Annotated in this window: 58 protein-coding genes and 1 pseudogene (1 of these 59 running past the window's edge); 27 read left to right on the forward strand and 32 right to left on the reverse strand. The window is 62.8% G+C overall.

The genetic code is table 11. The annotated features are described in order from the left end of the window. Positions 1-64: 64 nt before the first annotated feature. The gene (locus tag BM075_RS20455) at positions 65-997 is read left to right on the forward strand and encodes an IS5 family transposase (RefSeq protein WP_093362568.1); all 933 of its coding nucleotides are present in this window, start codon (positions 65-67) and stop codon (positions 995-997) included. Positions 998-1,035: 38 nt separating this feature from the next. Then, on the forward strand, positions 1,036-1,317 hold the full coding sequence (locus BM075_RS20460) for a LysR substrate-binding domain-containing protein (RefSeq protein ID WP_281244968.1): 282 nt from the start codon (positions 1,036-1,038) through the stop codon (positions 1,315-1,317). A gap of 270 nt (positions 1,318-1,587) precedes the next feature. Here BM075_RS20460 and BM075_RS20465 read toward each other — a convergent pair whose 3' ends face one another. The 5 genes from BM075_RS20465 to BM075_RS20485 form a co-directional block, all read right to left on the reverse strand. Next, positions 1,588-2,046: a sigma factor-like helix-turn-helix DNA-binding protein gene (locus tag BM075_RS20465; protein ID WP_177208432.1), complete on the reverse strand. Its 459-nt coding sequence runs from the start codon at positions 2,044-2,046 to the stop codon at positions 1,588-1,590. Positions 2,047-2,149: 103 nt separating this feature from the next. Next, positions 2,150-2,698 carry a DUF2703 domain-containing protein gene (locus BM075_RS20470; protein WP_093362571.1) on the reverse strand — a complete coding sequence of 183 codons (549 nt, stop codon included), beginning with the start codon at positions 2,696-2,698 and terminating at the stop codon, positions 2,150-2,152. A 246-nt stretch (positions 2,699-2,944) separates the two neighbouring features. Further along, complete coding sequence (locus BM075_RS20475) at positions 2,945-3,556, reverse strand: pyridoxamine 5'-phosphate oxidase family protein (RefSeq protein WP_093362572.1); 612 nt, start codon at positions 3,554-3,556, stop codon at positions 2,945-2,947. 327 nt (positions 3,557-3,883) lie between these two features. Beyond that, positions 3,884-4,378 carry a hypothetical protein gene (locus BM075_RS20480; protein WP_093362573.1) on the reverse strand — a complete coding sequence of 165 codons (495 nt, stop codon included), beginning with the start codon at positions 4,376-4,378 and terminating at the stop codon, positions 3,884-3,886. Positions 4,379-4,598: 220 nt separating this feature from the next. After that, positions 4,599-4,907 carry a hypothetical protein gene (locus tag BM075_RS20485; protein ID WP_143089918.1) on the reverse strand — a complete coding sequence of 103 codons (309 nt, stop codon included), beginning with the start codon at positions 4,905-4,907 and terminating at the stop codon, positions 4,599-4,601. 176 nt (positions 4,908-5,083) lie between these two features. On the opposite strand from BM075_RS20485, the gene BM075_RS24880 reads away from it, so the two are divergent. From BM075_RS24880 to BM075_RS20545, 14 genes are all read left to right on the forward strand, one after another. Beyond that, positions 5,084-5,413, forward strand: a complete 330-nt coding sequence (locus tag BM075_RS24880; protein ID WP_245758933.1) for a hypothetical protein — start codon at positions 5,084-5,086, stop codon at positions 5,411-5,413. A 97-nt stretch (positions 5,414-5,510) separates the two neighbouring features. After that, entirely contained in the window at positions 5,511-6,017 is a 507-nt protein-coding gene (locus BM075_RS24885) for a lytic transglycosylase domain-containing protein (protein WP_425445206.1), read from the forward strand. 12 nt (positions 6,018-6,029) lie between these two features. Next, positions 6,030-6,323: a TrbC/VirB2 family protein gene (locus tag BM075_RS20495; protein ID WP_093362576.1), complete on the forward strand. Its 294-nt coding sequence runs from the start codon at positions 6,030-6,032 to the stop codon at positions 6,321-6,323. A gap of 3 nt (positions 6,324-6,326) precedes the next feature. Beyond that, on the forward strand, positions 6,327-6,605 hold the full coding sequence (locus BM075_RS20500) for a VirB3 family type IV secretion system protein (RefSeq protein WP_093362577.1): 279 nt from the start codon (positions 6,327-6,329) through the stop codon (positions 6,603-6,605). After that, a complete protein-coding gene (locus BM075_RS20505) occupies positions 6,595-8,955 on the forward strand; it encodes a VirB4 family type IV secretion/conjugal transfer ATPase (protein WP_177208433.1) in 2,361 nt (786 codons plus the stop codon). Before BM075_RS20500 ends, BM075_RS20505 begins: the two co-directional genes overlap by 11 nt. Further along, on the forward strand, positions 8,952-9,116 hold the full coding sequence (locus tag BM075_RS24510) for a hypothetical protein (protein WP_177208434.1): 165 nt from the start codon (positions 8,952-8,954) through the stop codon (positions 9,114-9,116). Before BM075_RS20505 ends, BM075_RS24510 begins: the two co-directional genes overlap by 4 nt. A 33-nt stretch (positions 9,117-9,149) precedes the next feature. Further along, complete coding sequence (locus BM075_RS20510; protein WP_177208435.1) at positions 9,150-10,310, forward strand: lytic transglycosylase domain-containing protein; 1,161 nt, start codon at positions 9,150-9,152, stop codon at positions 10,308-10,310. A gap of 4 nt (positions 10,311-10,314) precedes the next feature. Further along, positions 10,315-11,121 carry a type IV secretion system protein gene (locus BM075_RS20515; protein ID WP_093362579.1) on the forward strand — a complete coding sequence of 269 codons (807 nt, stop codon included), beginning with the start codon at positions 10,315-10,317 and terminating at the stop codon, positions 11,119-11,121. Beyond that, positions 11,121-11,786: a VirB8 family type IV secretion system protein gene (locus tag BM075_RS20520; protein ID WP_093362580.1), complete on the forward strand. Its 666-nt coding sequence runs from the start codon at positions 11,121-11,123 to the stop codon at positions 11,784-11,786. Before BM075_RS20515 ends, BM075_RS20520 begins: the two co-directional genes overlap by 1 nt. After that, complete coding sequence (locus tag BM075_RS20525) at positions 11,783-12,469, forward strand: TrbG/VirB9 family P-type conjugative transfer protein (protein ID WP_093362581.1); 687 nt, start codon at positions 11,783-11,785, stop codon at positions 12,467-12,469. Before BM075_RS20520 ends, BM075_RS20525 begins: the two co-directional genes overlap by 4 nt. Then, complete coding sequence (locus tag BM075_RS20530; protein WP_093362582.1) at positions 12,462-13,895, forward strand: TraB/TrbI/VirB10 family type IV secretion system protein; 1,434 nt, start codon at positions 12,462-12,464, stop codon at positions 13,893-13,895. The genes BM075_RS20525 and BM075_RS20530 overlap by 8 nt, the downstream gene beginning before the upstream one ends. Further along, positions 13,895-14,878, forward strand: a complete 984-nt coding sequence (locus BM075_RS20535) for an ATPase, T2SS/T4P/T4SS family (RefSeq protein WP_093362583.1) — start codon at positions 13,895-13,897, stop codon at positions 14,876-14,878. The genes BM075_RS20530 and BM075_RS20535 overlap by 1 nt, the downstream gene beginning before the upstream one ends. Next, positions 14,875-15,363, forward strand: a complete 489-nt coding sequence (locus tag BM075_RS20540) for a hypothetical protein (RefSeq protein ID WP_093362584.1) — start codon at positions 14,875-14,877, stop codon at positions 15,361-15,363. Before BM075_RS20535 ends, BM075_RS20540 begins: the two co-directional genes overlap by 4 nt. After that, on the forward strand, positions 15,360-16,424 hold the full coding sequence (locus tag BM075_RS20545; protein ID WP_093362585.1) for a type IV secretion system protein: 1,065 nt from the start codon (positions 15,360-15,362) through the stop codon (positions 16,422-16,424). Before BM075_RS20540 ends, BM075_RS20545 begins: the two co-directional genes overlap by 4 nt. Positions 16,425-16,592: 168 nt before the next feature. Here the strand turns inward: BM075_RS20545 and BM075_RS20550 are convergent, their stop codons facing one another. The 8 genes from BM075_RS20550 to BM075_RS20585 all read right to left on the reverse strand — a co-directional run bounded on the left by BM075_RS20550 (position 16,593) and on the right by BM075_RS20585 (position 25,150). Then, on the reverse strand, positions 16,593-17,315 hold the full coding sequence (locus tag BM075_RS20550) for a hypothetical protein (RefSeq protein WP_093362586.1): 723 nt from the start codon (positions 17,313-17,315) through the stop codon (positions 16,593-16,595). A gap of 67 nt (positions 17,316-17,382) precedes the next feature. Continuing rightward, positions 17,383-17,961: a PIN domain-containing protein gene (locus BM075_RS20555; protein ID WP_093362587.1), complete on the reverse strand. Its 579-nt coding sequence runs from the start codon at positions 17,959-17,961 to the stop codon at positions 17,383-17,385. Further along, positions 17,958-18,398: a helix-turn-helix domain-containing protein gene (locus BM075_RS20560; RefSeq protein WP_093362588.1), complete on the reverse strand. Its 441-nt coding sequence runs from the start codon at positions 18,396-18,398 to the stop codon at positions 17,958-17,960. Before BM075_RS20560 ends, BM075_RS20555 begins: the two co-directional genes overlap by 4 nt. 322 nt (positions 18,399-18,720) lie before the next feature. Then, the gene (locus BM075_RS20565; protein ID WP_093362589.1) at positions 18,721-19,635 is read right to left on the reverse strand and encodes a nucleotidyl transferase AbiEii/AbiGii toxin family protein; all 915 of its coding nucleotides are present in this window, start codon (positions 19,633-19,635) and stop codon (positions 18,721-18,723) included. Then, complete coding sequence (locus tag BM075_RS20570; RefSeq protein ID WP_093362590.1) at positions 19,625-20,446, reverse strand: type IV toxin-antitoxin system AbiEi family antitoxin domain-containing protein; 822 nt, start codon at positions 20,444-20,446, stop codon at positions 19,625-19,627. Before BM075_RS20570 ends, BM075_RS20565 begins: the two co-directional genes overlap by 11 nt. 338 nt (positions 20,447-20,784) lie before the next feature. Continuing rightward, positions 20,785-22,758 (reverse strand): type IV secretory system conjugative DNA transfer family protein, encoded by a 1,974-nt coding sequence (locus BM075_RS20575; protein ID WP_093362591.1) that lies wholly within the window; start codon positions 22,756-22,758, stop codon positions 20,785-20,787. A 9-nt stretch (positions 22,759-22,767) separates the two neighbouring features. Beyond that, positions 22,768-24,603, reverse strand: a complete 1,836-nt coding sequence (locus BM075_RS20580; RefSeq protein ID WP_093362592.1) for a relaxase/mobilization nuclease domain-containing protein — start codon at positions 24,601-24,603, stop codon at positions 22,768-22,770. Next, positions 24,596-25,150, reverse strand: a complete 555-nt coding sequence (locus tag BM075_RS20585) for a helix-turn-helix domain-containing protein (protein WP_093362593.1) — start codon at positions 25,148-25,150, stop codon at positions 24,596-24,598. Before BM075_RS20585 ends, BM075_RS20580 begins: the two co-directional genes overlap by 8 nt. 597 nt (positions 25,151-25,747) lie before the next feature. Between BM075_RS20585 and BM075_RS20590 the strand changes: the two genes are divergently transcribed. The 6 genes from BM075_RS20590 (at position 25,748) to BM075_RS20615 (ending at position 33,032) form a co-directional block, all read left to right on the forward strand. Next, positions 25,748-26,509, forward strand: coding sequence for a ParA family protein (locus tag BM075_RS20590; protein ID WP_093362594.1), 762 nt, complete (start codon positions 25,748-25,750; stop codon positions 26,507-26,509). Next, complete coding sequence (locus BM075_RS20595; RefSeq protein WP_093362595.1) at positions 26,509-27,105, forward strand: hypothetical protein; 597 nt, start codon at positions 26,509-26,511, stop codon at positions 27,103-27,105. The genes BM075_RS20590 and BM075_RS20595 overlap by 1 nt, the downstream gene beginning before the upstream one ends. Before the next feature lie 528 nt (positions 27,106-27,633). Continuing rightward, positions 27,634-27,969 carry a helix-turn-helix domain-containing protein gene (locus BM075_RS20600; RefSeq protein WP_093362596.1) on the forward strand — a complete coding sequence of 112 codons (336 nt, stop codon included), beginning with the start codon at positions 27,634-27,636 and terminating at the stop codon, positions 27,967-27,969. Further along, a complete protein-coding gene (locus tag BM075_RS24890) occupies positions 27,962-29,209 on the forward strand; it encodes a type II toxin-antitoxin system HipA family toxin (RefSeq protein WP_093362597.1) in 1,248 nt (415 codons plus the stop codon). Before BM075_RS20600 ends, BM075_RS24890 begins: the two co-directional genes overlap by 8 nt. After that, positions 29,206-30,333, forward strand: coding sequence for a hypothetical protein (locus BM075_RS20610; RefSeq protein ID WP_177208436.1), 1,128 nt, complete (start codon positions 29,206-29,208; stop codon positions 30,331-30,333). The genes BM075_RS24890 and BM075_RS20610 overlap by 4 nt, the downstream gene beginning before the upstream one ends. A 74-nt stretch (positions 30,334-30,407) precedes the next feature. After that, positions 30,408-33,032, forward strand: a complete 2,625-nt coding sequence (locus tag BM075_RS20615; protein WP_093362598.1) for an AAA family ATPase — start codon at positions 30,408-30,410, stop codon at positions 33,030-33,032. Positions 33,033-33,157: 125 nt separating this feature from the next. Here BM075_RS20615 and BM075_RS20620 read toward each other — a convergent pair whose 3' ends face one another. The 4 genes from BM075_RS20620 to BM075_RS20635 form a co-directional block, all read right to left on the reverse strand. After that, positions 33,158-33,475, reverse strand: coding sequence for a WGR domain-containing protein (locus BM075_RS20620; protein WP_218152883.1), 318 nt, complete (start codon positions 33,473-33,475; stop codon positions 33,158-33,160). Between the two features lie 84 nt (positions 33,476-33,559). After that, the gene (locus BM075_RS20625) at positions 33,560-34,495 is read right to left on the reverse strand and encodes a DUF2493 domain-containing protein (protein ID WP_093362599.1); all 936 of its coding nucleotides are present in this window, start codon (positions 34,493-34,495) and stop codon (positions 33,560-33,562) included. A gap of 362 nt (positions 34,496-34,857) precedes the next feature. Next, positions 34,858-35,889 (reverse strand): DUF7146 domain-containing protein, encoded by a 1,032-nt coding sequence (locus BM075_RS20630; protein ID WP_093362600.1) that lies wholly within the window; start codon positions 35,887-35,889, stop codon positions 34,858-34,860. Positions 35,890-35,892: 3 nt separating this feature from the next. After that, positions 35,893-40,272 (reverse strand): strawberry notch family protein, encoded by a 4,380-nt coding sequence (locus BM075_RS20635; RefSeq protein ID WP_093362601.1) that lies wholly within the window; start codon positions 40,270-40,272, stop codon positions 35,893-35,895. 177 nt (positions 40,273-40,449) lie between these two features. Between BM075_RS20635 and BM075_RS20640 the strand changes: the two genes are divergently transcribed. After that, positions 40,450-40,743 carry a hypothetical protein gene (locus tag BM075_RS20640; protein WP_093362602.1) on the forward strand — a complete coding sequence of 98 codons (294 nt, stop codon included), beginning with the start codon at positions 40,450-40,452 and terminating at the stop codon, positions 40,741-40,743. A 74-nt stretch (positions 40,744-40,817) separates the two neighbouring features. On the opposite strand, the gene map is transcribed toward BM075_RS20640, so the two are convergent. The 4 genes from map to BM075_RS20660 form a co-directional block, all read right to left on the reverse strand. Beyond that, positions 40,818-41,585 (reverse strand): type I methionyl aminopeptidase, encoded by a 768-nt coding sequence (gene map, locus BM075_RS20645; RefSeq protein WP_093362603.1) that lies wholly within the window; start codon positions 41,583-41,585, stop codon positions 40,818-40,820. An 8-nt stretch (positions 41,586-41,593) separates the two neighbouring features. Then, the gene (locus BM075_RS20650) at positions 41,594-42,490 is read right to left on the reverse strand and encodes a DMT family transporter (RefSeq protein WP_093362604.1); all 897 of its coding nucleotides are present in this window, start codon (positions 42,488-42,490) and stop codon (positions 41,594-41,596) included. Between the two features lie 182 nt (positions 42,491-42,672). Beyond that, positions 42,673-43,503, reverse strand: a complete 831-nt coding sequence (locus BM075_RS20655) for an MBL fold metallo-hydrolase (protein WP_093362605.1) — start codon at positions 43,501-43,503, stop codon at positions 42,673-42,675. A gap of 137 nt (positions 43,504-43,640) precedes the next feature. Then, positions 43,641-44,183, reverse strand: coding sequence for a dioxygenase family protein (locus BM075_RS20660; protein WP_177208437.1), 543 nt, complete (start codon positions 44,181-44,183; stop codon positions 43,641-43,643). A 672-nt stretch (positions 44,184-44,855) separates the two neighbouring features. Between BM075_RS20660 and BM075_RS20665 the strand changes: the two genes are divergently transcribed. Then, positions 44,856-45,752, forward strand: coding sequence for a DMT family transporter (locus tag BM075_RS20665; protein WP_093362607.1), 897 nt, complete (start codon positions 44,856-44,858; stop codon positions 45,750-45,752). 469 nt (positions 45,753-46,221) lie between these two features. Here BM075_RS20665 and BM075_RS20670 read toward each other — a convergent pair whose 3' ends face one another. Together BM075_RS20670 and BM075_RS20675 are read right to left on the reverse strand one after the other, a co-directional pair. Then, entirely contained in the window at positions 46,222-47,058 is an 837-nt protein-coding gene (locus BM075_RS20670; protein WP_093362608.1) for an inositol monophosphatase family protein, read from the reverse strand. A gap of 3 nt (positions 47,059-47,061) precedes the next feature. After that, positions 47,062-47,526 (reverse strand): Lrp/AsnC family transcriptional regulator, encoded by a 465-nt coding sequence (locus BM075_RS20675; protein WP_093362609.1) that lies wholly within the window; start codon positions 47,524-47,526, stop codon positions 47,062-47,064. 110 nt (positions 47,527-47,636) lie between these two features. Between BM075_RS20675 and BM075_RS20680 the strand changes: the two genes are divergently transcribed. Then, positions 47,637-48,257, forward strand: coding sequence for a LysE family translocator (locus BM075_RS20680; protein ID WP_093362610.1), 621 nt, complete (start codon positions 47,637-47,639; stop codon positions 48,255-48,257). A gap of 210 nt (positions 48,258-48,467) precedes the next feature. Here BM075_RS20680 and BM075_RS20685 read toward each other — a convergent pair whose 3' ends face one another. The 6 genes from BM075_RS20685 to BM075_RS20710 all read right to left on the reverse strand — a co-directional run bounded on the left by BM075_RS20685 (position 48,468) and on the right by BM075_RS20710 (position 51,343). After that, positions 48,468-49,169 carry an RES family NAD+ phosphorylase gene (locus BM075_RS20685; RefSeq protein WP_093362611.1) on the reverse strand — a complete coding sequence of 234 codons (702 nt, stop codon included), beginning with the start codon at positions 49,167-49,169 and terminating at the stop codon, positions 48,468-48,470. Further along, a complete protein-coding gene (locus BM075_RS20690; protein WP_093362612.1) occupies positions 49,166-49,555 on the reverse strand; it encodes an MbcA/ParS/Xre antitoxin family protein in 390 nt (129 codons plus the stop codon). The genes BM075_RS20685 and BM075_RS20690 overlap by 4 nt, the downstream gene beginning before the upstream one ends. Positions 49,556-49,658: 103 nt before the next feature. Then, the gene (locus BM075_RS20695; protein WP_093362613.1) at positions 49,659-50,303 is read right to left on the reverse strand and encodes an antitoxin of toxin-antitoxin stability system; all 645 of its coding nucleotides are present in this window, start codon (positions 50,301-50,303) and stop codon (positions 49,659-49,661) included. Continuing rightward, complete coding sequence (locus BM075_RS20700; RefSeq protein WP_093362614.1) at positions 50,296-50,715, reverse strand: hypothetical protein; 420 nt, start codon at positions 50,713-50,715, stop codon at positions 50,296-50,298. Before BM075_RS20700 ends, BM075_RS20695 begins: the two co-directional genes overlap by 8 nt. Positions 50,716-50,790: 75 nt before the next feature. Further along, positions 50,791-50,988 carry a hypothetical protein gene (locus BM075_RS20705; protein ID WP_093362615.1) on the reverse strand — a complete coding sequence of 66 codons (198 nt, stop codon included), beginning with the start codon at positions 50,986-50,988 and terminating at the stop codon, positions 50,791-50,793. A 1-nt stretch (position 50,989) separates the two neighbouring features. Beyond that, positions 50,990-51,343 (reverse strand): DUF6915 family protein, encoded by a 354-nt coding sequence (locus BM075_RS20710; RefSeq protein ID WP_425445207.1) that lies wholly within the window; start codon positions 51,341-51,343, stop codon positions 50,990-50,992. Here BM075_RS20710 and BM075_RS20715 point away from each other — a divergent pair. Both BM075_RS20715 and BM075_RS20720 read left to right on the forward strand, forming a co-directional pair. Continuing rightward, positions 51,227-52,456, forward strand: a complete 1,230-nt coding sequence (locus tag BM075_RS20715; RefSeq protein ID WP_245758934.1) for a tyrosine-type recombinase/integrase — start codon at positions 51,227-51,229, stop codon at positions 52,454-52,456. The two genes, BM075_RS20710 and BM075_RS20715, sit on opposite strands and share 117 nt — an antisense overlap. A 23-nt stretch (positions 52,457-52,479) precedes the next feature. Continuing rightward, positions 52,480-54,540 (forward strand): tyrosine-type recombinase/integrase, encoded by a 2,061-nt coding sequence (locus tag BM075_RS20720; RefSeq protein WP_177208438.1) that lies wholly within the window; start codon positions 52,480-52,482, stop codon positions 54,538-54,540. 117 nt (positions 54,541-54,657) lie between these two features. Here BM075_RS20720 and BM075_RS25210 read toward each other — a convergent pair. The 3 genes and pseudogenes from BM075_RS25210 to BM075_RS20730 all read right to left on the reverse strand — a co-directional run. Then, a pseudogene (locus tag BM075_RS25210) lies at positions 54,658-54,762 on the reverse strand (DUF6915 family protein); the annotation flags it as partial. Between the two features lie 10 nt (positions 54,763-54,772). Then, a complete protein-coding gene (locus tag BM075_RS20725; RefSeq protein ID WP_093362618.1) occupies positions 54,773-55,264 on the reverse strand; it encodes a DUF6878 family protein in 492 nt (163 codons plus the stop codon). A gap of 97 nt (positions 55,265-55,361) precedes the next feature. After that, positions 55,362-55,364, reverse strand: the final stretch of a protein-coding gene (locus tag BM075_RS20730) for a DNA repair protein RadC (RefSeq protein ID WP_093362642.1). 516 nt of this gene lie beyond the right edge of the window; only the last 3 of its 519 coding nucleotides appear in the window; the start codon falls outside the window, past its right edge — the gene reads right to left on this strand; its stop codon occupies positions 55,362-55,364.

Genomic DNA, 55,364 nt, shown 5'->3' on the forward strand with positions numbered 1-55,364 from the left:
GGGCTCTGTTGCGCAAATCGGGTTGGGGATTCATCTCGTGAATCCAGCATGGTAGCTGGTTGGCATGAGCAGACCGACACCCCCAAGCTACAAGACCAGGAACTGGCCGGGCTATAACGAAGCGTTGAAGCGCCGAGGATCGCTGACGATCTGGTTCGACCCCGAGTTGATGTGGGAGGCCAAGCCGACCGGCAAGCGCGGCCGACAGCCGACATACAGCGACGCCGCGATCCAAACCTGCCTGACGATGAAGTTGCTGTTTGGCATGGCGCTTAGGCAGACGACCGGCTTTGTCGAAAGCCTTCTTCAGTTGATCGGGCTGGGCTGGTCGGTGCCGGATTTCAGCACCCTCAGCCGCCGCCAGAAGACCCTCGCCGTGGACATCCCGTATCGTGGATCGGAAGGGCCGCTGCACCTGCTGATTGATAGCACCGGCATCAAGGTCGAGGGCGAAGGAGAGTGGAATGCCCGCAAACATGGTGGTTCCAAACGCCGCGTGTGGCGCAAGGTCCACCTCGGTATCGATGAGAAAACACTGGAAATCCGGGCGGTCGAATTCACCAGCAGCGACATCGGCGATGCGCCGATGCTACCGGAACTGCTGGCACAGATCCCGCCAGATCAGGAGATCGGCAGCGTCACCGCAGACGGTGCCTACGACACCCGCAAGTGCCACGATGCCATCGCTGACCGAGGCGCCGCCGCGGTCATCCCGCCCCGCAAGAACGCCAGGCCCTGGAAACCAGACACCGCAGGCGCGATTGCGCGAAACGAAGCGCTTCGGGCGACGAAATACCTCGGCCGGACGATCTGGCGGAAATGGAGCGGATACCACCGCCGAAGTCGGGCTGAAACCAAGATGCACTGCATGAAGCTTCTCGGACAACGCCTCATGGCCCGGGACCCCGACCGTCAGGTCGCCGAACTTCAAGTTCGTGTTGCCGTCATGAACGGCTTCACCGCGCTTGGCATACCTGTCACAGAGGCTGTGGGATAAGTCTGTCCGGGGAAAGGGGAAGCTTGGCCGTCACCTGAATTGCACAACAGAGTCCTTATGACGGCATCCGTTTTGACCAGTTCGCTATGATCATCTCGGCGGCGGTGGCGGGAATGGGCGTGGCGCTGCTCCCCTCCTACCTGATCGAGGAGGAGCTTGAACGCGGCAGTCTGGTCGCCCTTTCTGACCGCGCGATGCCAACGGAATTCAGCTACTACATCATGCAGCCGGAGAGCAAACGGACGAGCAACGCCACAGTCCTTTTCCGTAACTGGCTGCTGAGGCAGGTTTCACATGTACCAAGCGACGCGGCGACCTGAATGGTGATGTCATGTGTGGACGTATATGGACCCCGCCTGATTGCAGCGGCTTTGCTGGCTCCGGGTCGAGCGTCACGATTGCTGACGTATATCCGGCATTCTGAAGTGGCCCGATAAATCGTCGCCGCAAGCCCCGATGGGTTTCCGCGCGCTTCGTCCTCAATGCTCCCGAGGCATCGGCGTGCGCCGTGCTAGTTCACACATCAGGCCCGCGTCCACGCGCCGAGCTGATAAGCAACATTATGTAAATTTTCTGGTAACGCTCCTTGCCTAACAGCAATCCGGTCCACGCGCACCGGGCGCCAGACTCGTGATGTTCTTCAGGGCGTCGCGTTCCACCTGGCAGCAATCCAGAATGGCCGACCTGAGCTGTTGCCGACCGCGCTGAACACGGGATTTGACGGTCGAAACGCTCAACCCGCGAGCGGCAGCAAGGTCGGTTTGCCGCCCGCCGTCGAGATCCACGAACGTTACCGCGTCCCGGTATATGTCGGGCAGGTTCCTGACCAGGGGCACGAGGCATGTGGCGAACTCGCCCGACGATATATCCGGAAGAGGGTCGGGAATGTCCTCCGGAACTCCCTCGGCAGCGACGCCCCGGTGTTTCCGCCGCCTGAGGTGATCGATCATGGCCGATTTCGCAACCGTATAGAGACAGGCCAGCGGCTCTCGCGCCGTTTCAAGCGCCTCTCCGTTCCGGGTCACTCTCAGAAACACGTCCTGCAGCACGTCCTCCACGTCCTAGGGATTGTTCAGGCGACGGGCAAGGTAGTGCCTAAGCGTCGACTGGAACTCCCTGTAGGCCGTATCGGGGTTGGGCATCGCGGTTCCCTCAGCAACAGCGCGCTTTGCCAGTGTCGCGGGCCCGGAAGAACCCGTCCAGGTTTTCCGGCAGGGCATAGGCGTCGCCACCAACGGTGTCGGCGCAGCAGCCGGACGTCTCCCGGGTTCCTGCCGTGGCCGCATTCAGGATGGACTCGACGATCTTTCCGACAGGCGCGGAAGAATATACCTTGCCCTTCCAGTGCCAGGTCCGGCAGTTCACCGTCGTCTGCCCGCCCGCGATCTCGCCGCAACTGGCGCATTCCCCCTGAGTCGTATCAGGGTCGATATCGACGCCGTCGATGCGGATGGTCGGCGAGGCTACGAGTTGATGCGCGATCGCATCCTCGCGGGTCGCAACATGAATTCGTTCGACCTCCAACGTCACGCCAAGGGCTTCCAGGGGAGCCGCCACGATCTGCAGGGCCTCGTCGAGAGCTTGTCCGGTCCCCCCGCAGGGCTTGCAGACGCTCTCGTCCAGAAACAGGAATTCGAGCTTGAGGGATCCTGGTCTGGTACCCTGCTCCCCGAGCGGGGCGGAACTGCTGCAGCAACCCATGAGCTTTCTCCTTTCCGGGTTCGTTCTGTCTCCCTTGACGGCACGAAATCGGAAAAAACGCAAATTCCGGGAGACTTTCTGGGACCTCGAGACGAAAGGTGGGCAGTCAACCCGGGAACGACAAGACGGAATTGACGACAACTGAGAGCGGCTACAGGGAACGGCAAAACGCGGCTTCTCGCTTGTGCGGCACGAGCGGCACACGCAAACCCGCTGGGCGGGCGGATCGGGACGCCGCGCTCGGGATCAGTCGGCCTCGGTCTTCGGGACCGGCGCGGGCGCTCTTGGCGGAACGGCATCGCGGAATTCGTCGAAGCTCTTCCAGGCCGGCTCAACCGGTTCAACACCCTCCCGCGGGATATAGACGGAGGGGCCATCGCGTCCCGGTATGTACCGCGGGCAGTTCGCAAAGATCACCCGCGCCGTCACGCGGATCAGCAACTGCGCCCCGACGAACGTGCCGATATCCGGGTCGTCGCGCGAGACGATGGCGATTCCGTTCACCCGCAGGCGCCTTGGTATCTCGCCCATCGCGATGAACAGAAGCCCGACGTTGGGGTTGACCAGGATGTTGCCGAGGCTCTTGAACATGCCGTTGCCGTCGTAGTCCGGAAAGGCCAACTCATCATCCCCGGTGACCCGGACAAAGCCCACCGCACCGCCCTTGAACGAACAATCGGGCCGGCCGTCGGCGTCGGCCGTTGCCAGGAAGAAGAACCCCGCGCCTTCGATGAACGCCCGGTCGTCGTCGCTGAATTTCTGGCGCAGCGTCACACTTTCGAGGCGATCGGCAATCCGACGGCTGTCGAAGCGATCCTGAAGCCGCCGGTTGCGTTCGTGGAAAAGCAGACTCGACATCGGTCCGAACCTCGTTGTTGGTGCGAAAGTGTATCACGGCAGGAGGCGTTGCCATATCTGCGAAAGGGTGAACAAGGTAGGAGACACCCCGGCTGCCGGGTCGCGTTCCGGTCAATCCGATGGCGGAAGCGCTGATCGACTGGCTGCATCAACTGGCCGGGACCGGTGCTCAGCCTGGCAGAGAACATCCGCGACATCCCTTGTTCCAGACTCTTGGCTCCATACGCCAGGCAATGAACCTCGCGGATTTCCCGGAGAGCGAACCGAGGTCGTCAGGTTGCCGTACGCAAGACAGACCCGGGCGTCCCGATCCGACCTTTCTCTACCTCACCACTCCAGAGGTGGATCCACGAACCCGGTGCGCAGATTGATCCGGTAGTGCGGACTTGAATAGGCCTGCGCCGTTCCCGGCTCGACTATGATGCGGATTTCATAGCTCACCCGATCCGGCTCCGACTTGTCGAGATAGACGGTCTCCTCGTACCAGTCGCCGTCCTCGCGATAGTATCGAGTTTCCTCTCGCGTATAGCAGAACCATTCCTCCGGGATGCCGCTGTCATCATCATGGATGTGCATCAGCCGCTTGCCCTCCGGACAGATGTAGCTGGCGCTCTCGTGGCGGCCGAGAAAACGGGCGGAAACATCGACATTGGAGTAGACGCCGCCCGCCATCTCGCAATAGCCGAAAGGCGGCAGGGGCGGCACCTTTGACAGGCGCGAGACCATATAGGCAAAGGCATCCGAGCAGGCTGGCGGAAACCCTCCAGCCAGACAAAGGATCACCTTGCAATCCATGTCATAGGCGGTGGCGGCAGTCGGCACTGCTGTAGCAGCGCAGAGAGCCAGGGGTTTCAGCGCCAGTCCCCACCAGCTCCGTCGATCCGCACTGACCGGGCCGGTCTTGCTCCGGATGCACGGGAGGACCAGCTGCTGACCGCGGTTCGGGTTCGATATTTTGACAATAGTACTTTTAGTCATCCGTCCATTTAGTTATTTATCTAAGACCGAGCTTCCGCTTCTGCAGGCCTCCTGAGCAGGCGCGTCAGTCCCCATTCGAGGGTTCTTCGATCCAACTTCCGGTAGGGTTGACACCAAACACGCGATTGTAGAACTCCAGAGAATAGTTGATCGCGTCTCGCGCCGCCGCAGCCTCATCGTTCAGGCAGGTGAGATATTGCCCCATCTCCGACCAGTATACCTGGAAGCTCTGCCGGATTAGGAAATCCGTATCTTCTTCTCCTGTCGGCGTAATCCAGAGTGGCTCTTCCGGCCGAACGCAGGCTGCCCGCAATTCGCAGGGAAGGATCAAGGCTGGAAGGATCGCAAGGATCCGGGCATATACCATCGTCAACCTCGCCTCTCCGACTGCGACCGGGGCGGGCTACCGAAGTGGGTGCGTGGTGTAAACTGCGAATTGGTTAAATTAACCAAAATTAATTTTTGTACATTTGGTTGCGTGCCCACTTCCCCTTCTGTATGGACCCGCTACCATCTCTCCCGGAAACTCGAGCGGAAGGGATCGAACCAATGACACCATTCAGAAGGATGGGAGTAATCCACTACGATGCGCTCGCCCAGGGGATCCAAGCCGGCAACCGGTACAGCTATCGCTTCCGTCCAACAAGGGACTGGACGGGCGACAAGCCCGTCTACTGGTGCGAAGTCACCCAGCTCCATCCCGTACGGAAAGTCAGCCAGGTCACGCTCACCAAGGTTTCAGCCGAGACCGGCGTCACCCTCAAGACTTTCCACACGCTGCGCGCCATGGTCAATTTCGTGGAGAAGTTCTTCCCCGGTGAAGAAGTCCTCACGCTGCCGCTCGAAATCCCTGACTATAGCTCTGAGGACGGCGAGTAGCGCCGCCTTCCTGGCATGTGCCGGGATCTCCAACGCTGAGGTACTGGTTGTCTCCGGGAGCGGCAGCTTCCAGCGCCATACCACGCCCGTGGGCGTGATCGCCTTTCAGCCCCGGCCGGAAACAGACATCGCCGAAACCAGATCCGTGGCGCCGCGCGCAGATCGCGTTCGCCCAAGACACCCCTCGCCCGACATCGCCCGCCTCATCAATGACACCGCCCTGCGCTACGGCGGGCATGCGGCCCTGAGGTCCTCCGGGCTCAGCGTCTCCGACTGGTTGGGCGTCTTTCGCGCCAATATCGAGATCGAGAGTGCCTATGACCCTGCCGCCCGCTCCCATGTCGGCGCCATCGGACTCGGCCAACTGATGCCGGCGACGGCCCGGCAACTCGGCGTCGATCCTTCCGATCCGGCCCAGAATCTCGACGGGTCGGCGCGCTATCTTCTGGCGATGCTCGAGGAGTTCGGCACCGTGAGCCTCGCGCTTGCCGCCTACAACGCCGGCCCGGATGCGGTCCGGACACATGGCGGGATACCGCCCTACCGCGAGACCGAGCAGCACGTGAAACGCGTACTCACCGTCTGGCACAATCTATCGATCTAGGAGATCTCCCAAATGCACACGAGCACCCGCGCGAGCTGGCTCGCGCTCGCCCTTCTTTTGTTCGCCAAGATGGCAATCGCCCAGGAAATCGACACCTCGGCCATCGATTCCGTTCTGACCTCGGTTCTCGATGCGCTGACCGGCACCACCGGCCGGATCCTGATGACCATCGTCCTCTTCGGTGTCATTGCCTCGGGCCTCATGAGCATTCTCGACTGGAGCCGGGTTTTCTGGGTCGTGATCGGCATCGTCATCCTCGGGGTCGTGCCGACCTTCGTCGAGGCGATCTGGGGCGCCGGCGCCTGAGCCATGGCAGGGCGCGCACCGATATTCCTGGCGCTGACGCGCAGCTCACGGCTCATCGGGCTTCCCTATGCCTATGCCGTGCTGATGATGATGATCTGCGCCCTGCCTCTCATCTGGCTTCTCTCGGCCTGGTCGATTGCCTGGGCATGCGTCGTGTATGTCGCCCTGCGCATCGCCTCGGAATATGACGACAAGGCGGTCGAGGTCTTCCTCAGGGGGATCGCCGCCGTTCCCGCCACGCAGGGACGCAAACTCTGGGGAGGGGACAGCTATGGGCCTTGACCTCTCCCCCTTCGTGCTGAATTTCGTCGCCAGCGAAAAACTCGCGCCCTCGGGCTTCATGCATCTGCCCTACGTTTCCCTGGTCGATGACAGCACCATCCGCCTGCGGGACAACGGGCTCATGCGCTGCCTGCGTGTCGACGGGCTCGACAGCATGACCAGCGACGATTCCGCGCTCGAACGCATCCGGGACGCCCTGGCCGCTGTCATCGCCCAGCTCGATCAGCGCTTCATGGTCCATGTGCATCGCATCTCCCGCAACGTTCCTTTCGAACAGATGGCTAAAAGGGTTCAGACCGGCGGGCTAGCCGAAGAGATCGACCGTCGCTGGCGAAGCCGCTTCACCCGCCAGCGTCCTCGTGACCGGAGCCTGACGATCTCCATCACCCGTTCAGCCGCCCTGCCCCGCCCGGTCTCCCGACTTGCCCGGCACGGCAAGACGGATATCCGTCGCTCCGATACCCGCAATATCGAGGCGCTGGACGAGGTGATCCGTTTCCTCGTCGCCGCTCTCGGCGACCTGGCGCCCCGGGTCCTGACCGCCTCCTCCGGAGATCTGCTCGGATTTCTTGCCTCGATCCAGTCCGGCAACGAACTGCCCGTAAACCGGCCCAGGTCCATGGGCGTGCTGGCCGACGCGGTCTTCAACGAGCGCGTGACCTTCGCCAAGGACTATTTCCGCCTCGGGGACGGACTCCATCGCGAGCGTTTCGGCACCATCCGGGTCCTCAAGAACTATGCCGCCGAGAGCTGGATGACGATGTTCGACGAACTCGCCCTTCCCTGCGACTTTGTCATCTCCCAGAGCTTCCAGCCGGTCGGCAACGCGAAGGCGGCCGAGCTGATCGGCCGGCAGCGCCGGGTCATGCGGGCCACCGACGATGCCCGCATCTCGGCCGCCGAACAGCTGGCGCATCTGCACGAGGATATCCTCTCCCAGAAGAGCTCGCTTGGTCTGCACCAGATGTCGGTCAGCCTCATGGCCGGCTCCCTCGACGAGCTGCGCGATCTTGTCTCCGAACTCGAGACCGTGGCCGGCCAGAGCGGCACGCAGATGGTGCGCGACGCACTGGTCGCCAAGGCGCATTACTTCGGGCAATGGCCGGGCAACCGGGCGAAGCTGGTCCGGCAATCGCTGATCACCAATCGCAACTTCGCCGATTTCGCATCGCTGCACCGTGCCTCCATGGGGCTTGCGCGGGACCGGGTGCCCTGGGCCTCGCCCGTCACCTACTTTCCGACCATCGACGGCTCGCTGCGGCGCTTCAACTTCCACGATGCCGGCTCGCCCGATGCGGCGCCGAGTCCGGGCCATACCATCGCCATCGGCAAGACCGGGACCGGCAAGAGCGTGCTCGCGGGCTTCCTGATGGCCCAGCTGGCACGTCTCGATGCCCGTATCTTCGTCTTCGACTATCGCCGCGGACTCGAGATGATCACCCGCGGTCTCGGCGGCTCCTACGGGACGATCCATTCCGGCGAAGCCACGGGGCTCAACCCGCTTCAGGTCGAAACCGACGAGGAAGGCGTGGACTGGCTCGCCGACTGGCTCGGACGGGTGATCAAGCCCCAGGGCGAGCTCACCCCGGTACAGACCAGGCGCATCTTCGAGATCTGCCGCGGCAATGCCGGCGTGCAGCCGCAACTGCGCCGCTGGGAGGATCTCGCAAAGCAATTCGCCAGCACCGACGATGGCGGCGAATTGATCAGCCTTGTCTCCGAATGGGCGCCCCGCGGTCGCTTCGGCTGGGTGTTCGGCAAGTCGGACGAAGACAGCTTCTCGCTCGATGGACGGATCGTCGGCTTCGACCTCACGCAGATCCTCGACGCGGAGAGCGCGCGCGAACGCATGGCGGTGCTTTCCTATATCTTCCGGCGCGTCGAGCGGCAGTTACGCGATGCCCGCCGCACGGTGGTGATCATCGACGAGGCCTGGAAGGCGCTCGACAACCCGTATTTCGCGGAGAAGCTGAAAGGATGGCTGGTCACGCTGCGCAAGCAGAATGCCGTGGTCCTGATGATGACCCAAAATCCCGAGCAGCTGACCGCCTCACGTGTCGGCGCCGGGATCTATTCGAGCTTCTCCACCCAGATCCTGCTGCCGAACCCCAATGCGCTGGCAGCCGACTATGCGCCGCTGCGCCTGAACGACAAGGAACTGGCCTATATCCTCGGAACCAATGCCGGCCGCAGCTTCCTGCTGCGGGACCAGGCAGGCTCCACGATCGTCAATGCCGATCTCTCGCCGCTTGGCAAGCTCGTCCAGGTGATCGGCGGCGGCGCCATGGGCGAGGCCATCGTGGGGTCCGGCTACCGGGACCATGCAAATTTCTGGGAGAATGCCTGTTGAGACCGTCCACCCGCCCTGCCCTTCTCATCGCCGCCCTGCTGCTCCTTTCCGCCTGCGCTCAGCCGGAACGCACCCCGCCCTGCGCCTGTTTCCAGGACGGTGCTTCGACCGGCCGCTGCGATTTCGAACCGCTCGCGCCCTATCGCCCCGAATTCCAGTAGTCGCTGCCCTCCTTCGCACCCGAGCTCATGTCCATGTCCTCATCCCTGCGCCTGGCCGCTGCAATCGGCCTGCTCTGTCTTGGCGCGGCGGCGACCGCCGCGGCGCAAGGCGTGCCAGTGCTCGATGGCCAGGCCTTCGCCAAAAGACTGGAAATCTTCCGGCAAATGGAGCGCGACGAGGACAGCCAGGTCGAAAAGGCCGAGAAACGCGCGGCGCAGAAGGATTTCCGCCAGCAGCAACTCGACTCCATCGATGCCATGCTCGCCGCTTTCGAGAGCCCGTCGACTTTCATGGCCGCCATGAATGCTGGGGGCGATCTCGCAGACGGCACCCCGGTGCCGGATGTCGAGACGTTCTATGGTCCTCTCGCCAACCCGGCCGCTTCCCGCGTCTTCGGCGATGCGCGGGAGGATATCGAGGCAGTGATCATCCGCGGCGCCTCCGACACCTATGCCTTGCCCGGTGTCGGCGCTGCCGGTCTCAGCCCCACCCAATGGCGCTGCCTGCTGCAGGCGCTCATCAAGCAGGAAAGCCGCTTCCAGGTCGGCGCACAATCCAGTGCCTCGGCCTTCGGCCTCACCCAGATCATGCCCGACACCGCACGGGATCTCGGGATCTATCCGGCCTATTACGAAGACCCCTATCTGCAGGTGACCGGCGGCGCGCGCTACTTGGCGGCCCAGCTGCAACGGTTCGACGGCAATGTTGTCCACGCACTCGCTGCCTATAATGCCGGCCCCGGTCGCGTCATCGAATATGGCGGGGTGCCGCCCTTTGCCGAAACGCAAGCCTACGTTCAGATCATCCCGCGTTTCTACAACGAGTATCTCGCCCGGATCGGCGGTCCGGACGCGCTCGGAACGATCGACCCCGCCCTCTATGCCGCCGCCGGCGCTTCGCTGATGGCGATCGGGTCGGCGCATTATGCCGACCATTCGATGGCGACCGCCCAATCCGCCCTGCTCCGGGTACGCGCCATTGTCGAGCGGATCGGCAAGACAACCTCCGTCAAGGAGAGCTACGATCTCAACACCTATATGCGCGCCGAACTGATCCATATCACCAACCAGCGCATCCGGCTCAAGGCCGGGAAGACGAAATCGCTCAACGCCCAACACCTCGCCATGCTCACCCGGCAACGGGAGGCCGAGGACTTTTTGGCGGATTTCACCAGCGCAGCGTTCCAGGAATAACCTCATGCATTCAATACCCACACCATTGGCGCCGGGTTTCGCGTCCCTCTGCTTCGCATTGCTCTCTTCCGCGCTCTCGATCTCGCCCGTCCTGGCCCAGGGCGTCCCGACCTTCGATGCCAAGGGGGTGCTGCAGGACATCAAGCAGTTCGAGCAGATGGTGAAGGATTACGGCATCCAGACCGATCAGCTCGACCAGCTCGTTGCCCAGCTCGAGGCTCTCCAGAAGCAGATCGAGCAATATGACGAGATCATCGCCGCGGTTTCCAACCCGTCCGATGTGCTGGATCTGCTGATGGAGGGCGACCTTGACGGAATGCTCGGATCCAAGTTCGACAGCTCCTTCCTTGCCACCGTGACCAAGGGGGCCGGCGGCGACTGGTCGGGGCTGACCGACGATCGGGCCACCGAGTTCGTGGCCTCCGTCTCGAAGGTGCTCGCCGGTGCCGGAACCACCCAGGAGAAGATCACCGCACTGGCAGAATCGGCCAATCCCAACGCGCAGCGCAACGCCGCCGCCACGACCAGTTCCGCCGCCACCTCCGCCGCGGCTGAGATCGCCTACGAGGAGGCCGAGCAATCGGTGCGCCGCACCACGATCCTTGTCGAGGAGATCGGCGAGCTGAAGACCCTGAAGGAAAGTGTAGATCACAACACGCGCGTGACCGCGGAACTCGCCATCGCGCTCGCCGCCATGTGGCAGCTGGAATCCGTCCAGACCATGAATGTCGGTCTTCTCGGCGTCACCGATGCCGCCACGCTCGCCGAGACCGAGCGCTTCTTCGACTTCACCCTGCAGGAGATCGAGTGATGTCCCGATCCGAGGTCATCGAGACAATCGAGGAGGAGCTGATCTTCGGCGCCATGCGCCGGGAGAAGCAGTGGAAACTGGCCACGCTGTTCGCGGGCCTCGTGGCCATGGGCTCACTGGTGGCCGCCGCGATCGTGGTTCTCTCCTACACCCCGCCCCCGCCGGTGCTGATCCCCTACAATCCGGAAACCGGCATGGCGATGCCGAACGCGACGGTCCGCTCGATCAGCCTGGCCGAACGCGAGGCGGTCATCGAGGCGGCCGTCTATCGCTACGTGATCGATCGCGAAAGCTACAACCAGATCGACAACGATCTCCGGATCCGCCGCGCCCTGTCGCAAAGTTCCGGCCGGGCCCGCACCAGCCTGAGTGCGGCCTGGGATTCCGGCAATGCAAGCTACCCGCCCGCGCGCTACGGCGATCGAGCCGAGATCCAGGTCAATGTGCTGTCGATCTCGCACATCACCAATGACCGGGCCCAGATCCGCCTGCAGAAACGCCTCGTCAGCCCGGACGGTCTGCGCGAGGGGGATTTCACCATCGTGCTGGCCTATGATTTCGACCCGGCCACGCAAAAATCCCTCGAAGCCGTCTGGCAGAACCCCTTCGGCTTCACTGTCACCGACTACAACATCACTTCCGACAAGAGGGAACGGGATCTATGAGACAGGCGGTTCGAACAATCCTGGGGCTGGCAGCGCTGCTTTGCGCCCTGCCGGCCGCGGCCGAGACCATACCCGCGGCCACCCGGCTCGACCCGCGGGTGCGCATGACCCATTATGTCGACGGGCAGGTCTATACGCTCCGGGTCTCGCTGACCCGCGCCACCACCGTCGAGTTCGGACCCGGCGAGCGCATCGTCTCGCTGGTCGCCGGGGATACCGAGAGCTTTCTCTTCGAGACGATTCCCGGCGGACGTGTCTTTGCCATCAAACCCACCTCGCGCGGCGTGGAGACCAATGTCACCGTCTACACCAACCAGCGGTCGTATTATTTCCGCCTGACAGAGGGCAACTCGCCGTTCTTCGTGCTGCGCTTCGATTACCCGAAGACCCAGTCCGCCTCCAGCCGCAGTGTCCGGAAGGGACCGATCCGCTCGAATTACGGCGCCAGCCGGCGCACCGCGATCACCCCTGTCTCGGTCTGGGATGACGGAACGTTCACATATTTCCGGTTTGCCGAAAGTGCGCCGCAACCGGCGATCTTCAAGGTCGTGAACGGCCGGGAACGGTCGGTCAATTCCACAGCCGAGGGCAATGGTGTGATGCGTGTTTCCGGCACCTCGCGCCAGTGGACCGTCCGCATGGGCGATCTCGAAGTCTGTATCGCGGAGCTTGTCCATGAGTGAGCCCCAGGACCTGAGTTCCCGCCTGCGCGACATCACCGGCGAGGTCTCGAAGAAGGAGACCCGCGGACGCCTCGGCATCGTCCTCTTGGCGGGGACCGCCCTTCTCGCGACCACCGGCGGCGCGGCCTATCTCGCGACACTCACCCCGAAACCCGCCCCGACCGAGGCCGCCATCCCGGTCGTGGAGACCGAGGAGTTTCCGACCGACACCGGCGGGTTCGGCGGGCTGGACCTGCCGCCAAGACCGGCCGATCCGACGCCCATCGGCAGCATGGATACCGCCCAGCAGGAGATGCTCAGCGCGCTTCAGGCCGAACTCGACGCCCTGAAATCCGCCCAGGAACAGGGACGCCTCAGGAATGAGCGTGACCGCGAAGCCGCCCTCGCCGCCCTCCAGGACAAGATGCAATCGGAGGTCGACAAGTTGAGCGAGGCCGCCGAGGCCGCAAGGGAAGAACTGGAACGTCGGGAGCGGACCTACCAGGCCGAGCTCGACCGCAAGGCCACTGAGCTTGAACGGCTCCAGGCGGAGTTCGACCTGCAGCGCGGGGTTGATGCGCAATTGCACAGCGCCGAGATGGAACGGCTCCGCACGGAACTCGAGCTCGAGCGGCAGCGCGTGGAAAATTCGCCCGAACTCGATCCTTTCCTGCTCGCGGAGCGCGAGGCGGAAGAGCAGCAAAGGCGGCGTCTCGAAGAGCTTCGGGCAAAGCAGGAAGCCGAGCGAGAACGCCGCGTGCATTCGAAAATGCTGGCTTTCGGCTCGAACGGCACGGGCGGGGTGAGCGAGGCCGGCAGTCGCGAGCTCTCCGCCAACGAGGCCTTCGTCAAGCGCCAGATCGAGGCAGTGCCGGTCGCCTCCGCCCAGGTCATTGCCCGTCCGGAAGCGACCATCGTCCAGGGCACGATCCTCCAGGCGGTGCTGGAGACCGCCATCGACACCTCGCTCCCGGGCGCCATTCGCGCCATCGTCGCCGAGGATGTGCACTCCATGGACGGGTCCAACATCGTCGTTCCCCGTGGCTCGAAGATCTTCGGCGAATACAGCTCCGAGATCTCGATCGCGCAGCGCCGCGCCGTCGTGGTCTGGACCCGGATCGTCACCCCTGACGGGAAATCGGTCCAGATCACCTCCTACGGCGGCGACACCCTCGGACGCGCCGGTACCACCGGACATGTCGATACGCGCTTTGCCGCCCGCTTCGGCAGCGCCGCACTCATCTCCTTCATCTCCGCCCTGCCCACCGTGGCCGGCGCACAGACCGAAAACGACGTGACGGCCGATGTGCTGATGGATGTCGGCGACGATCTCAGGAACTCCACCCGTTCCGTGATCGGCGACTACCTGCGGATCCCGCCCACCATCCGCATCGACCAAGGGGCGGAGATCTCGGTGATCCTTGACCGGGACGTGGAGATATACTGATGCTCGCCTCCTATCTCGACACCGCCATGGGCTTCCTGGAGCCGCTTCTGACCGACGATCTCGTCGAGATCGCCATCAACCCCGACGGAAGGATCTGGCAGGAACGCCGCGGCGACAGCTTCATGGCGCCGGCAGATGTGGATGCAACGCCCTCGCAGATCGAGGCCCTCGCCCAGCAGATCGCCAATGAGGCCGAGATCCGGGTCTCGGAGGCCAAGCCGGTCTTTTCCGTGTCGATCCACTACGGTGTCTGGTTGATCCGCGCCCAGATCCTGCAGAGCCCGGCGGTCAGCCAGGGCGTTGCCATCGCGCTGCGCTTCTACAATCCCGACGTCGAGATCTACGAGCCGCGGTTCCTGCATGGCAGGCCGATGTCGGCCTCGGCCCTTCGGCGCGAGCGCAACCAAGAGATGCGGGATCTGGCGACAAACGGCCAACTCGTCGAGGCGCTGCGCTTCTGCGTCACCCACAAGCTCAATGTCATCGTCTCCGGCGGTACCAGCTCCGGCAAGACCATGGTCGCGCGCTATTTGCAGAAAATGATCGGCGACGAGGAACGGATCATCACCATCGAGGACGCGCCCGATCTTCTGCCCTCCCAACCCAACAAGGTGATGATGGTCAGCCTGACCGATGACCCATATCGCTCCCCCGACCGGCTGCTTCAGGCCAGCCTCCGCATGCGACCCGATCGCATCATCCTCAGCGAGGTTCGCGGCAAGGAGGCCTATACTTTCCTGAAAGCGATCAACACCGGTCATGGCGGCTCGATCACCACGCTTCATGCCGACACCGCCGAGCTTGCGATCTCGCGACTGGCCCAGGCCGCCCTCGAAGGCTCGCCGGGGATGACATTCCGCGAAATGACCGACTATATCGGCCAGTCCATCGACGTGATCGTACATCAGGAAAAGCAGGGCGGCGAGCGCGGTGTGACCGAAATCTATCTCCCCGGCATCGACTGGAAAGGAACAGACGAATGAAGAGCTTGCTGATCGTTGCGATTGCGGTTTCGCTCTGCACCCCTGTCCTGGCGCAGGAGGAAAGCGACAAGGCTCTGGATCGTGCCATCCCGACCCTCGCGCCTGCACCTGACGGCGAGACCCTTGCCGAGCGGCAGGAAAACTATGTCGATCCGACACGGGGACGTGGTCGCTGCGCCGAGACCCGGCCGGACCGGCCGGGATGGGTGATGGTGCACGACAAGTCGGAGGGGCCGGGTGCGGGAGCCTTTGCAGCGATCGGTCAAGCGCTCTATCGCCTCCGTTCGTCGGAGAACATCATGGAAAGCGGCGAATGCTCTTGCGGCCTTCTTTACCCTGACTGGTCAAGCATTCGAACAGAATACGAAACGCTCATCGCGGAAGTCATGACCGTCGACTTGGCGGTGGAGGCAAAAGACCATCTCACCAGCCAAAAGACGGAAGCCTACGGCAGGGTCAGAAACCTCTGCAAAGGGGTCAAATGAACTTCGTCGAGTTTGTCTACTCGACGGCCTTGTCGTTTCTGGATTCAGTTTCGGAATCCCAATTCGGCGCCGTCGCCAGTGCACTCGGCACAACTGCACAGCTCGCCGCAACGCTGGTGGCGGCCCTCGTCATTGTAAACATGGCAACCCAGACGCAGCCGATGCTGGCCCGCGACAGCATTGCACTTCTTGTCCGGTTGCTGCTGATCAACCTCTTCATGTTCAACTGGACCCAGTTCGATGCACTGGCCGACGCCATGTTTTCGATGCTGGACAGGGTGAGCGGTGCGCTGATTTCATCGGTCAGTGGTCAGGATGAAACGACGCCAATTTCAGCGGGTGGCGTTGGGTCGCCGCTCATCGGCATTGCCGGTGCCATCGACGCGCTCATCGCCCAGATGAGCCTGTTCGCGAATGCCGTTTCAGATAACATCGGCATTGTCGGCGGTACGATCTTCCAGGTCACCTTTGCAGTTCTGATGGCGTTGCTTGCCGGAGCGGCCTCGCTCATTCTCGTCGCGTCGCGGGTGACCATCACCGTCTTGATCGCCATCGCACCGCTGATGATCATGCTCACCATGTTCGATGCCACCAAATCCTACTTCGAACGCTGGCTGGCCGCCCTCGTCACCCTCTCGCTTTATCCCCTGGTCATTGCCGGCATCTTTTCTACCATCGTCGGCGTCGGGACCACCGCGCTCGACCAACTGGCGCAGCCAGAGGACCTGACCTCCATCGGCGAGGCAATCCCGGTCTTCATGGTCGTCGTCCTCTCCATCCTGCTGACCGCGATGACCCCGATCATCGTCAGCATGATCAGCGGCTCGATTCATGTCAGGGACAAGGTCACCGAAGCCGCCAGCCTGATGGCCGTGGCCGCCACGAAGATGGCCGCCGTGACGGGCGGGCAGGCCGCGGCGAAGGGAACGCGGGTCGTTGCGAAGGATGCCGCCGGCTATCTCGGCAATCCGGTGACCAACGCGCGGCAGTCGGCTTCCGAGGTTGCGGCGATGATCAATCGGATGCAGGCGAGGACAGCGCGCTTCGTTGGCAGGAAGTAGACGTTCAGATTGAGGTCAACCGAGCGAAAATCACACAGGCCGCCCATGATTGGGATCCTATATTGAACTGCGAACCTTTAATAGCTGACCGGCGTTATTAAAGTTTCGTGCGCCGGCCTTGAACAACACAGTTGAGTGGTTCCAGGTTGGGACGTCTCCGACGGAGCTCTATTGCACCTTGAGGGGCGCTAGCATTTCGTCCGTGTCGAGCTTGAGCGCACTACGCCACAAGGGCGTCTTGAAGACCTGTCGGCTGGAACGGCCATCCGCTTCGTGTTCCACCTGAACAAGCAGGCCGGCCCACTCCAGTGGTTTCAGCACGCAGGACGAGAAGGCTGCAATTTCGCGCCAGCGATCATTGTCCCAGTCGGGTCCTTCGCCGTAGAACGCGCCAAACAGCGCACGTTCCGAACAGCCCTGGTCCGCATCGACATTGATCACGTTCAGCCAGACATCCCACTTGCCGAAAGGGCTTTCCTCAAACCGGCTATAGGAAGAATGGTCGACCCGCAGGACGAAGAACGGGACCAGTTCCGCGAAGAGCCTCCCGGGCGAACCCGCAAGTTCCTTGCCGCGTTTGGTGGCACGGAACTCGCCCTTGTATTGACGGCCCAGTTTCAACTCGATCAGCAGGAAATGCAGCAGTTCAAGCGGTGGGAACTCGTACTCGTTCAGCACCTTCTTGAACCGGTAAAGCTCCTCGTAACCCATGCCAGGCCAGTCGAAATGCTCGGCAGCCCAATGCACAAAGACCCGCTTGAAGGCCTTCGTCCCGGTCAAGCCGATGGATCCGTGTTCGACCACATAGCCAAGTGTCAGCTGCGCCGCGCGTAGCAGGGGTGAATACGCGAGATCGGGATGGTCGTCAGGGAGAGGGCGGAACTCGATCATGGGGAAGTGCTGACAGATTCGGCGAAATGTCGCCAGTACCTGAACGGCTCTGCCGCACATCCGGCTCTCAAAGCGAATCCTTCATCGGCAGAAGCCTCGCCGCGAGCATCGGAAGTCCCTTCTGTCGCAGGTTCATCAGGTACTCGGTGGCACCGGGTTGAGAGCGTAGCCCGCGACGATGCTCGCGCAGAACCGAAAAGGCCTTGTATTGAAAGTGATCGAAGGTACCCGACAGGAAATGGTCGGCGGTCCCTCGCTCCAAGTCGAAGGGCTCCAGGCACTCCGGTGGGAAATCCCTGACGTTGTCAGTGACGATATATTGCGCCTTGCACGCAATCGCCGCCGCCACGACGTGGTTGTCGTCGGGATCATTGGGGAGGTCCACAATCGGGATGAACTTCTCGTGGCCGCCCACCCAGCAGTCTTCGAAATGTTCGCGCATTAGGGCGTCGGTGCGATCCAGCTTAGCAACGTTGTCCGGAAAGCGCTCCCTGGCGCGGACGAGCCATTCCTGCTGGATCTTCTCCGTCCAGCGTGCCCGGTATAGGTCGGCCTCATGGAAGCGTAACAGGATGTCGCGCTTCATGTTGGGAAAGAGCACGCTGGCGTCGAGGACAGCGGTAAAGCGATTGGTCGCGGAGATCACTGGTCGTCGAGATCCTCTGCAATCGCCTGCATCTCGGAAAGCGCAGATTTGCGCCCCTCAGACCTGCGCGCCTTGTAGTCCAGGACATCTCGGAGTGACAGGCGGCGATGGGTACCGACCATCACATGATCCAGCTCTTTTCGATCGATAAGCTTGACGAGGAAAGGCCGCGAGACGTTGAGCAGGTCTGCAGCTTCCTGCGTGGTCAACCGCCGGGACAATGGCACCAAAGTGAGTGTATCGCCCCGCGCAACGACGCTGAGAACGTCGGTGAGCAGATCTACCAGCGATCCGGACAGGACCGCATCGCCGATGGCAAGCGCTCCGTCTGTCGCGCGCTGGTTTTCGATCGCTGTCAGGGCTTCCGCGGCGCTGTCTATCTCTTCGGGCGTGGGAAGCCGATCGCCGAAATCGACGACGTTGGCGGCGGCGTTCATGCTGTGCTCCTGGGTTGGGGTGCGCGCTGGTTTGTCCCGCGATTTGACATCAATATGGACGTTCGCGGCGGAATTTCAATCGAAATAACCGAATCATTCGAAATATTCGCAGCAGTCCCAGTACTGCGGCATTGCCGGCACAACTGTCCGTCGGCCGCTCAGGGAGCCTCCGAAGCCAACGTGCGAACGTTGTCTCGGCCTGCGCTTTGCGTGCACACCGCGCAGCCGCGTCATCGGAACTGCCGACAGCTCGACCGCCAGCCATGTGTTGTCACGATGGGCGGATGCCTGAAGCTCCGACCACCGTTGCCATCCAGATAAGCTAGAAAAGCTCCTCTAGCGCTTTGCGCTGCGCCGCATGCTTTGCGCCATTTTCACTGATCAATTTTTTCAGGTTGATCAATTTCCACTTCACCGCGGGCAGCCGGGACGCCTGGGGGCGGGCAATGGCGTCAAATTCGGGCGTGCCGTCATGAAGGCTTAGCAGGAACCGCTTGGTATCCTCGTCAAGACGGGACTGGATGTCCGCAATCAATCGCTCACGGGTTTCCAGAAGCTCATCCAGAGCGACGACCGTTTTGGTCATGCCCTCGAATTCTCGCGCAAAAGGACGGTCGAGATCGATCAGGTTCGGGTTCAAGAGCTCATGCGCAGGCCGGGGTGAACTTGCGACATAGACCAGAAAGGTGCGGAAGAGATCGTTCGTCAGACCTTCATTTTCGTAGAGCAATTTGACGTCGTAAAGATCGCGCGGGTGCTGACGATCTACAGCTGCATGGAGTTTGCCACCGAACAGATCCTCGAAGGCGACGATCTGCATTTCCGCGTATCCGAACTCATCCTCAACGGCTTCGGATACAGCACGGGTGTCCGGGTCGTGGACGACCCCGCGTGTGACCGGGGAGGTTTCGACCTTGATCTCGACTCCCTTGTTGCGCACCAGCAGTCGGGTGGCGCCGCCACCGCCGCCTCTGATCCGTTGTGTCCTGGCGCCCGGAACGCCACCTTCGACCGCGGCGGCGATACGATCCATCGCCTCGTTGATCTCGGCAAGGCTCTGGGCGCGCTCCTTGATAGGCAGGTAGGTTAGGTCAATGTCCACCGACAGCCGAGGCAGATCACGGTAGAACAGGTTGATGGCCGTGCCGCCTTTGAGCGCAAAGATGGGCTCGTTTGCGACATGCGGGAGTATGCTTACAAGGAGCGCTACCTGAGATTGATAAGTTTCACGCACCATCGCCGGTCTCCGCTCGCACAAAATCTTCCGGCACCATGATGCGGTAGCGAGGGTGTATCTTGCCGCCCGTGACCAGTGCGCGGTCGCCGCGACCGAGGTTGAAGTCTTCGGGATCAAGGCGCTTGCGCCAGGGGTGATTTTGGCGGTCGGCAAAAACAAAGAACAGGCGCCTGACCTTGATCTTCCTACAGCTGTGCAGCAATGCCGAGAGCATGCGTGGGCGCAAGGTCGTCAGGCTTTCAAACACCATGTCAAGGTTATGAAAGCTCTCATGGTCGGGAAGTTCGTCCATGACTTCCATGACCGCGCGCTCCGGGGCAGACATCTTCAGTTCCCAGTCCCATGGGAGGGTAGAGCTGGCATCGGTCTCGTCTTTTTTCAGGCCGAGTGACGGATCGGCAAACAACGTCGTCCTGCGGGTCTCTATCGGTGCGTTGAGCGGGAGCCTGGTAAGCCAGTTTGGTATGGCGTCGCCATAGATCCAGACAGGCGCGTTGCTGCCCAGGCGCAGATAGTGATCATAACCTTGCTGAGCCAGTGCGGTCGAGCCGCCGACATGGGCATCGTTACGCATGATATGCTGGAGCGAGAGCAGGCATGTCTTCCAGTCGAACACGCTCGACATTCCTGTGGCTGGTGATGGACGACGGTATACGCCGTGGAGGACGCGCTCCAGCCAGCCGGTCTCAACGTATTTCCGGGCAAGGAAACGGCTCACGCCCTGGCGTTCGAGCCACGCCGTATCAACCATGAACCCTGGGGGTATGGCGTCCAGTGTGCTCTTCAGCTTTTGTTCCCTGCGTGCACTCATAGGACACAAATTAGTATGTTTTCAAAGAACTCGCCAGTGATCTCTTTGTACTGTGCAAGTTTTGTGTACCCAAAGGGCACAAATCAGGTAATTTAGAAAGAATGCAACCGCCGCCAAGACCGGCCAAGGTGATCTCCCGCGCCAGACTGCCTCGAGCCACTCCATCGACATCGTTGGCCATCACCCAGTTGGAAAGAACCACGGCCTCTCACCCTATATGCCGAATGAGCTAATGGGATGAACCGCTCAGAAATCGTATGATCCATGGTCACGGAAGAATTCTTCCAGGTCTTGGATTGCCACATAGCCTCTGACCACGAACCGGCCTCACGGAAAGTTCAGCGAACGATTTCCTTCTTCCTTCCCCTCTCCTGCTCAATGCTCTCTGCCGTGATCCCGCCCAGATCGATCCTCGGCGAATTCCCCTGCCCTTTCCGCCGGCGCGGTGGCTTTGACGTGACCTCGTCCACCGCATCGCCGCCCCCGCCTCGGCCAACCTCCACCTGCCGTTGCTCGACCTTCTCCTCGAACCTGGACAGCCGCTCGGTCAGTTTGACAATCGCCTCAAGCGTCGCCGCGGACTCCTCCGCTGCACCGGCTTCACCGGCTGCGCTGGCCTTCACCTGACGCTCACCGGCGTCGACCCGATCCCGCAACTCGCGGATCTGGATCTCTTCCCGCGACAGCGCCGGAAGATCCTGCCCATCCTGGGATTCGAACAACCCTTTCAGCATCCGGTCAAAGCGATAGTTGATCGCCTTCGCGCGGATGGGGTGATCGCCATCGACCACAAGGATGATGTCCTCGCGATCCAGCCGCCGTGCCTCGTCGGGCGGGAGAAGCGGCACCTCTTCGGACCGTTCGGAAACCGTCACCCGCTGAAGATGCCCCGACTGCCGAGATTTCGACACCACCCGCTTCGTGGTCATGCCGCAGGCTTCGGAAACACTCTCGACCGTCATCTCCTCCGAAGGTGTCATGTAGGCCTTGATCCCGGCGCCGCCCTCGAGGCTCAGACGCTCGTTGCGGCCGTAGATCTCGTCGAGCTTCGGGATGGTCTGGGTGATGATCGCGAGCTGGCCGCCATAGCTGCGGAGCGTGGTGATCGACTCCGTCACGATCGGCATCTTGCCGAGCTTGTGGAATTCGTCGAGCACGATCATCACCGGCCAGGGCTCATCCGCGCCCGGCTCGTGATGTTCAAGCGAGGCGATCAGGTCCGAGAAGAACAGCCGGATCAACCCGGCCATCGGCTTGATGTCCTGCGGCGGGATCGTGAGATAGATCGAATGCGGCACCTTCCGGATCTCCGCGAAGGAAAAATCCGTCTCCGAGGTCAGCCGGTCGGTATGATGGTTCTCCCAGGGGTCCAGCCCCGACGTGTTCAGGAGCGAGATATACCCCGACAGCGTCCGCTCGGTGACCTTCGAAAGCGCCTCCCACTGCAGTTGCACCTGCGGATTGCGGGTCTCCAGCGCATGGGCTGCAAAGGACTCCGCATAGTCCGACCCCCCGCCATTCACGATCCGGTAGACCTCGCCGAGCGTCGGGATCCTGCGTTCGAAGGCCAGCATGCCGGCGGCAACGAAAGCCTTGATACCACCGCGCAGAAGGCTCTCGTTGCCGGGGTTCTCGGTCTGCAGGAAGAGCGATGCGAGCTTGTTCAGCTCGAACATCTGCTGATCGGGATCCTTAAGCCCGTAGATCCGGAGGAGCGGGTTGTACCGATGCGAGGGTCCGGTGAAATCCGTCGGCGCAAACCGGAATACCCGGTCGCCCAGCGACGCCCGCCGGCGCGATGTCTTCTCGAAATTCTCCCCCTTTACATCGAGCGTTACGGTCGAACCCTTGTAGGTCAGCAGGTTCGGGATCACGAAACCCACCCCCTTGCCGCGGCCGGTGGGCGCCACGATCATGCAATGCGGATGCTTGCGCGAACAGATGAACCGACCTAGGCGCGCTGACGGGCGCGAGGTCCGGGCGAGCAGGAAGCCCCTGCCCGGCTCCTGGAAGAATTGCCCGCGCCGGAGTTCGGCATGGGTCTGCCAGTGGGTGACCCCGTAGAGCGAAAGCCGCTCCGTGATGAAATAGCCCCCCAGGAACATCGCTCCGAGCGTTCCGCCACCGAGAATGAGTGCCGTCTGCTGTGCCAGATCGGGATCGACCCGCATCAGGCCGGGGAAGCCGGTGAGGATCGCGAGGTAGTCGACATCGATCCCCAGCCGGAACCCGAGCCAGGCCGTGGCCAGCACATAGCCGATGGCCGCTCCGCAGATGGCGAAGAGCGCATAGCCGCCAAGAATACGTGGCATCGTCCGTCCCTACTCGTGATCGATGCCAGAGGACCCGTGGCCCGGCCTACGCTGCGCGACCAGGCGCTCGGCCGCCTCGCGGCGGAGATCGGCGGCAGCCTGTGCGTCGATCGAATGGCCGCGCTCGCGATCCTCCTCGACCAGGATCGAGGCAAGCGCGCTCTGCGCCGCGGGAGAGGCCGTGATCCCGGACAGCACATCCGAACGCCCCGCGCGCAGCTGTTGAAGCACCTCGCCGTCGAGTGTCTCCCGCAGGGCGTCGGCGATGGCCGAACGCTCGCCCGGGTCCGCAACTGTCGCCCCCCGCTCGGCGGCCTCGACCCCGCGCCGGATCGCCTCCGGCATCGCCGGCCTTTCGACCAGCTCTCCACCGGCTTCCGACAACTCCAGATCATGCGCAAAGGCACCGACTTCCTGCAGGTCCTGGCGTATCTCGGCGTAGAGATCCTCCAGGCTGGCGCGGGCCTCCTGGAATTCCTCCGATGCCGTCAGGTCCAGACCGCGCGCCGCGGCATGGTTTTGCAGATCGTCGAGCATCCACTGCCGCTCGAGATATTGCCGTTCGTTGCCGGCCTCGACCCGCGCCAGCACGGTCTTCGGATCGATACCGGATTCCGCCAGGGTCTCGCCGAGCTGCGAGACCGTGCGTTCATCTCCCAGGCGATCGGGGTCGGAGACGAGGACGGCGTTGTAGGGGCTTGCGTCTCCCGGCGGGGTTTCAAGGCTTTCATTGCCCGGAGCCGCCCGATTGAGGCTGGCCAGATCGGCCAGGAGATCGGCCTGCTCCTTCTCCAGATCGGCACGCTCAGACGCTGGCAGGGCATCCAGTTTCTCGCCAATCCTGCCGAACCGGTCTTCAAGTTCCGCAAGCACAGTGTCGAAGCCTTCCGCTTCCGACAGGGTCTCGGCATCCGCCATAAACGCATCTCCTCTGGGCAGGGGCCCGTATTCATTCAAAACGGCATTGGCGCGGGACAGCACGTCCGCGACCCGATGCAGGTCTTGCCTCTCGGCAAGAACGCCCAGTGCGCCATAGAGCGAAGCGGCGTTGTCCACCTGGGATTTCGCGAAGTCCAGATCGGACCCGACACGAACCCGGTCCTTCGGTGCGCGGTGTTGCTCTCGTGCCTTGTAGACCTCCCGCGTGGTCGGCGGCCGATGCACCAGCCCCCGCTCGAACCGGTTGCTCGCCGTCATCTCGACGCCATGGCGCTCGCCATGGGCCACCATTGCATCGCGGATCGACTGGTAGCTCACCGCACTTCCATAGCGCAGCGTGAAGAGTTTCCCGTCGCTGCCGCGGCGATTGAGGATGATATGCGCATGCGGATGATCGCGGTCCGTATGCACCCCGGCGATGTACTTGTACCGGACGTCACCCGAGCTGAACATCTCGTTGCAGACGGCCGCGGTGATGTCCCGCACCTTCCCGGCCGGCGTCCCGATCGGATAGCTCAGCAGCATGTGGCTGGAATAGCCGACCTTCGTCCGCCCCCACCAATCCTGCTCCCAGTTGCGCGCAATGCGATCGATGTCGCCCGCCTCCAGCCCCTCCTTCCCGGCATGCAACCCCGTCGGGTCGACCAGCGCCACCGACTTGCTGAACACGTAATCGAGCTGGCCTTTCAGTCCCTTTGCATCGACACAGCCGCCGGATTTGATCAGCTTGAACACCGCCGCGGGCCGGCCCGACGCCGCCCGCGCCATCGTGCCCATCCGGCTGCGGGACGCCTCCCGCCCGGCCGATCCGGACGGCCGGCGCCGATCCCGCGGCGCCCCGACAGCCCGGGGCATCCGTTCGAAGAGCCGTCCCATCACCGCGTCGACAGCCGTCCGGTCAACCATCCGATGCCCCCTCTTCCACGGAAGCGACAATCGCCGCGGCCCGCACCTGCGAGTTCGAGATCAGATCCCGCAGCAGCCGCTTCAACGCGACCACCTCATCCTCCAGCGCCAGGATCTGCTCGATCTGCGCCCGTGCCGGATCCGCCCGGCCAATCTTCCGGACCGACAGGCTCAGCGCCGCCGCCACCTGGTTGAGGTTCCCTCCCGCCCTGGCAAGCTCTGCCTGCATTGCGTCCAGCGCGGCCTCTGCCTCGGCATCGGGCTCGTAGAAGCCGACCGCCTGGCGCACCAGCGCCCGCAGATACGCCGACTGGCTCCCGTGCCGGCTCGCCTCGACCGCCCGCTCCAGCCCGGCCCGCTCTGCCTCCGACAGTCGAAACGCCACCGGATGTATTGCCCGTGAGGTCGTTCGCTGCCCCCGGAACTTCCCCACCGCCCGGTAGATCGTCGGCCGCGACACCCCGAAATGCGCCGCCGCCTCGGCAACGGATGTCCCGCCCAGCACCATGCGGGCCGCGGATTCCTTCTGCTTTGCCGTCAGTCGCAAGGCTTGAGCTCATTTGTAACGTTTACGTTTACCATATCCTGCAATCCTTACGTCTTACGAGATTCCACTTTCCTAGTATGTACTCCCTGCACCGGCCAGCCAAAATCCGACCCCGCTGAAAACGGCAGGCGATTGCCGCAATCGCCGAAAACCGACGGCGGCTCGGTGGTGCTTCAAAGAACCCCTGCACCTGACACACGGCCCGCGCCCACGTGAATGCTGTCTCCCTCGTGCCGAACCGGTTTTCCTGACGCGCCGCAACGCGACCGGGGTCCGGGGCATGAACCAAAGGGCGGTTGCGCCGGGGTTTGGCGAGGCGGAACCGGATGTCCCCGTTGGCACACTGGCCAAAACACGTGGCACGGCGGGCATAGTTTCTGGAAGGGAGCACATCGCCCCCAGCACTGTCCCTTTGGCACAGCGCACACTGCACAGGACGCATGGCACATGGCCCGGCGCACAGAGGACAGCGGGCGGAGCAACTCAGCCATCGAACAGCGCACGCAGCACACATCACGTTGACATCGCCTCACTGACCGGCGCACATCGGCCCTCCGTGCGAAGCACGCCAGCAACCATCGAGTGGAGAGGCCGAAGATGCCCAACGACAACCTGCGCGTGATCGCGCTCATCAACAACAAAGGCGGCTCGGGCAAGACCACGCTCGCGATGATCTTCGGCAGCGTTGCGCTCGCCGGAAATGCGCGCGTCGGCTTCGTCGACATGGACCCGATGCTGAACCTGACCAAGTGGGTCGCGGCGGCGCGGGAACACGGGCTCTGGGCGGAAGGCGCCGAGCTTCTGACCTCGGAGGACCCGGACGAGGTCGCCGCCTGGATCGACGATGCCTATGACAGCGATCGGCTCGACTACATCTTCGTCGACACACCTGGATTTGCCAGCGACAGGATCGAAGCCGCCGTCCTTGTGGCCGACCATGTGGTTTCGCCAATCCTGACCGGCGCCAATGACGTTCGCTCGGCGCTCGACATGAGGGACTGGTTCACAGGCCTCGCAGAGCGGGTCAGCGGCGGCGACGTGCCCCCGGTCGTCTTCGTTCTCAACGCCCTGGCCGACGATATTCCCGACCGTCTGCCAGTCGCACAGCGCGAGGCCTATCGCACCATTCGGTCGGAACTGCCGACGACCCCGACAACCCTGCGGCGTGCCGCCGACTACGGCACCATGGCCGCCAAAGGCCCGCTCTACGCGCTCGCCGTCAACCGCGAGCTCGCCGATGCCGCCACCGTTCGGATCACGGCGCGAAGCGCCCACAAGGCGCTCGCCCGCGGCGCTGATGTCCTCAACGAGGTTCTGGGTGGAGAGCTCTATCTTGCCCGGGAAGAGGAAACCGCCTGATGCCGCGCAAACGTCCAACCGTCACCGCACCCGATGAGACCGGCTGGGCGCGCCCGATATCGGCGGCGACGCCGCCGCCGAGCCTCAGGACGCGTGAGAGGAAGAACGCGGCGTCACCTTCCACGGAGACGGCACATTCCGACCGATCGACGGCAGGGAACCCGCGCCCCGACGAGACCGAGAAGGTCGTTGATGCCTCCCAGCAGCCATCGAAACCGGCCGCGAGCGGTGAACGCGTCTCGATCCAGCTGCAGGTACGGGTTCCGGACACGCTCAGTCACGAGGTCTCCGCGCTTCTGAAGGGGAACGGCCTCACCGACGAACACCTTCGTCGCCTGCTCGCCAAGGAAGTCGCCGCCATGCCGTTCAGCGCCTATGCCATCCCGGGCTCCGATGAGCTCGCCGCATGGAAGTCCGGGCGATCGATAGGCCGGGCGCGCCTGTCGCTGCCGGCGGATCTGGTCACCGCATATCGCGCGCAGCACGATCCGATCAATGTCATGCCCGCGACCAATGCCGGCGAGGCGATCCTTGCGGCGCACGCCAGCGAGATCTGGGACAGGGTGATCGACAAGGTCCGACAGTTCGTTGGGTAGACGGACCAAGAGCGGGTGCGAATGCGCAAAAGGGTCTGCATTTCACGCAGCGGAGGGCCGCGACCCATCCGGTCACTCCGGCCGATCACCTCTTCGCCGAAGGATATAGGAAGCGGTGGTTGGCCATGCTGTCGACCAATTTGAGGTAGATGCATTCCGGAATGGACTGTGCCCGAATGGCAGGATTTTCGCCTAGTCCGCTTTATGTAAATTCTTGGGCAGGGAGCAGCCAGTCGACAGAGCGGCACAGCAATCGCGGAAATTGGCAGCACGGCCCGCGGCGAGTGTCCTGCTAGACGCCCCGAGGTACTGCCGGACGGCACGCGTAGCGAAACCTGGCATGCTTCGACAAGTGTCTCGCCGGGGGAGACTCGATCGAGATCAACCGCCCTTTCGCTTCGCCGACAGTTTCTCCAAATGAATTGGGCCGTTCCCGCTGCCGGGAAGCGCAATTCATCCGGACTGGGGCTAGAATTTTTGTAATCTTCGTGCTACATATTCTGCAAATCTGTAGTGCGAAGGTAGCAAATGCCTACTCCACATACTCCTCCAGCGGCCGTGCGCCGCGCCCTGCGTAAGCTCGGCGCGGATATCCACGACGCCAGACGCCGCCGCAAGCTGCCCATGGCAGTCGTCGCGGAGCGCGCGTTCACATCCCGTTCGACCCTGCAAAGGGTCGAAGCCGGCGACACAAATGTCAGCATCGGCATCTATGCTGCTGTACTTCAGGCCCTTGGGCTGCTTGAAGGTCTTGGTCAAGTTGCCGACATAAGCAATGATAGTGTCGGGCAAGCACTGGCGAGTGCCGATCTGCCCAAGCGCGTTCATCTGAAGCGGTCAACGAGGTCGTCCCGCAATGGCTGACTTCGAGGTCCATATCGATCTTCACGGCCGCACGCGCCCGATCGGATTGGCGAGAAGCAACCGCGTTCGAGGCACAGAGACCATCCTTTTCGAATATGACGGCGCCTGGCTTGAGGACGCCGAGCGCTTCTCACTTGAGCCTGCGCTCGCTCTTACGCGCGGCGCCTTCGTTCCTCCTGCCGGTCTGGCGACATTCGGATCCATCGGCGACTCCGCTCCAGATACCTGGGGCCGCCGCCTCATGCAGCGTGCCGAGCGTCGCTTAGCCGACCGCGAGGGCCGAGCAGTCCGCACGCTTGCGGAAAGTGACTACCTGCTTGGGGTCGCAGATGAGACGCGCCTCGGCGCGCTACGATTTCGCTGGGCCGGCGAAGAGACCTTCCAGGCGCCGATCAGGGCCGGCGTGCCAGCCTTGATCGAGCTTGGCCGTCTTCTCCAGATCACCGAGCGGATTCTCCGGGACGAGGAAACGGACGAAGATCTTCAACTGATCTTCGCGCCCGGCTCCTCCCTTGGCGGTGCGCGGCCGAAAGCCTCGGTTATCGACCAACATGGCCATCTCTCCATCGCCAAGTTTCCCAAGGAGACAGATGACTACAGTATGGAAACCTGGGAGGAGATCGCGCTACGGCTGGCTGGCCAAGCCGGTATCGCCACCCCACAACACGAACTTGTCGATGTGGCTGGTAAATCGGTGATGCTATCGCGACGCTTCGACCGCGATCGTGCGATCCGCATCCCGTTCCTGTCTGCCATGGCGATGATGGGTGCCAAGGACGGCGAACGTGGCAGCTATCCCGAGATCGTCGACGCACTGACCCAGCATGGCGCACAGGGAAAGACGGACGCCCACGCACTTTATCGGCGTGTCGTGTTCAATGTTCTGATCTCCAACATCGACGATCATTTGCGCAATCACGGCTTTCTGTGGCTCGGCAAGGCTGGATGGTCGCTCTCGCCCGCCTACAACCTCAATCCGGTGCCCACGGACCTGAAGGCGCGCGTGCTGACGACAAACATCGACCTCGATGAGGGCACCTGCTCGCTCGATCTGCTTGAACGGGCTTCGGAGTATTTCGCCCTCACGCTGGCGCAGGCACGCGCGATCATCAAGGAGGTCGCGACCGTGACTGCGACATGGCGTGAGACCGCAAAGGTCGTAGGCGCACGATCGTCCGAGATTACCCGCATGGCCAGCGCCTTCGAGCACGACGATCTCACGCGGGCGCTGGCGTTATGACCAGGACATTCTTGCATAGCTTCGATCCGCCAAGCGCGAGCCCGGTCTCCGGGGCCATCGTCGATCTGGAAGTTTCCGAGATAGAGGATGCCGGTATCCGAGAGGTGCTTCAGACACCGGGCGCGGCCTATGGCGCCTGGTCGATTCTCGATGCGCTCTTGGCCCCGACCGGCTCAGGCACACCGTTCTTGTTCAGGGAGCCGCTCGGTCAAGCACGAGAGGTCAAGGTCGCGCTCTCCGGCCTGTTCGGACGGTTCGTCGCGCGTGCCTACCTCGAGCGCTATTTCAACCTCTCGATTTTCGCCCATCTCGGCAGCCACACGATCGACCTCGATCGCCGACATAAGGTCAAGATCACACGCCTCGCCCGTGGCGACCTGCCTGACTGGATCGCCTGCGCATCCGACCTGTCTTCGCTGACTGTCGCCGAAGCCAAGGGTTGCCACGATATCGGTGGCCCCGCCAAAGCGCTGGACCGAGCATGGGCGCAAGCACGTCGGATCGACGTCACTGTCCGAGGCCACAAGGTCGGGGTGAAGCGTATCGCGATCGCCACGCGCTGGGGAATGGCAACGGCCGGTCCAGCCGATGCCCGTCTTTCGGTTCGGGACCCCATCGAGGAAGGCGAGCCTCACACCCAGGAGGAGAAGGACGCGCTCTTCATCGGCATGCTTCGCCTCCACATCGCCAATCTGATCAAGCCGCTCGGCCATGCTGAATTGGCTGGCGTGCTTCGGAGCCTAACGCGACAATCATTTCCACGAAGGCTACAAGGCGAGACACAGCGTGCTCGCTCGCTGCTTGACGCTTCTCCGGTGCGGGATGTTGAGAAGGCAAGTGTCGCCATGGACGGTCTGATCGGCGGGATCGTCACTCGCGCCGGACCGCTCACCGACACCGACATTGAACCAGCGGATCAAGAAGCACTCTCCCGCCTTAATCTCCGGCCCGTGTTCGTCGGGATCGAACACGAGCTCATTCGCGCCGCAATCGACGCCGAGCCGCAAGCCATTCGCAGCCGTCTCGCCGACAAGACGGGCCCGGACGAATTTGCACGACCGGATCGTGCTGGCGGCTGGATCATTCCACTCGGCCAAGAGCGGCGCATGAAAGGCGGCACCTGAAATAATGATCACGGAAGACAACCATAATAGAAAACAGCCCGCCAGATCTTGCGGGCGGGATCGGGGCAGAAGACATGGACGCGCACGAGACTGATCTCTCGAATGAAGCTGCAGCACTGGCCGATATACTCAAGTGGTCGGTGGACCTGCCCGCCTGGCAACGCGATGCGCTGAGACGTCTGTGCGGTCAGTCCAAGCTGGAGGCCGCCGATATCACAGTGCTTGTCGCGGTCTGCAAAGGCACAGACAAAGGCAGTCCACTCGATGCGACGCACGTCCGGGACCCGGCGGCCAGCCACGCCGTCGTCAGCCTCGGCGCTCTCCATAGCCTTTCGCACGTCAATGCCCTTGCGCCTGGGGAACGGCTCACCTTCGGCAAATCCGGCCTCACTGTCATTTACGGCGATAATGGCGCCGGCAAGTCCGGCTACGCCCGGGTCCTCAAGCAGCTCTGTCGAGCGCGTTCGCCGAAGGGCGATGCAATCCTGCCAAACATCTATTCGACCGGCTCAGGCACTCCCGCAGCCAGCGTCAACTTCTATATTGGCGCCCAGAAGCGAAGCGCGTCATGGGCCCAGGGTAGCCCACCGGACGCCATGCTCTCCGCGGTGAGCGTGTTCGACTCGCGGACCGCCAACGTACATGTCGAAAACACGAACGATCTCGCTTACACACCGCTGCCGCTCCGCATCCTCGCTGGGCTGGCCCAGGCCTGCCAGGACGTCAAAGGCAAACTGGCCGCCGAGATAAAGGCGCTACAAGAGCAGACCCCGGCCGTTCTTTCGATACCCGAATGCAAGCTGGAGACTTCAGTCGGCAAGCTGATCTCCGGTCTGACGGGAAAGACTAATTCAGAAGCCATCGACAAGCTCGCCGGTCTGTCGACCGAGGAAGAAACCCGCCTTCACACGCTCAACACCGACCTCGCCAGCGACCCGGCGCGCAACGTTCGCCAGCTTCAGGGTCAGGAAGCCAGGATCAAGTCAGCGATCGGGCAGCTCGAACGGCTGACCGCCGCCGCGACGGACGAAAGCCGGGTAACGCTACGCGCAGCCCACACGCAACTTGCAACGGCGCGCTCTGCCGCTGCTGCCGCCTCCGCCAACCTTTTCGCCGATGAACCACTTCCCGACATCGGCTCGGAGGTCTGGAAGGCCCTGTGGGAGGCAGCCCGGGATTATTCGCGTGCCTCCGCCTATCCAGATCGCCCGTTCCCTGCAATCAAGATTGATGCCCATTGCGTCCTCTGTCAGCAGCCGCTCAGCGAGGAAGCCTCGAAGCGGCTCAGCAGTTTCGAGGCTTTCGTGCAGGACGAGAGCAAGCGCCGCGAACAGGAAGCCTCAGACGCTTATGTCGAACTGGTCGACGAGATCTCGGCGCACGCCATTTCTATGAAGGACTTGATCGCGATCGTTGCGACGATCCGCGATGATGTCGGCCAGGAGGAAGCTGCGAACGCCCTCCGCCGCGAGATTCTCCTATTGGCGTGGCGGCTACGTGCCATCCTGAAAACCCACGGCCTTGTGGTCTTGCCTGATCTTCCGCCCCCCGGCACCATCTCGCTCGATCCGCTGCGCACGGCACTCAGCAGCATCGCCACGCGCATCGAAGGCTTGCAGTCGGAAGCCAGCTCTCCGCAGCGCGCAGCGCTCATCGCCGAGCGCGATGGCCTTGCCAATCGCAAATGGCTCGGTGTGGTTAAGGCCGATGTGCTTGCCCAGATCGATCGCCGTGCGGCCATCGAGGCGATCGAGAAAGCCAGCAAGGATACCGCAACGAACAAGATCACTACCCAGAGCGCCCGTATCGCCCAGGCACTAGTCACCAACCGTTTACGCGGCAGGTTCGCAATCGAGGTGGACAAACTTGGCGTTGCCGGCCTCGCTATCGAACTCCAGCAGGCCAAGACAACGGCCGGCGTCCCCTTCTTCCAGGTCCGACTGATCAACAAGCCAAGCGAACCGGTCGGCAAGGTCCTGAGCGAAGGAGAGCATCGCTGTGTCGCGCTCGCCGCTTTTCTCGCCGAGTTGTCGACCATCGATGCCCAATCCGCGATCGTGTTCGACGATCCCGTCTCCTCTCTCGATCATTTGCATCGCGACCGGGTGGCGTCCCGGTTGGCCGAGGCCGGCCAGACGCGCCAGGTGATCGTCTTCACCCACGACATGGCGTTCCTGCTTCTCCTCGATGAAGCCTGCCGAGCGATCAAAGATCGTGAGGCGACGCCCATGTCGTACCGACTGATCAGCCGCGGGACGGAGAACGCGGGCTATTGCCATCAGGACCCGCCGGCCAATGTCATGCCGATCGACAAGGTGATTGACGGAATGAAGACGCATCTTGGTAACGTGAATATCCACTATGAACGCGGGGATCAGGCGAAATGGCTGCGCGAAGTGACGTCCTTTCAGGACCAGCTTCGCACGACTTGGGAGCGAGCAGTCGAGGAGGTGGTCGGACCTGTGATCCGCCGCCTATCGCGCAAGGTGGACACAACTGGCCTCATCAAGCTTACCGTCCTCACCGATGCAGATTGTACGGCTATGCGGGAAGCGTTCGGTCGTTGCTCGGCGCTCCTGCACAGTCAGCCGGGTGAGATAAATCCACGGCTGCCCGCGCCATCGGTGATCGAGACCGAAATCGACGCATTGGGAAAATGGATCGCCGACATTCGGTCGCGGCAGGAGAAGGCCGCATGATCACATATCATGTTGCGCAGCCTCGCATAAGGGGAGCGTTCTCGTCGTGGAACGATCCGAGCTAGCCCACATCCATGATTGCAGAGGACGTTGCAGTCCCATTTCGATGGCTGCTTCGTGAAGCCTTACGTGCCGCATGCGGTAAGGTCGACCATCCGCGATGGGCCGTTCTCAGCGGCCGTCCGGCACCCATACCCCCGCCGCTTCTTCGTTGCCGACAACTTCATCAGGGCGTTGATCGCCCTGCCCTCGTCATCATGCTGCTCGATCAGTACCTGGCCTCGGCAGCCAATACGGCCCCATTCCCGCACTAGGCTCACCCCGCCGAAGAGATCCGGTTGAACGCTCATCCGATAGAACCGCCGCATGTTAAGCGACGGATCGATCCGCTTCAGATCGACCGTCGTCGGGAACACCTCCAATTGCTGCACCTCATCGAACATCTTGCGGTCACCTCGTGTGCGACAACAATATCAAGAGTTCTTTGATGTTTCCACTATGTTCTATCCCGAGAAAGGAAAGGGGGCTCACGCCCCCTTCTCGAACTTCATGACCGGGATGCCCAGCTTCCTGGCCTTGTCCGCGAGGTTCTCCTGGATACCCGTTCCGGGGAAGACAAGGACCCCGACCGGGAGCACATCCAGCATCGCGTCGTTGCGCTTGAAGGGCGCGGCCTTGGCGTGCTTGGTCCAGTCGGGCTTGAAGGCCACCTGCGTCACGCCCCGGGCTTCGGCCCATTTGGCGGCGATGAGCTCTGCGCCCTTCGGGCTGCCACCGTGCAGGAGGACCATGTCGGGATACTTGGTCCGGACCTGGTCGAGCTTGCCCCAGATCAGGCGGTGATCGTTGAAATCGGTCCCGCCGGTGAGGGCGACCTTGGGGCCTGTGGGAAGCATTACCTCGGTCTCGGCGCGGCGCTTGGCGGTTAGGAAGTCGCGGCTGTCGATCAGGGCGGCGGTCATGTGCTGGCGGTTCACCATCGAGCCGGTGCGGGGGCGCCAGGTCGATCCCGTGTGATGGACGAACTCGGTGGCGGCGTGATCGCGCATCATGTCCATGCAGTTGCGCCGTTCGACGAGTGTCAGGCCTTCAGCCGTCAGGCGCTCGAGTTCGACGGATTTCACCTCGGAGCCATCCTGCTCACGCTGGAGGCGGCGCTGCGCCTGTTCGTTCTCATCGAGAGACCGCTCGATCCGGGCCGTGGCGCGGTGGAAAAGGTTGACCTGGCCCCAGAGCACCTCTTCGAGGTCGGGCTCCATGCGGGTGTCTTCCAGGGTCGCGACGAGGGCATCGAAGATGTCCGCGACGGCGCCAGCGAGGCGCTGCCCGTCCGGCATCGGGCGCGGATCGGGCTCGTCCTCGAAGGGGCGATAGCCATAGAGCTGCAACTCGTCGAGCGCATGGGCGGTCTGGGATGCGGTGCGGGCGGGTTCATACGCATCGTCACGGGTGTGGATCGTCATCGGTTTCTTGCCTCCGGGCCTGTCTCGTCCGCGCGTCATCCCGCGCGGCCTTCATGGGCAGACCCGAGCCGTCGGGGCGGTTGCCCCTTCACCCCGGCTTCACCGGGGCCGGAACAGCGTGGAGGAGGTCGGCAGGGAAGCTATTTGTCTCGCGATGCAAAGGCGGCTTTGCCGCCGGCGGAAATAGGTTCCCTGCCGACCTTGCAGGGGCAACCGCTTTGACGGCCTGCCCATCTCTTGAAGGCCGCTCGGGTGACGGGTGGATGCGCAAAGGCCCGGGATGGGGTGAGGACGACGATCCAGAGCCACGACTGGGATGCAGCCCCCTGCCCCGCACTCCCAGCCCCCCTGCGCGATGTAGCTCAGCTGGGCAGGCGATGCCGATCCTCGGGCCCGATCTGACCTGCCAGATGCTGGCGCAGCGCGTCCTTGCCGTTCGCCCGAAGATCATCGTTGAAATCCCCGAGCCGCGGTTCCAGCACCCGCACACGCACCCCGACCTCGGAGGCTCTGGCGCTCAACCTCCCTGCCGCAAGTTGCCCAGCCGGATCGCGGTCGATGGCGATGTAGAGGCGCTGGAGCCCCTCCGGCAGCAGGACCGCCCCGAGGTGTCCCGACGAGAGCGCCGCCCAGACGGGCAGACCTGGGATTGCCTCGGACAGGGACAGCATGGTCTCGATGCCTTCGCCGACGACGAGGATGTCATCGTGCGGGGTGAGCCTGACAGCATTGCAGAGGAGGTGACCCATAGCCCGACGCTGTGGATTCACTGCCGCCTTCCCCTGTCCGTCAGGCGCCAGCCAGGTGCGATGCACGCCCTGCACGGCCCCTGCCCCATCGGTAACCGCCGCGATCATCGCCGGTCTGGGGATGCTCCGGGTCTGCCCCTCTTCCCGATGCCAGCACTTCGGGTGGAAGCGTAAGGCGCCGTTCGCCCCGAATTGGGTGATGCCTCGGGAACGGAGGTAGGTCTCAGCAAGCGTGCCTGTGATCGGCTTCGAGGCAGCAAACAAGCGCGCCGCTGCCGCGGGAGTGCCACCGGGCGCCTTGGCCTTCCTCAGCTCTTTCTTATCCGGGACGACCGGCTGCGGACGGCCAAGATGCGCTCGGGCCTCGGCGAGAAGGTCGGGGAAGCGCGTGATCCCCGTCCGGGCGCGGATGATGTCCAGGAGATCGCCATGCTCGCCTGTGGCCCCATCCGTAAACTTGCCCGCTGCCCCTGGTCCCGACGCAGGACCCGTCAACCGCACGAAGAGCGACCGGCCGGGGTTGTTCTGCAGATCGCCGACGATCCAGTAGGATCCTTCCCGCCGTCCGGCGGGAAGGTAGGCACGACAGACGCCTTCGGCATTTTCTGCCAGATCGCGCACGAGGTCTTCGGTCTCGGAATACATGGGTCAACAACCTCCGCGATCATGTAGCCTTGCGACAGGACAACGTGCAAGCAGACGATCCAGTATCGCGACGCCATCGGCGTCGGTCGGGCAAAACAGCCGAAGCTTCCAACTGATGATCTCCGAGAAGAAGCCATCGGCCTTGAGCCGATCCTTGGCTGCCTCCGAGAAGCCCGACAGTTCGATCCGGTTCGCGCCCATGACGCGCGAGCGGTGCAATTCCATCCCTTCGGACAGGCACACCACGGTCTTGCCCTCCAGAACGAGGGCATGGACCTGCGCGGCCGAGAGCTTGGGCGCATCGGCGGCCAGCGTGGTCGCGACCCAGGCAGGCGAGACGCGGCGGCCGATGATGCGCTGCCCGTCATCGGTCTGCAGGCGGTAGACGCGGGTTTCATCCTGGGGGAGCTGCTTCCAGATCGGCAGCAGCAGACCTCCCACGATGTGCAGCGTGGAGTCCGAAAACTCCGGCACCTCGGCCAGTTCCGCAGTCCACGCCGCTGTGAAGGCCGCGCGGTCGGCCTCGAGCCAGTGGGTGTCCTCCATGACCTTGGCCGGGACCGTGCTGGCATCAAGCGGGCGGATCAGGCGCCGGCGCGGCTCGATGGTCCCATCGTCCAGCATGTGACTGGTGGCGGAAACCTGCACGGCAGCCCGGCCCGAGCGGCTGTTGACCAGAAGCCGCGCCTGCGGGTCATCCAGCCATTCGAGCGCATCGGCCAGCGAAGTAGGCGTGTTGCGGCGCTTTTCCGCGATGGTCAGCAGCTGGGTTTCCGCGCCGGAGCCCGGATGGGTGTAGATGACCTGTGCGTCGGTCACCCGGAAGCTCTCGGCACGGAGTGTCTCGAGCCCGAGATCATAGACCCCAGCGGCGATGGCACCCTCGATCCGCTGGTCGAGGAGTTCTTCGAAACCCGCGAACAGGACGGCCTGCATGTCGATCGTCAGCGCCAGCAGGCGATTGAGGAAGGTCGTGATCGGCGGCAGGTCATCCTTCAGCCCGTTGTCATCGGTCAGGCTGAGCCCGGTCGCATCCTCGAAAGCCCCGAGCGAACATCCGGCCAGATCGCCGCGATAGATGCGGCGGTAAAGCTGGCGCAGGGCGTCGCGGGCGTAGGGCGACTCGAGGTTGTCTTCGGGGCGGAACAGCCCTTGCCCGCCGGTCTGGCGCTGACCCCGCGTGATGGCGCCAAGCGTGTCGAGGCGGCGCGCAATGGTCGACAGGAACCGCTTCTCCGCCTTCACGTCGGTGGCCACCGGCCGGAACAAGGGCGGCTGCGCCTGATTGGTGCGGTTGGTGCGCCCGAGACCCTGGATCGCGGCATCTGCCTTCCAGCCGGGCTCCAGGAGGTAGTGGACCCGCAGGCGCTGGTTCTTCGCCCCGAGATCGGCGTGATAGCTGCGCCCGGTGCCGCCGGCATCCGAGAAGATCAGGATACGCTTTTCGTCATCCATGAAGGCTTGGGTTTCCGCGAGGTTCGCGGCTCCAGCCCGGTTCTCCACCACGAGCCGTGCCGAATGCCCTTCGCCCTTGCGCACGATGCGGCGCGACCGGCCCGTGACCTCAGCGACCAGGTCGGTACCGAAGCGCTGGACGATCTGGTCGAGCGCTCCTGGCACCGGTGGCAGCGAGGCGAGCTTTTCGATCAGCGCATCGCGCCGGCGGACAGCATCCCGGCACTCGACCGGTTGACCGTCCCGCGTGACGGGGCGCGAGGAGAGATTGCCCTCGCTGTCGGTGAAGGGCTCGTAGAGCTGCACCGGGAAGGAATGAGCGAGGTAATCCAGGACGTACTCCCTGGGCGTGATGTCACAGCGGATGTCGTTCCATTCGTCGGTCGGGATCTCCGACAGGCGGCGTTCCATCAGCGCCTCACCCGTCGAGACGATCTGGATGACCGCCGCATGACCTGCCGCCAGATCGGCCTCGATCGCGCCGATCAGCGTGGGGGTCTTCATCGAGGTGAGCAAATGGCCGAAGAATCGCTGCTTGGCGGACTCGAAGGCCGAGCGAGCGGCGGACTTGGCCTGCCGGTTGAGCGTACCGCTCTCGCCAGAAATGTTCGCCGCCTCCAGTGCCGCGGTCAGGTTGTTGTGGATGATAGCGAAGGCCCCGGCATAGGCATCGTAGATGCCGCGCTGCTCCAGTGTCAGCACGTGCTCCAGCATCTCGTATTCGACACCATCATAGGACAGCGACCGGGCGGTGTAGAGACCGAGCGCCCGCAGGTCACGGGCCAGCACCTCCATCGCCGCGACGCCACCCGCCTCGATTGCCTCGACGAACTCGGAGCGCGTCGCGAATGGGAAATCCTCCCCGCCCCAGAGGCCGAGACGCTGCGCATAGGCGAGGTTGTGGACGGTGGTCGCACCCGTGGCCGAGACATAGACCACGCGGGCATTGGGCAGCCTGTGCTGCAGGCGCAGGCCCGCCCTGCCCTGCTGCGAGGCCATGGTATCGCCCCTCTCGCCTTTGCCACCGGCGGCATTCGCCATGGCATGGCTTTCATCGAAGAGGATCACCCCGTCGAAATCCGCCCCGAGCCAGTCGACAATCTGGTCGACGCGAGATTTCTTCCCGCCACGTTCTTCCGAGCGCAACGTCGCATAAGTGGTGAAGAGGATGCCCTCGGCGAGCGGGATGTCCCGGCCTTGCGCGAAACGCGACAGCGGCGTCACCAGAAGCCGCTCCTGACCGAGCGCTGACCAGTCGCGCTGCGCGTCCTCGAGGAGCTTGTCGCTTTTTGAGATCCAGAGCGCCTTGCGTCTTCCTCGAACCCAGTTGTCGAGCAGGATCCCGGCGGACTGGCGACCCTTTCCCGCGCCGGTGCCGTCACCGAGAAAGAAGCCGCGGCGGAAGCGGACAGCGTCACCGGCATCGTCCGGAGCAGCGGAGACCAAGTCGCCGGTCTCATCGACAGTCCACGATCCGGCGAGATGCGCGCCATGCGCCTCGCCCGCGTAGATCACTGTCTCGAGCTGCGCGTTGGAGAGAAGCCCGTCCCGCAGGACTGATGCGGGAAGCTTCGGGCGATAGCTGGGTTTCGGAGGAGCGACCGAGGCCATGGCCGCCGATTGCACGAGCTTGGTCGGGTGCGGTGCCGCGCCGGGGATGTCGATCGCCTGCAGGCGGAATGTCTCGTAGATCGCATCCGAAAGGCGAGTGGCGCCATCGTCACCACTCGCCTCACGCAGGGTATAGGCGAGGCCTTCGGCCTCGGCCGTGGTGACAGCGGGTGCGGCCATGGTTGCGGAGGATGCACGTGAACTCTTGAGCGCAGCGCGGGTGAGGCGCGCAGGACTTCCCGGGAAGGGGGAAGAGCGGCCATGGCCTGCCGGCGCGGCCCGATCCAGTTCGAGACGCGGCGGGACCTCGGACGCGATCCTGGACAGGAGATGCGCGGCATCGGGGGAGATCGGCTGGCGAAGATCGGCGGTTATGCCGCCACGCTCGCCGCCTCGGGACTTGTCAAAGACCGAAATCCGCGTCTCGAAGCTGGTGCCGTGCCTGGCGAAGGCAGCACCCGACACCGCGCCGGTGAACACCAGATGCGCGGTCTCTGTCATGCGCGCGAAACTCTCGGCCCAGGACGGCGCGTCGGGCGCGAAACTGGCGCCGGTGATTGCGACGAGCCGTCCGCCGGGGGCCAGGCGCGCAAGCGCCGAGCGCAGATGCCGGGCCGTCGCCGCGGTGCTGCGGCCATCGACATTGGCCACAGCCGAGAACGGCGGGTTCATCAGGATGACACTCGGGCGCAGGCCAGCGTCTAGGTGATCGTCAATCTGCGCGGCGTCAAAACGGGTGACCGGTCGGCCCGGAAACATCCGACGCAGAAGCTCGGCCCGGGTGTCGGCCAGTTCGTTCAGCGCGAGGCTGCCACCGGCGACCTCGGCCAGGATCGCCAGAAGCCCGGTCCCGGCCGACGGCTCGAGGACGAGATCACGACCGTCGATCCGTGCAGCAGCCAGAGCCGCGAGCCCCATTGGCAACGGGGTGCTGAACTGCTGAAAGCGCTCCATTTCTTCCGAGCGCCGGGTATGGGTCGGCAGGAGGTCAGCGACCTTGGTCAGGATGGGCAGCAGCGCAGCATGCGAACCGGCCCGGGCCAGCAGCGCGCGGCCGAATTTCCGCAAGAAGAGGACCAGTGCCACCTCGCCCGCCTCGTAGGCAAGCTTCCAGTCCCAGGCGCCTGTCGCATCGGAGCCGCCAAAGGCGCGCTCCATCTCCAGGCGCAAGCGCAGCGCGTCGATCTGGAAGCCTTGCGCCAGATCGGGCTGCAGCGCCTCGGCGACAGCGAGGATCGCGGTTGCAGGGTCCGGGGACATGTGGGGAAAAGCGGGCGCAAGCTCGGGCGCCTGCGCAACAGGGGAAAGTTGGGTCATCGGGACACTCCGGAATGAGGTTCAGGATCAGGCCCTGGCACCCTCTCTCGGGCACCCTCGGACCTGGCCTTTCCCATCCAATCTCTTCCTCTCGACCAGAGGAGATCTCGCCGCTTCGCTTGATTTTGTTCCCGTTATGTTCTATTTTGAGAGCCAAGTCAGAATGGGACTTTCCCGATGGACAGCATCACATATTCTCTGCCCGCGACGCCCAAACAGATCGCCTATGCGCGGTCGCTCGCACTCCGGAACCGGACCCCTTTACCTTGGGAGGTCCAGCAGAACCGTCGCGCCCTGAGCGCCTGGATCGACGCCCAGGCCAGGCGGGCGCCCACAGCCGGAGACAACCGGCCGACCTCCAGGCAGGTTGCCTTCGCCGAGCGTCTTGCCCGCATCAAACGGCGCGATGTGCCGGACGAATGTTTCCGCGACAAGGGGCTCATGTCGAAGTGGATCGACGGGAACAAGTAGGGAAGTGGATCAGGCAGCGGCCGTTTGAGCTTTCCGCAGCGGCGGTCCGGAAGGAACCATTGGTCGTCATCCGATCAGTTGGGCAGCGTAACGATGACCGGCGCACGGCGAGTCGCAACAACAGTGTGTTCGTATTGAACGGCCATGGCACGGGGATGGCTGTAAAGGGTCCATCCGTCTTCGCCCTCCGTAGCCATGAGACCGCCAGTGGACAGGAACGGTTCCACCGTCACCACCATCCCATTGTGCATTCGGCGTTTGTCGCTGCGTGTGGGCCAGGTGGCAATCTCCTCGGGATACTCATGCAGCGAACGGCCGACCCCATGGCTGGCAAGGTTGCGGATCAGAGTATAGCCGCGGGCCGAGGCGAACCGCCCGATGGCCCGCCCGATGCCGGCCAGCGGCTTGTCATGACCAACCTGCGCGATCCCGATCTGCATGGCACGCTTGCCATCCTTGCAGAGGCGGTCGAGAGACCCGCGCACCGGAAGAACCCGAAACGTCGCGCCTGTGTCGGCGAAGTACCCGGCCTTTGACGCGGACACGTCGATGTTCACGAGATCCCCTTTCTCGATCACCCTGGCACCGGGGATGCCATGGGCAATCTCCTCGTTCACGCTGATGCAGGTCGTGCCGGGAAAGTCGTAGATGGATTTCGGCGCCGACAGGGCGCCCTCGCGTTCCAGAAACTCGCGCCCGATCTCGTCCAGCTCTCGCGTTGTCATGCCGGGTTCGAGTGTCCGAAGCATCGCGCGCTGTGCGTCGGCGCCGCAGGCGTTGCGTCCGGACACCCGTAAGGCGGACAAAGCTCGGGAGAAGTCTGTCGCCCTGGCGGAACGCATCCAGTCGTTCAGGCGACTTCTCGGCGAGGGTCTGCAATCGTCCGACGACCGCGATGGATCGCGTAAAGCCCGGCGGCGACGATGATGACCGCTCCGAGGATCGTGGACCAGATTGGTAGGGTTCCAAACACCAGAAAACCGATTGGGATCGACCACACGATCTGCAGATACATGAAGGGCTGGATCGAACTGGCCTGCGTCAGCGACAAGGCGTGCATCACGCTGAAATGCGCCCCGATGCTGAACAGGCAGATGCCCGCCAGCAACAGCCAATCGATCTCCGACAGCAGCGGCGCCGTCTTGAGCCCCGGCCAGGTGGTCAGGGCAACACCGATCAGGCCGGCATAGAAGAACGAGGTCAGGGTGCTGTCGTGGCGGCTCACCATGCGGGTGAACAACTGGTAGACCGCGAAAGTGGTCGTCGCGGCGAGCGCCACGAGGCCGCCGATGCCCCAGATATTGCCCGATGGTTGCATGATGATCGCCAGCCCGAGCATTCCCGCCAGCATCGCCCCGATCCGGTGCCACCCCACATGCTCGCCAAGAAATGCCGCCGCAAGGGCCGTGACGATCAGCGGGCTGACCATGATGATCGTGGTGACCTCCGCAAGCCCGAGCATGCTGTAGGCGTAGACGATGAGCGCAATCTCTCCGACCAGCAGGCATCCGCGCGCGACCTGCATCATTGGCCGGGCAGTCGTCATCGCCGCCCGAAATCCCTGCCTGCTCAGCATCGCCCAGATGATGGCGACCGCCAGGTGGAACCAGTAGCGGCCCATCAGGATGAACCAGACCGAATGATCCGCCACCAACGCCTTTGACATGGCGTCCATCGAGGCAAAGAGGACGGTCGCAAGGATTGCGAAAGGAACGCCAAGATTTCGCGGCGCCTTGAACTCGTTCATGTCGTGGTCTTTCGGTGCTCGATGCACAGGCGCAGCCGTATCCCGCCTGCTGGAAGTGTCATGCCTTCTCAGGTGACTTGGTGCGCCTCATCGCATGTGTGAACGCCGCCCGCAATCCATTGCCGGCCGGCCTGATCAAGCCTCCCCAACAGGGTACAAAGCCCGCGTTAATGGCGCCCTGGCTATTCCAGGGCCTTCACCGCGCCTTCGATGTTCAATGGCAGCCATTCGGCATAATTCGCCCAGCCTTCGTAATCCGGCATGGATACCGTGGCGACGATCTCCTCCAGGCTCTTGCCGGCATCGAGTTCGGCCTTGACCTTCGACTTGAGCTCTTCGAGATAGGCCAGCGTCTCGGTCACGTCTTCCATCGTACCGTTGCCCGAATGCCCGGGCACGAGGATGTCGAAATCCAGCCCGGAAACGACCTGCACCTGCCCGATGATCCCGTCGATCGCGGAGGTCGAATCCCGGTATGGCAGCCGCTTGGGCGAGACGATGTCGACCACGAAGGCAACGTTCTCGGGGCGCACCACCATCACCACCATGTCGTCTCCGTGGCCCGCGCCGACATAGGTCAACTCGAACGTCTTGCCACCGTGTTCCAGCGACAGCTTGTCCGAGAAAAGGATGTCCGCCGGCGTCGTCGGCCCGAAATCCTGACCGACCGCCTTCTGATAATTCTCATGCGCAATGATCGTCGCGGTATCGCCAAGAACCTCGCCGCCCGAACCATGGTCCCCATGGCTGTGACTGGGCAGCATGTAGGTGACCTCCTTGCCGAACCGGTCGCGGATTTCGGTTTCCAGCCAGGTCGCCGCCTCGGCGTTTATCGGGTCGGTGACCACCGCACCCTCATCGGTCACGACCACCATCGAGACGTGGAAGTTATTATCGAACCGCCAGACGTCGCCGGTGACCTCGGTCAGGTTGCGGGTAACGTCGCCCGACTGGGCATGGGCGCCCCCTGCGGTAATTGCGGCGACGGCAAAAACACAAACGGAATGGCGCATGAAAACCTCCCTGATCCAGGCATGTGACCACCAGCCTACCCAGCCATTGGCGTCTCGTCACATCAAGTGGCCGTGCGTCACGACCCGGGAGCCAAATCGGTTGCGGATCATGTACGGCCAGATGCGCCCGCCAGCCGCTATCCCAGGACGATATCGAAGACGTAGCGCGGCGGCGGCCCGGGTTCGTTTCGGGCGATCAGGGCTGCCGGATTCCTCGCTCGTCGCAGGAGGCCGTCGCGCTCGTTGCCCGGTTCGCCGGGAAAATACATCTGCGTTGTCAGCGCCGCTCCATTTGCACCGCGCACCTTGACGTGAATATGGCGCGTGCGGCCGGGATAAATGCCGGGCAGGGTCGTTCGGAAACGATAGGCGCCCGAGCTGTCGGTCCTGACGGCGCCAAACCCCTGAAAGCCGGGCGGCGTATTTCGTCCCACGTGGGCATAGACACCGTTCACGTCGCAGTGCCAGATTTCTATTCTCCCACCAGGCAAGAGCTGACCCTTGGTGGTGAAAAGCCGGCCGACCATCTCAATGACCTCGCCAGGTGCCCTTTTGTTGTTGAATACGGTCAGATCGGCGTCGCTGTCAGAGGGGATGTTGCGCGGATAGAACGGCCCTTCGCTCTGCTTGGGCGTTGTAGTCAATGCACTCACCGGACCGGAGACGGTCGCGCCCAGCAAAAGCGCCGGGGCCCCGAGTGCTAGCCTGCGTCGTCCACGATCCACTCTGGTCCCGCTCATTCTCGCCTCTCCATTGACTGGCGAACCGTAGCATCGAATGGCCCAAACAGGGCGTCACACATGGAGAGAACGCGCGATTGTGAACCGTGCCCCATTCGGTTCCCCGGCATCCCCCCGAACCGTTCGACTGGATGTGGGTCGCCGTGGCGCGGTGCGGAGGGCCGAGTCCGGGCAGTTCGGAAGATAAACTTGCCCCCTGCAATGTGGATCTCTCCGGATGACGAGGCCTGCTGCCCAGATGTTCCCCGCACTGACATCCGCGGTATGCAGGCGGTTCGAGCCCATTGCATTCAGCCGTTCAAACAGCTGACGCAACCACGCAGTTCGAAGAGGCGATGGTGCGCTGGCGCGTCTTGTCCGGTGCTGCGGATCGGACGAACTGGTATTTTGTCGGCTCTGCGAACATCCGAGCGGAAGGCTCAGATGACCGTCCCCGTGCCCTTGGCGGACCGTACCTGGCTCGCTTGACGGCTGGTCCTCGACATCCTATTGCAGCGTCAGGATTGGGACATCCGTCAGCGCCGCCTCAGCGCCAGAGAAGATATTGGGGGCGAACGCTGGTCCTTTTGCGCTTCGCATACTCTGGCCATCACAATCTTGATGGTGGTCTCTATGACGAAAGCGCGTGTCTTCTTTCTGCTCCTGATTCTCGGAACGGCCTTCTGGGGCGTGTCGTTCTCGCTGGTGAAGGTGGGCGTGGGCGACGGGTCACCCTTCATCTTCCTCGCCTACAAGTTCGCGCTAGCGGCGCTGGTGCTGGCAATCGTCTTCGCCCGTCGCCTGCGCAGTCTGAGCCCGCGCGCCTTGGCTGCGGGCGTGCTGATCGGGCTGCCGCTGTTGCTCGGCAATGTCTTCCAGACCATCGGGCTGCAGCACACCAGCGTCACCAACTCGGCCTTCATCACCGGGCTCGACGTGCTCATCATCCCGCTGTTCAAGTGGGGCCTGTTCCGGCGCCCGGTGCAGGGGCGCGTCTGGATCTCGTGCGGCCTGGCGCTTCTGGGGCTCTACATGATCGTGGCGCAGAACGGGCTGAGATTGAACGTGGGCGATCTCTGGACCATGGCCTGCGCGGTGTTCTTCGCTGCCTATGTGCTGACTGTGGGGCATTTCGCCCACCGCTACGACCCGCTCCAGACCGTGATAGTCGCTCTTGCTTTCTGCGGGGCCGGCTGCGGCCTTGCGGGGGCTTTCGACGCCAGGGCGATCTGGATGCCGGTCGATATGTCCTTCTGGCGTGGGATCGTCTTTGCCGCCCTCTTCGCCACGGCCTTCATGTACGCGGTTCAGAGCTCGGCCCAGCGTTACATAGCCGAAGAGAAGGTGGCGCTGACATATCTTTGCGAGCCAGTCTTTGCTGCGCTGGCCGGTGTCCTGCTGCTTGGCGAGGCGTTGACGCTCCGCACGGTGATCGGCGCAGGGATGATCTTGTCGGCGATGGTTTTGCCCGAGATCGATCTTCGGGCGCTGCGCTCGAGCGGCACGCCACGCCAGAGGATCAAAGCCTGATCTGGCGAGGTCAGCTACGTAGGTCTTTCCAACGTTTGGATCGACAGAACCTTTTCCGGCCGGGTTCAAAAAGGGACCGGCGCCGAGGCGCCGGCCAGTCCAACAGGGAGGTGCGGAATGCTTTCCGCAGTAAAATGTTAACAGGTGACTATGACCAAAATTGGATCGATATCTGTTTGCCCTTTGCGGAACAGGGGCTCCAATCGGTGACATGAGTATTTTGATCGGACGAACTCTCAGTCGAGCAATTTACTTTCCAGCCTGGGCGGCGATACCGGTGTACCACCGACAACGCCGACGGCAGTGAACTGCAAATGCCCGACACTCGCATTCGACGTCTCTTCGCAAGCGCAGCACGACATAGATTAGCAAGTCTCTCCCCGTAGCTGCCGTCCGGGGTCGATGTGGCAAAGGACTGGAGAGAGAGCCCAGCCAAAACTCAGGCGAAACAGCGGCCGCGACACCTCCGTCACTCTATAGAACCGAATAGACAGTCCCTCGCGGCCTGCCAGCTGGTTTGATCGGGAGCGCAGATCAATCCGCCGCTAGTGTGGAAAGGTTTGTACTCCGATCCATCGAAGTGTGCGCTGAAGCCGCCGGCCTCTTGGTGCAGGAGCCATCCGGCGGCATGATCCCACGGCATCAGCTTGTTATAGACCAACAATTCGCAGTTTCCGCTCGCGGCAAGCCTGTATTCGTGTGTCGCGCAGCGCAGCCAGAAGTTCATTGCGAACTTCGAAAGGTTTCTCTGAACGACCGGACGTAACTCGGGTGGCAGGAAGTTCGTTCCGGCGACGATGTTCATCTGCTTGGGAGCGCAGGGGGACGAAACCCTATAACGCTGATCGGAAACACCAGACTGCCGGAGCCAGGAACCTGCGCCACGCAAGGCTGTTGCCGTTTCTCCGGTGATTGGGTCGTGTATGGCTGCGAAGATGATTTCTCCGTGAGACAGCCCTGCAACCATCGTACCGAAGAGTGGCAGACCCGACGTGAAGTTCTTCGTGCCATCGATCGGGTCGATGAGGAATGCAATTGGCGCATCCGCCATCTTCTTTATGGCCCCTGGATCGTTGCCGGTCCCTTCCTCGCCAACGATCAACGCGCCGGGAAACATAGCAGCTAATGCCTCGGTAATGCGGTCCTCGGCAGCTTGATCCGCTTCACTGAAAACATCGAAGGAAGAGGTCTTTTCGCGAACCGGGTTCGGAATCTGAGCACGGAACCTGGGCAGAAGCTCCTCTTCGCCTACACGGCGGAGAAGTTCGCAAAACCGATCAACATGAGACGGGCTGAACAAAGTCATGGGCTAGTGGTTTCCGATCATGGATGCAGGACGGCGTGGGACAACGTTCTTCATCACCAAGGTCGACGTTAGACGAAGGACGCTGGGCAAAGCGGACAGGCGTTCGTCATAAAGAGCCTGGAACTCGGCAAGGTCGCGAGTGAGAATATGGAGAATGTAATCGGGGTCGCCGAACAAGCGTTCCGCCTGGACGACCTGCGAGACGCCGCCAACGGCATTCTCAAAAGCCTCAACCATCTCCCGACTGCCCTCTCGCAGGGTCACAAAAACGATTGCCGCGAAATTCAGACCCACCTTCGTCGGGTCCACCTGGGCGCGGTAGGCGCTGATGACCCCTGCGTCTTCGAGTGCGCGCACGCGGCGGTGGCATGGCGAGAGACTCAATTCCACACGCTCCGCAAGCTCGGTGAGAGTAAGTCGACCATCCGACTGCAACTCGGAAAGGATTTTCCTATCAGTGGCATCCATTTGGAAAGATCTACCTCAGGCCCAGCCCTTCTGGCAATAAGTAGGAAGCACCTGCCAATGAGAATCTAGTACACTTCCCTCTCTGAAAGAGATAGCGCGACAGGTGAGGCATGGTCTTTGGTTTGATGTCGGCATTCTGGGCGGTGTCGGTGTTCTTCGTCATCACGCCGGGCGTGGACTGGGCCTATGCGATTTCCGCAGGCTTGGGAAAGCGGGCCGTTCTACCGGCTGTCTCAGGCCTTCTTCTGGGGCATCTGGCTGCGACTCTGCTGGTCGCCACGGGCGTGGGAGCGCTGATTGCCGGTGTCCCATTTGCGCTGCCGGCGACGACTGCCTTGGGGTCCGCCTACCTCTTGTGGTTGGGGGGCCAGTTGTTCTTGGCCCGTCCTGAGCCATTTTCCGGCACCACGCCGACCGAGGCAGACCGAGACTGGAAAGGATGGCTACTGAAAGGGTTTTGTGTTAGTGGTCTGAACCCAAAGGTTTTCCTGCTGTTTCTGACACTGCTCCCGCAGTTCACAACGGCTATGGCACCGTGGCCTGTCCCCGTGCAGATCGTGGCGCTTGGGGTTGTCCATCTTTTGAACTGTGCGGTGGTCTATTTTTCAGTCGGGTTCTTCTCCACGTCAGTCTTGCGTGCCCGCCCGGATGTTGCTCGCACCGTCAACCGCGTCTCCGGGGCGATCATTTCCGCGCTAGGCTTGATATTGCTGTGGGAGGCTATTTTTTGATCAAGTCGGCACCACAGACCGCTCCCTTTCGACCTTTGGCCTCATAAACGGAATAAGTGATGACCTTGGATGACCAACTGGCGTATATGTTTCTCGCTGCAGTACTTCTGAACGACCAACGACCTCCAACGTTCCGACCGAACTCGCGGCCTTGGATCCAGTCTGCCGAACGGCACAAGTCGACGGAGATAGATCTGAACCAGCAGAAGCTCAGGCAATCGCAATGATCGAGTAGTCTGGCGTGCCGTCCCAGACGAGATCCCAGGACACGCCCGGACGGACATTCTGGATGGCGCGAGGCTCGAAGCACACGAGGCAGTTTCCGCTGGGTGCAGGCGCCCGGACCGATGGGTAGATCAGTCCACGCGAGCCCCCTCGCCGCAGTTGCTGGGCGAGGCTCTGGCCCTCGGGATAGCCCACATCCGGATCGGCGTTGAGCGCTGGATGATCCGATTCATCGGTGACGTCATCGAAAACTCCGATGAAATCCGCCAGCAGTTCGACATAGCGGGCGCTGTCCTCAAAACAGCCCGTGAAGCCAAGTTCCCGCGTCCGGTGCCACGCGACCTCACTGACCGAGACCATGACATCCCAGGCACAATACCAGGCACCGCGCTCCTCGGAATTGAAACGGTTTCCGCCCGTCCGGGTATAGGTGAAGGCCGCATTCACGTGGCTGTCGCCATAGATGCGCAGGTCACGACTCCTGCGGGCCCATGCAAGTTCGCGCGGATCGAGATGCGGGTTTCGGCCCCGCTCGGCCAGAAGACGCCCGCTGGTCAGCCCCTCGATCTCGGCGAGGAGATCGAGCTCTTCATCGGTGTCAACGAGACCGCGAAGGGCCGGCGGTTTGTGGTAGGTGGCAGGGATGAGGCGCGTGAGACCGCGATCGGAAATCTCGGTTTGCCTCATGCCCCACCACGCAGGGCGTCAAGATAGGTCCGAATGGCGAGAATCTGGGGCAATCCACCTTCGATCGCCGTCTCGACGGGACGATGGCCACCAAACAACGACCCCGCGTTCGGCCGCGTGAACCACGTCCTCGCGAGCGGGTCGGAAAAATAAAGCTCAAGCGACTTGTAGATTCCGATCACCGCGCTGAGACGCAGGAGCTGATCCTTGGTCAGCTCGCCTGCGAAATCGGGCTTCCTGGCCCGCTTCCATGTGCTTTCGGACATATCGGCAAGGCCCGCCGCCTCTCTCAGGCTGAGAGCCCAGGACTCGACAATGCGCGCATAGGCTTTGAGCGCAACTGCGTTGACCTCGGCTGGTTCGCGAGTCCTGGCGGCAACTTGCATTGTGGATCTCCTTTACACCCCAGTTAGGCCATATGGCCATATTGTCAAGTCCATATGATCCGATATGGCCCAAAGACAGATCATCAGACTCTGCGCCTGCCCGTCACCCGAACCGCCGCCCTCCCTCGGTGAAGGTATACTCGTTGACGATGATCCCCTCCTCGATCGCCTCATCCGAGGTGAGGTGGTCATACTCGGCCTCGAGCTGGCGGTAGAGCCAGCGGGCCAGATCACGCAGCGCCTCGGTCACGATCTCTTCGGCGTCCTCAGTTGGCGGCTGCCAGGACGGGCTGTCCCGGGTGACGTCCACCGACATGGTGTATTCGTGGTAGTAGCGGCCGCGGTGGCTGGCCTCGGCGGCGAGCTGGTAGAAATTCCGCCGCTGGATGGCCTGAAGCCGATCGGCGATGCCATGCAGCGTCGCGTCCGTCGGGGCATAGTCCCGGATACGCGCGGCCGAGCCCTTGGCGTGGGACCAGTAGCCTTCGAAACAGGCCCCGTCGCCCTGGTTCCAGAAGCCGGAGAACCAGATGCAGGGCTTGGCGCGCGTGCCGCCGCCCATCAGGCGGATGGGGGTGGTCTTGAGGCGGATGCCCAGGATCTCGCAGATGCGCTCGAAATCCTCATAGACCGCGTCCCACCAGTCGTCATGGGGTCCGAGCTCGCGATACCAGCTGCGTGCCTTTTCCTTGGCAGCGTCCGAGAGTTCGGGGAACTGGTAGACCGTCGTGCAGATGACCTCAGGCATGGAGGTCCTCCCCGTTCAGTGCCGCGGCCAGCCATTCCTGCGTGCTGGACCAGCCGATGGACTTGCGAGCACCGAGATCGATGGCATGCGCGCCGCCGCCGAAGGCGTCGAGGCGCGGCCGGGAGCAGGTCAGGGCGTACTGGAACCCCCAAAGGCCGGTGAGATCGAGGTCGTCGGCGAGGCGCAAGACGAAGCGGATGACGGCTTCGACATCGCCGTGTTCGTCGTCATGAATCCAGAGGGTGCTGCCTTCGGGGGCATCCTGGCGCGAGAGACAAAAACCTGAGACCTGCGGGTCGCCAGCGTCCTGGTCCGCGTCGCGCAGTTCATGGAACAGCGCAAGGGCACGGGCGGCCTTGTCGCACGTGCCGACGTCGATCAGGCATGAGAAATGGGGGGAGTAATCCGCCATGGGGACCTCTTGAATGGGGAAGACCCGGCCAAGAGGCCGGGCGCTGAATTGGGATGAAGGGGTGGCCGGGAGCGATCAGCCGGTCGGCGTGTCGTCTGCCGCCTTTCGTGCGGCATGCGCGCAGAGCATCTGTCGTGAGAGGCGCTTGCGCGCCGTCTGGAAACTGCGAGCGGCGCGGCTGTCAGGTCGAAGCGCCCGGACCGCCGCGCGAACCACTGCCAGAGGCGAAGCGGTCGGCGGCAAGCCGAGACGCAGATAGGCGGGATCGGTCATGTCAGCTGACCTCGACCACTGGAGAGGCAGCATGCGGATCGACCTGTGCCTCGATCCGCTCAGACCGGCCCATCCACGGCTCGGGCCGGATCGCCTTCACCCAGTCGGCAAAGCCCGGGATGAAGCCAAGATCTTCCTTGACATGCTGCTCGCCGACCCACCGGGTCGGGATGACCCGCCCGGTCGAGAGCGTGAGGGTCGGGCCGAAGATGGTCTCGGCCATGAAGATGCCCTCGGCATGGTGGCGCAGCGCCCGATGCCGAAAATCGGCAGTGATCTCCTTGCTATGGTCGATTATCTGGACACTTGCGATTTCACCTCCAAGGTTGAAGTTTTCATCTTTTTCCGAGGACAGATTATGCAAGTCACCAGAACTCCCGAGGGGGCTGTCCCTCGCTATTTTGTCCGCGACGATGCGGGCAATTCCGTTGAACCGATTCACGATTTCCTCCGTTATCTCGACGCTCGGGGCTCATCCCCGAACACCATTCGCTCCTACGCCTACGACCTGCGGCGCGTGTGGGAGTTCTTCGAAGCCCGAGAGCTCGAGTGGCAGGACTTCAACATCGCGAATGCCGTCGATCTGATCGCTTACCTGCACGACCAGATCGATATGCGCCCCGGCCGATCCGCAACTGCGCCCGGCCCGGATCGGCTGTCACCGGCGACGGTCAATCGAGCGCTGGCCGCCATGTCGTCATTCTGCGACTGGGCGATCATCGCAGGGACGCTGACCCCGCCGAACCCGATGCGGGTCAGCAAGAGTATCAACAAGCCCTCTGTCACCGATCGTCACCGTCCGTTTTTCGAAGGCATCTCACGTCGATCAGCGAGTGTGAGCGTGATCCGTGTCCGCAGCGTTCACCGCCTGCCTCGTCCGATGAGCGACGACCAAATCGAGCGTCTCCTTGCCGAGGTGGCCAGTCTGCGCGATCGCGCCCTTGTGCTGCTGATGCTGCACGGTGGGCTACGACCAGGCGAAGCGCTCAGTCTGCATCTCGAGGATATCGCCTATGGGCGGCGGCGCGTGACCGTTCGATGTCGCGATGACCACCCGAAAGGGGCACGCGGAAAGTCGCGCGTCGAGCGTGTCGTCGACCTGCATGACGGGCAGGCCCTCGATACCATCAGCGCCTATGTTATGCGCGACCGTCCCCGCCAGACAGACACTCCGTTCATCTTTCTGGTCGGCGGAAACGGCACGAGGCGATCTGAGCCCTTGTCCTATGCCGCGTTGGCAAAAGCCTTCGCGCGAGCAGCAGAACGCGCCGGGATCAAATCGCCCGGCGTCACACCGCATGCGCTGCGGCATACCCACGCCACCCGCATGTGGGAAGCAGGCATGCGAGAGCTGACCCTGCAGCGCCGGCTCGGGCATGCATCACCGGAATCGACGCGCATCTATACACGCGTGTCCGACGCCACTGTGCTCGCCGAGTACAGCCGTGCAATGGGGCTGAAGCCATGACGGCCCCCTTGCCGGATGCCCTGATGACGTTTCCGACCGACATCGCGCCGTCGCATAGCGGGGAGGACGAGTACCGCGCATTCCTCGCGGGCCTCGACATGACCCGCTACATGAAGAACCGCTATATCGCGCAACGTCGAGAGTTCGTCGCCGCCTTTCCCGATCTCGCTCTTTGGTGCGAACAACCGCTTGAAGTTCGGCTCGGGCGACTTCACGGAACATCCGCCTTCACACCTGAACACCCCGCCTCGTTCTGGGCGCGGCAATATCTCTACTACCTCGCCTTCACGGACCGCCTGCGCCTCGACTATGGGTTCCTCCTGTCGATTTCGCCCATGTATGCCGCCCAACTCGCAAATCACCTGGGCATCGATCTAGGCATTCCGGATCTCCGCAAGCGCCAGAAAGCGATGGGGTATCACCAGACGACACCACAGGGATCGACCATCTGGGTGGTTTCCCGCATTGCGCTTCATGCCGGCATACGTTCGCCTGAACTTATTTCCTCCGACGACCTCGACGCGTTGAACGACGCAATTTCTGCATATGCGGCGTCTTCCCTGATGAAGCGCTTCCATGGCTACGACCCGCAAAAGGCCAAGACAACCGCCCATTACTGGCACCGCTATGTCCGACAGACACAGCTTGTCCTGCATCACCTCGGCAACGGCATCGCGCGACCGCGAATGACCGCCGACAAGCGAAGGCCTTATGTCTATCCGAGGCCGGATATGGGTGTTTTCATCGAGCGCTGGCTGGAGATCAAGCGCACCAGCCTTTCCAGGGTGACGGTCGACCACTGCGCCGTGTCGCTCCGCCGCTTTGTCGACTTCCTGGTTCGCCACGATCCAAAGATCGAGAAGTTCGCCAATGTCACGCCCGAGGTGATGACTGCCTTCCTGATCGATCTGAGAAGCCAAGTCGGCGCCAGAACCAAGCGTACATTGTCGATTTCCGCCCAGAGATCCCGTGCGCTTCATGTTGCACAGTTCCTCAGCGAGGGTGCCGCTTGGGACTGGCCAGATTTCCCGACGCGACCGGTTCTTAACACGCGCGACCTTCCCCGCCTTCCGCAGCGTCTGCCTCGATATATCCCCGCGGAACAGCTTGGCCCCCTGATGGAAGAGGTCCGCAAGCTTCCCTGCGATTTCCAGCGCGCCGCAATCCTGACGGCGCGTTGGTCCGGCGCCCGTCGAACAGAGATCGCAAGATTGCCCGTCGGCTGTCTGGACGCCTATCCCGACGGGACACCACGGCTGCGCATTCCTGCGGGGAAGACCTACAGGGAGCGGCTTGTGCCGCTTCACCCTGAAGCTGCCGACGCTCTTCGCAGGGTGATTGCCCTGCGCACAAAGTCGGACGAACGCCCGGTCCCGGATGCCAGAACCGGCCAATACGTCAAGTTGCTCTTCTACCGCCGCGGTGTCGCGATCTCGCCCGACTACCTGTTCAACTATCCGCTCAAAGGCATCTCTCACCGACTTGGCCTGGTCGATGGGAAAGGACAGAATCTCATCTCGGCACATCGCTTCCGCCACACCGTCGGCACGGAACTCGCCGAAGGCGGGGCGCGAATGCAGACAATCATGGACGTGCTCGGGCATCAAAGCCCGCATATGTCGATGGTCTATATCCGCGTCAGCGATGAAGCTGTGCTCGCCGACTATCAGGCCGTGTTGAAACCCGATGCGCCGATTGCCGGACCCGCGGCCGAGGTCATCCGCAATCAGCGCCTACCAGAGAGCACGGTCGATTGGCTGAAGTGCAACTTTCTGAAGACCGAGCTCGAACTCGGCCATTGTCTGCGGCTGCCGGAAGAAGGCCCCTGTGAATGCGACCTCTACCTGAACTGCGCCAAGTTCGTCACCACCCGATCTTATGCGCCGAGGCTGCGAGCGCGCCATCGCCTCGAACTCAATCTGACGGAAGATGCGCGTTGCCGCGGTTGGACACGAGAGATCGAACGGCATTCAGGAATAGCTTCCCGCATCGAACAGCTTCTCGTGGAACTGGGCGAGCCAGTCACAGACGCGGCCCAGGAGGTCGGGCAGACGGTCGAAGCGGCACGGAAAATGTCGCGGTAGCCCACAGGGACCTCCCCGCCGCCCGCTCCGCTGCGCGCGTATCCGCGCTACGCGGGCGGCGGGGCCCCTCCTATGGACAACCACGACAAACCCCGGCCTGGAGAACAAAAACAGCTTGATTGTCCGGATAACATCGAACCAGGAATGCACAGCGAGGTAATCCTCGACCGTGCCGCCCCATTTCTTCACCGAGGACAGGGCGTGGTGATAGGGATGAGCCATCGCTGCCCCCTCAGAAATCATGGGTGGTGAGTTCGGACGAGGTGAAGCGCTCGTTGAACTCGAGGTGGATGCAGCGGGCCGCGGCGTCGAAGCAGAACTCGCCCCAGGCGCCGTCGTTGTTCTCCCAGCCGCCATGGGTGTCGGAGAGGAAGTCGTAGGCCAGCTGCTCGACGACATCTTCGAGCGAAAGCGCCCGCATCTCGACCTCCGGGTCGTCCCAGGTCAATGCGGCATAGGCGATCTGGGTCTTGGGGAAAGTGACTTCGGTGTCGCCAGCGTAGGCTTCGATGCTTTCAACCTGGCCGCTATCGCCATAACCGTCGAAGCTCACGGACACATGGGTGATGCCCGCGGCAGTCAGGCCATCGAAGAGGCGCTCCTTGTTGGCCGGACGCAAAGCTGCGATCCGCGCGTCGCGCTCGGCCTGCCGAGCCAGCACGGCGGTGAAATCAATCCTGGACGGCGCCATCGGCGCAGCCAGGGTGGGTTCGATCTTGGACATTGGAAACTCCGGAATGAGGAAAGGGATCTGAACCCCGAGGCTCTCTCTCGTCCTCGCAGGCTCACATCCTCCCCTGCCCTTCTCTGACTCTCGGGCGTCA

Origin of the sequence: Tropicimonas isoalkanivorans (assembly GCF_900112335.1) — a bacterium.
Taxonomy (GTDB): Bacteria; Pseudomonadota; Alphaproteobacteria; order Rhodobacterales; family Rhodobacteraceae; genus Tropicimonas; species Tropicimonas isoalkanivorans.

What these genes read in the sequence shown, in the direction of transcription:
- BM075_RS20700 (WP_093362614.1), bottom strand. Translation starts at nt 50,715, where the DNA reads ATGGCGGATTACTCCCCCCATTTCTCATGCCTGATCGACGTCGGCACG.
- BM075_RS20470 (WP_093362571.1), bottom strand. Translation starts at nt 2,698, where the DNA reads ATGGGTTGCTGCAGCAGTTCCGCCCCGCTCGGGGAGCAGGGTACCAGA.
- BM075_RS20640 (WP_093362602.1), top strand. Translation starts at nt 40,450, where the DNA reads ATGGACAGCATCACATATTCTCTGCCCGCGACGCCCAAACAGATCGCC.
- BM075_RS20455 (WP_093362568.1), top strand. Translation starts at nt 65, where the DNA reads ATGAGCAGACCGACACCCCCAAGCTACAAGACCAGGAACTGGCCGGGC.
- BM075_RS20565 (WP_093362589.1), bottom strand. Translation starts at nt 19,635, where the DNA reads ATGGTGCGTGAAACTTATCAATCTCAGGTAGCGCTCCTTGTAAGCATA.
- BM075_RS20650 (WP_093362604.1), bottom strand. Translation starts at nt 42,490, where the DNA reads ATGAACGAGTTCAAGGCGCCGCGAAATCTTGGCGTTCCTTTCGCAATC.
- BM075_RS20630 (WP_093362600.1), bottom strand. Translation starts at nt 35,889, where the DNA reads ATGTATTCCGAGACCGAAGACCTCGTGCGCGATCTGGCAGAAAATGCC.
- BM075_RS20715 (WP_245758934.1), top strand. Translation starts at nt 51,227, where the DNA reads ATGGTGGCGCAGCGCCCGATGCCGAAAATCGGCAGTGATCTCCTTGCT.
- BM075_RS20540 (WP_093362584.1), top strand. Translation starts at nt 14,875, where the DNA reads ATGAAGAGCTTGCTGATCGTTGCGATTGCGGTTTCGCTCTGCACCCCT.
- BM075_RS24890 (WP_093362597.1), top strand. Translation starts at nt 27,962, where the DNA reads ATGGCTGACTTCGAGGTCCATATCGATCTTCACGGCCGCACGCGCCCG.
- BM075_RS20580 (WP_093362592.1), bottom strand. Translation starts at nt 24,603, where the DNA reads ATGGTTGACCGGACGGCTGTCGACGCGGTGATGGGACGGCTCTTCGAA.
- BM075_RS20560 (WP_093362588.1), bottom strand. Translation starts at nt 18,398, where the DNA reads ATGAACGCCGCCGCCAACGTCGTCGATTTCGGCGATCGGCTTCCCACG.
- BM075_RS20685 (WP_093362611.1), bottom strand. Translation starts at nt 49,169, where the DNA reads ATGAGGCAAACCGAGATTTCCGATCGCGGTCTCACGCGCCTCATCCCT.
- BM075_RS20575 (WP_093362591.1), bottom strand. Translation starts at nt 22,758, where the DNA reads ATGCCACGTATTCTTGGCGGCTATGCGCTCTTCGCCATCTGCGGAGCG.
- BM075_RS20475 (WP_093362572.1), bottom strand. Translation starts at nt 3,556, where the DNA reads ATGTCGAGTCTGCTTTTCCACGAACGCAACCGGCGGCTTCAGGATCGC.
- BM075_RS20515 (WP_093362579.1), top strand. Translation starts at nt 10,315, where the DNA reads ATGCATTCAATACCCACACCATTGGCGCCGGGTTTCGCGTCCCTCTGC.
- BM075_RS20520 (WP_093362580.1), top strand. Translation starts at nt 11,121, where the DNA reads ATGTCCCGATCCGAGGTCATCGAGACAATCGAGGAGGAGCTGATCTTC.
- BM075_RS20610 (WP_177208436.1), top strand. Translation starts at nt 29,206, where the DNA reads ATGACCAGGACATTCTTGCATAGCTTCGATCCGCCAAGCGCGAGCCCG.
- BM075_RS20670 (WP_093362608.1), bottom strand. Translation starts at nt 47,058, where the DNA reads ATGACTTTGTTCAGCCCGTCTCATGTTGATCGGTTTTGCGAACTTCTC.
- BM075_RS20655 (WP_093362605.1), bottom strand. Translation starts at nt 43,503, where the DNA reads ATGCGCCATTCCGTTTGTGTTTTTGCCGTCGCCGCAATTACCGCAGGG.
- BM075_RS20705 (WP_093362615.1), bottom strand. Translation starts at nt 50,988, where the DNA reads ATGACCGATCCCGCCTATCTGCGTCTCGGCTTGCCGCCGACCGCTTCG.
- BM075_RS20500 (WP_093362577.1), top strand. Translation starts at nt 6,327, where the DNA reads ATGGCAGGGCGCGCACCGATATTCCTGGCGCTGACGCGCAGCTCACGG.
- BM075_RS20725 (WP_093362618.1), bottom strand. Translation starts at nt 55,264, where the DNA reads ATGTCCAAGATCGAACCCACCCTGGCTGCGCCGATGGCGCCGTCCAGG.
- BM075_RS20620 (WP_218152883.1), bottom strand. Translation starts at nt 33,475, where the DNA reads ATGTTCGATGAGGTGCAGCAATTGGAGGTGTTCCCGACGACGGTCGAT.
- BM075_RS24880 (WP_245758933.1), top strand. Translation starts at nt 5,084, where the DNA reads ATGACACCATTCAGAAGGATGGGAGTAATCCACTACGATGCGCTCGCC.
- BM075_RS20550 (WP_093362586.1), bottom strand. Translation starts at nt 17,315, where the DNA reads ATGATCGAGTTCCGCCCTCTCCCTGACGACCATCCCGATCTCGCGTAT.
- BM075_RS20720 (WP_177208438.1), top strand. Translation starts at nt 52,480, where the DNA reads ATGACGTTTCCGACCGACATCGCGCCGTCGCATAGCGGGGAGGACGAG.
- BM075_RS20600 (WP_093362596.1), top strand. Translation starts at nt 27,634, where the DNA reads ATGCCTACTCCACATACTCCTCCAGCGGCCGTGCGCCGCGCCCTGCGT.
- BM075_RS20635 (WP_093362601.1), bottom strand. Translation starts at nt 40,272, where the DNA reads ATGACCCAACTTTCCCCTGTTGCGCAGGCGCCCGAGCTTGCGCCCGCT.
- BM075_RS20590 (WP_093362594.1), top strand. Translation starts at nt 25,748, where the DNA reads ATGCCCAACGACAACCTGCGCGTGATCGCGCTCATCAACAACAAAGGC.
- BM075_RS20505 (WP_177208433.1), top strand. Translation starts at nt 6,595, where the DNA reads ATGGGCCTTGACCTCTCCCCCTTCGTGCTGAATTTCGTCGCCAGCGAA.
- BM075_RS20535 (WP_093362583.1), top strand. Translation starts at nt 13,895, where the DNA reads ATGCTCGCCTCCTATCTCGACACCGCCATGGGCTTCCTGGAGCCGCTT.
- BM075_RS20695 (WP_093362613.1), bottom strand. Translation starts at nt 50,303, where the DNA reads ATGCCTGAGGTCATCTGCACGACGGTCTACCAGTTCCCCGAACTCTCG.
- BM075_RS20495 (WP_093362576.1), top strand. Translation starts at nt 6,030, where the DNA reads ATGCACACGAGCACCCGCGCGAGCTGGCTCGCGCTCGCCCTTCTTTTG.
- BM075_RS20545 (WP_093362585.1), top strand. Translation starts at nt 15,360, where the DNA reads ATGAACTTCGTCGAGTTTGTCTACTCGACGGCCTTGTCGTTTCTGGAT.
- BM075_RS20680 (WP_093362610.1), top strand. Translation starts at nt 47,637, where the DNA reads ATGGTCTTTGGTTTGATGTCGGCATTCTGGGCGGTGTCGGTGTTCTTC.
- BM075_RS20570 (WP_093362590.1), bottom strand. Translation starts at nt 20,446, where the DNA reads ATGAGTGCACGCAGGGAACAAAAGCTGAAGAGCACACTGGACGCCATA.
- BM075_RS20665 (WP_093362607.1), top strand. Translation starts at nt 44,856, where the DNA reads ATGACGAAAGCGCGTGTCTTCTTTCTGCTCCTGATTCTCGGAACGGCC.
- map (WP_093362603.1), bottom strand. Translation starts at nt 41,585, where the DNA reads ATGCGTTCCGCCAGGGCGACAGACTTCTCCCGAGCTTTGTCCGCCTTA.
- BM075_RS20615 (WP_093362598.1), top strand. Translation starts at nt 30,408, where the DNA reads ATGGACGCGCACGAGACTGATCTCTCGAATGAAGCTGCAGCACTGGCC.
- BM075_RS20530 (WP_093362582.1), top strand. Translation starts at nt 12,462, where the DNA reads ATGAGTGAGCCCCAGGACCTGAGTTCCCGCCTGCGCGACATCACCGGC.
- BM075_RS20510 (WP_177208435.1), top strand. Translation starts at nt 9,150, where the DNA reads ATGTCCTCATCCCTGCGCCTGGCCGCTGCAATCGGCCTGCTCTGTCTT.
- BM075_RS20595 (WP_093362595.1), top strand. Translation starts at nt 26,509, where the DNA reads ATGCCGCGCAAACGTCCAACCGTCACCGCACCCGATGAGACCGGCTGG.
- BM075_RS20625 (WP_093362599.1), bottom strand. Translation starts at nt 34,495, where the DNA reads ATGACGATCCACACCCGTGACGATGCGTATGAACCCGCCCGCACCGCA.
- BM075_RS20675 (WP_093362609.1), bottom strand. Translation starts at nt 47,526, where the DNA reads ATGGATGCCACTGATAGGAAAATCCTTTCCGAGTTGCAGTCGGATGGT.
- BM075_RS20690 (WP_093362612.1), bottom strand. Translation starts at nt 49,555, where the DNA reads ATGCAAGTTGCCGCCAGGACTCGCGAACCAGCCGAGGTCAACGCAGTT.
- BM075_RS20525 (WP_093362581.1), top strand. Translation starts at nt 11,783, where the DNA reads ATGAGACAGGCGGTTCGAACAATCCTGGGGCTGGCAGCGCTGCTTTGC.